The organism is Acinetobacter sp. HY1485 (genome assembly GCF_027568475.1).
Taxonomy (GTDB): Bacteria; Pseudomonadota; Gammaproteobacteria; order Pseudomonadales; family Moraxellaceae; genus Acinetobacter.
Map to the genome: position 1 here is coordinate 54,680 of NZ_JANKZG010000003.1, position 57,671 is coordinate 112,350.

57 protein-coding genes (2 of these 57 running past the window's edge) are annotated in these 57,671 nt (G+C 37.7%); 28 read left to right on the forward strand and 29 right to left on the reverse strand.

The window, feature by feature from the left end; genetic code table 11:
- From PCI70_RS04025 to PCI70_RS04035, 3 genes are all read left to right on the forward strand, one after another.
- Nucleotides 1-507, forward strand: the 3' portion of a protein-coding gene (locus tag PCI70_RS04025) for a sulfite exporter TauE/SafE family protein (protein ID WP_269914075.1). Its footprint begins 375 nt before the window's first position; only the last 507 of its 882 coding nucleotides appear in the window; its start codon lies off the left edge, out of view; it ends in the stop codon at nucleotides 505-507.
- 77 nt (nucleotides 508-584) lie between these two features.
- Nucleotides 585-1,673 (forward strand): 3-deoxy-7-phosphoheptulonate synthase, encoded by a 1,089-nt coding sequence (locus tag PCI70_RS04030; RefSeq protein WP_269914076.1) that lies wholly within the window; start codon nucleotides 585-587, stop codon nucleotides 1,671-1,673.
- Nucleotides 1,674-1,721: 48 nt separating this feature from the next.
- Nucleotides 1,722-2,246 (forward strand): protein tyrosine phosphatase family protein, encoded by a 525-nt coding sequence (locus PCI70_RS04035; RefSeq protein ID WP_269914077.1) that lies wholly within the window; start codon nucleotides 1,722-1,724, stop codon nucleotides 2,244-2,246.
- Here the strand turns inward: PCI70_RS04035 and ispF are convergent.
- Together ispF and PCI70_RS04045 are read right to left on the reverse strand one after the other, a co-directional pair.
- A complete protein-coding gene (gene ispF / locus PCI70_RS04040) occupies nucleotides 2,243-2,728 on the reverse strand; it encodes a 2-C-methyl-D-erythritol 2,4-cyclodiphosphate synthase (RefSeq protein WP_269914078.1) in 486 nt (161 codons plus the stop codon). The genes PCI70_RS04035 and ispF overlap by 4 nt on opposite strands.
- Before the next feature lie 44 nt (nucleotides 2,729-2,772).
- Nucleotides 2,773-4,032 carry a D-amino acid dehydrogenase gene (locus tag PCI70_RS04045; protein WP_269914079.1) on the reverse strand — a complete coding sequence of 420 codons (1,260 nt, stop codon included), beginning with the start codon at nucleotides 4,030-4,032 and terminating at the stop codon, nucleotides 2,773-2,775.
- A gap of 96 nt (nucleotides 4,033-4,128) precedes the next feature.
- Between PCI70_RS04045 and PCI70_RS04050 the strand changes: the two genes are divergently transcribed.
- On the forward strand, nucleotides 4,129-5,808 hold the full coding sequence (locus PCI70_RS04050) for an ATP-binding cassette domain-containing protein (protein WP_269914080.1): 1,680 nt from the start codon (nucleotides 4,129-4,131) through the stop codon (nucleotides 5,806-5,808).
- Here the strand turns inward: PCI70_RS04050 and ispD are convergent.
- Genes ispD through PCI70_RS04075 form a run of 5 tightly spaced genes read right to left on the reverse strand, consistent with a single transcriptional unit; the run spans nucleotide 5,750 to nucleotide 10,683 of the window.
- A complete protein-coding gene (gene ispD, locus PCI70_RS04055) occupies nucleotides 5,750-6,466 on the reverse strand; it encodes a 2-C-methyl-D-erythritol 4-phosphate cytidylyltransferase (protein WP_269914081.1) in 717 nt (238 codons plus the stop codon). The genes PCI70_RS04050 and ispD overlap by 59 nt on opposite strands.
- The gene (locus tag PCI70_RS04060; RefSeq protein WP_269914082.1) at nucleotides 6,435-6,833 is read right to left on the reverse strand and encodes a septum formation initiator family protein; all 399 of its coding nucleotides are present in this window, start codon (nucleotides 6,831-6,833) and stop codon (nucleotides 6,435-6,437) included. The genes ispD and PCI70_RS04060 overlap by 32 nt, the downstream gene beginning before the upstream one ends.
- A 5-nt stretch (nucleotides 6,834-6,838) precedes the next feature.
- On the reverse strand, nucleotides 6,839-8,128 hold the full coding sequence (gene eno / locus PCI70_RS04065; protein ID WP_269914083.1) for a phosphopyruvate hydratase: 1,290 nt from the start codon (nucleotides 8,126-8,128) through the stop codon (nucleotides 6,839-6,841).
- 36 nt (nucleotides 8,129-8,164) lie between these two features.
- Nucleotides 8,165-9,022 carry a 3-deoxy-8-phosphooctulonate synthase gene (kdsA, locus tag PCI70_RS04070; protein WP_269914084.1) on the reverse strand — a complete coding sequence of 286 codons (858 nt, stop codon included), beginning with the start codon at nucleotides 9,020-9,022 and terminating at the stop codon, nucleotides 8,165-8,167.
- A gap of 23 nt (nucleotides 9,023-9,045) precedes the next feature.
- Nucleotides 9,046-10,683 (reverse strand): CTP synthase, encoded by a 1,638-nt coding sequence (locus tag PCI70_RS04075; RefSeq protein WP_269914085.1) that lies wholly within the window; start codon nucleotides 10,681-10,683, stop codon nucleotides 9,046-9,048.
- Nucleotides 10,684-10,903: 220 nt separating this feature from the next.
- Between PCI70_RS04075 and PCI70_RS04080 the strand changes: the two genes are divergently transcribed.
- Nucleotides 10,904-11,443, forward strand: coding sequence for a hypothetical protein (locus PCI70_RS04080; protein WP_269914086.1), 540 nt, complete (start codon nucleotides 10,904-10,906; stop codon nucleotides 11,441-11,443).
- A gap of 33 nt (nucleotides 11,444-11,476) precedes the next feature.
- Here PCI70_RS04080 and aspA read toward each other — a convergent pair whose 3' ends face one another.
- Entirely contained in the window at nucleotides 11,477-12,922 is a 1,446-nt protein-coding gene (gene aspA, locus PCI70_RS04085) for an aspartate ammonia-lyase (protein ID WP_269914087.1), read from the reverse strand.
- A 266-nt stretch (nucleotides 12,923-13,188) separates the two neighbouring features.
- On the opposite strand from aspA, the gene putP reads away from it, so the two are divergent.
- Together putP and trmA are read left to right on the forward strand one after the other, a co-directional pair.
- Nucleotides 13,189-14,682 (forward strand): sodium/proline symporter PutP, encoded by a 1,494-nt coding sequence (gene putP / locus PCI70_RS04090; RefSeq protein WP_269914088.1) that lies wholly within the window; start codon nucleotides 13,189-13,191, stop codon nucleotides 14,680-14,682.
- Between the two features lie 82 nt (nucleotides 14,683-14,764).
- Nucleotides 14,765-15,850 (forward strand): tRNA (uridine(54)-C5)-methyltransferase TrmA, encoded by a 1,086-nt coding sequence (gene trmA / locus PCI70_RS04095; RefSeq protein WP_269914089.1) that lies wholly within the window; start codon nucleotides 14,765-14,767, stop codon nucleotides 15,848-15,850.
- Here the strand turns inward: trmA and ggt are convergent.
- A complete protein-coding gene (gene ggt, locus PCI70_RS04100) occupies nucleotides 15,847-17,583 on the reverse strand; it encodes a gamma-glutamyltransferase (protein WP_269914090.1) in 1,737 nt (578 codons plus the stop codon). The genes trmA and ggt overlap by 4 nt on opposite strands.
- Before the next feature lie 366 nt (nucleotides 17,584-17,949).
- On the opposite strand from ggt, the gene PCI70_RS04105 reads away from it, so the two are divergent.
- The 9 genes from PCI70_RS04105 to PCI70_RS04145 all read left to right on the forward strand — a co-directional run bounded on the left by PCI70_RS04105 (nucleotide 17,950) and on the right by PCI70_RS04145 (nucleotide 26,542).
- The gene (locus PCI70_RS04105; RefSeq protein WP_269914091.1) at nucleotides 17,950-18,174 is read left to right on the forward strand and encodes a hypothetical protein; all 225 of its coding nucleotides are present in this window, start codon (nucleotides 17,950-17,952) and stop codon (nucleotides 18,172-18,174) included.
- A gap of 52 nt (nucleotides 18,175-18,226) precedes the next feature.
- Nucleotides 18,227-19,129: a 50S ribosomal protein L11 methyltransferase gene (gene prmA / locus PCI70_RS04110; protein WP_269914092.1), complete on the forward strand. Its 903-nt coding sequence runs from the start codon at nucleotides 18,227-18,229 to the stop codon at nucleotides 19,127-19,129.
- Nucleotides 19,130-19,921, forward strand: a complete 792-nt coding sequence (locus PCI70_RS04115) for an MJ0042-type zinc finger domain-containing protein (protein WP_269914093.1) — start codon at nucleotides 19,130-19,132, stop codon at nucleotides 19,919-19,921.
- A gap of 454 nt (nucleotides 19,922-20,375) precedes the next feature.
- Nucleotides 20,376-20,645: a DNA-binding transcriptional regulator Fis gene (gene fis, locus PCI70_RS04120; protein WP_005014868.1), complete on the forward strand. Its 270-nt coding sequence runs from the start codon at nucleotides 20,376-20,378 to the stop codon at nucleotides 20,643-20,645.
- A gap of 70 nt (nucleotides 20,646-20,715) precedes the next feature.
- Nucleotides 20,716-22,284, forward strand: a complete 1,569-nt coding sequence (gene purH, locus PCI70_RS04125) for a bifunctional phosphoribosylaminoimidazolecarboxamide formyltransferase/IMP cyclohydrolase (protein WP_269914094.1) — start codon at nucleotides 20,716-20,718, stop codon at nucleotides 22,282-22,284.
- A 12-nt stretch (nucleotides 22,285-22,296) separates the two neighbouring features.
- Nucleotides 22,297-23,580 carry a phosphoribosylamine--glycine ligase gene (gene purD, locus PCI70_RS04130; RefSeq protein ID WP_269914095.1) on the forward strand — a complete coding sequence of 428 codons (1,284 nt, stop codon included), beginning with the start codon at nucleotides 22,297-22,299 and terminating at the stop codon, nucleotides 23,578-23,580.
- A gap of 307 nt (nucleotides 23,581-23,887) precedes the next feature.
- On the forward strand, nucleotides 23,888-24,745 hold the full coding sequence (locus PCI70_RS04135; RefSeq protein ID WP_269914096.1) for a MetQ/NlpA family ABC transporter substrate-binding protein: 858 nt from the start codon (nucleotides 23,888-23,890) through the stop codon (nucleotides 24,743-24,745).
- Nucleotides 24,746-24,818: 73 nt separating this feature from the next.
- Nucleotides 24,819-25,850, forward strand: a complete 1,032-nt coding sequence (locus PCI70_RS04140; RefSeq protein WP_269914097.1) for a methionine ABC transporter ATP-binding protein — start codon at nucleotides 24,819-24,821, stop codon at nucleotides 25,848-25,850.
- Nucleotides 25,847-26,542, forward strand: coding sequence for a methionine ABC transporter permease (locus tag PCI70_RS04145; protein WP_269914098.1), 696 nt, complete (start codon nucleotides 25,847-25,849; stop codon nucleotides 26,540-26,542). The genes PCI70_RS04140 and PCI70_RS04145 overlap by 4 nt, the downstream gene beginning before the upstream one ends.
- Before the next feature lie 39 nt (nucleotides 26,543-26,581).
- Here the strand turns inward: PCI70_RS04145 and carO are convergent, their stop codons facing one another.
- Nucleotides 26,582-27,319, reverse strand: a complete 738-nt coding sequence (carO, locus tag PCI70_RS04150) for an ornithine uptake porin CarO (protein WP_269914099.1) — start codon at nucleotides 27,317-27,319, stop codon at nucleotides 26,582-26,584.
- Nucleotides 27,320-27,556: 237 nt separating this feature from the next.
- Here carO and dapD point away from each other — a divergent pair, with 237 nt between their 5' ends.
- The 5 genes from dapD to PCI70_RS04175 all read left to right on the forward strand — a co-directional run bounded on the left by dapD (nucleotide 27,557) and on the right by PCI70_RS04175 (nucleotide 30,765).
- Complete coding sequence (gene dapD, locus PCI70_RS04155; RefSeq protein WP_269914100.1) at nucleotides 27,557-28,378, forward strand: 2,3,4,5-tetrahydropyridine-2,6-dicarboxylate N-succinyltransferase; 822 nt, start codon at nucleotides 27,557-27,559, stop codon at nucleotides 28,376-28,378.
- Between the two features lie 71 nt (nucleotides 28,379-28,449).
- Nucleotides 28,450-29,163 (forward strand): 7-carboxy-7-deazaguanine synthase QueE, encoded by a 714-nt coding sequence (queE, locus tag PCI70_RS04160; RefSeq protein ID WP_269914101.1) that lies wholly within the window; start codon nucleotides 28,450-28,452, stop codon nucleotides 29,161-29,163.
- A 15-nt stretch (nucleotides 29,164-29,178) separates the two neighbouring features.
- On the forward strand, nucleotides 29,179-29,850 hold the full coding sequence (gene queC, locus PCI70_RS04165) for a 7-cyano-7-deazaguanine synthase QueC (protein ID WP_269914102.1): 672 nt from the start codon (nucleotides 29,179-29,181) through the stop codon (nucleotides 29,848-29,850).
- 12 nt (nucleotides 29,851-29,862) lie between these two features.
- Nucleotides 29,863-30,261, forward strand: coding sequence for a hypothetical protein (locus tag PCI70_RS04170; RefSeq protein WP_269914103.1), 399 nt, complete (start codon nucleotides 29,863-29,865; stop codon nucleotides 30,259-30,261).
- 57 nt (nucleotides 30,262-30,318) lie between these two features.
- Nucleotides 30,319-30,765: a peroxiredoxin gene (locus PCI70_RS04175; RefSeq protein WP_269914104.1), complete on the forward strand. Its 447-nt coding sequence runs from the start codon at nucleotides 30,319-30,321 to the stop codon at nucleotides 30,763-30,765.
- 7 nt (nucleotides 30,766-30,772) lie between these two features.
- Here the strand turns inward: PCI70_RS04175 and PCI70_RS04180 are convergent, their stop codons facing one another.
- The 9 genes from PCI70_RS04180 to PCI70_RS04220 all read right to left on the reverse strand — a co-directional run bounded on the left by PCI70_RS04180 (nucleotide 30,773) and on the right by PCI70_RS04220 (nucleotide 39,909).
- Nucleotides 30,773-31,294, reverse strand: coding sequence for a YceI family protein (locus tag PCI70_RS04180; RefSeq protein ID WP_269914105.1), 522 nt, complete (start codon nucleotides 31,292-31,294; stop codon nucleotides 30,773-30,775).
- A gap of 27 nt (nucleotides 31,295-31,321) precedes the next feature.
- On the reverse strand, nucleotides 31,322-31,876 hold the full coding sequence (locus PCI70_RS04185; RefSeq protein WP_269914106.1) for a nicotinate-nicotinamide nucleotide adenylyltransferase: 555 nt from the start codon (nucleotides 31,874-31,876) through the stop codon (nucleotides 31,322-31,324).
- Complete coding sequence (locus PCI70_RS04190; RefSeq protein WP_269914107.1) at nucleotides 31,877-32,191, reverse strand: NGG1p interacting factor NIF3; 315 nt, start codon at nucleotides 32,189-32,191, stop codon at nucleotides 31,877-31,879.
- A gap of 2 nt (nucleotides 32,192-32,193) precedes the next feature.
- Nucleotides 32,194-33,042: a phosphate ABC transporter ATP-binding protein PstB gene (gene pstB / locus PCI70_RS04195; protein WP_269914108.1), complete on the reverse strand. Its 849-nt coding sequence runs from the start codon at nucleotides 33,040-33,042 to the stop codon at nucleotides 32,194-32,196.
- A gap of 14 nt (nucleotides 33,043-33,056) precedes the next feature.
- Nucleotides 33,057-34,397: a phosphate ABC transporter permease PstA gene (gene pstA / locus PCI70_RS04200; RefSeq protein ID WP_269914109.1), complete on the reverse strand. Its 1,341-nt coding sequence runs from the start codon at nucleotides 34,395-34,397 to the stop codon at nucleotides 33,057-33,059.
- Nucleotides 34,394-35,773, reverse strand: a complete 1,380-nt coding sequence (gene pstC / locus PCI70_RS04205) for a phosphate ABC transporter permease subunit PstC (RefSeq protein WP_269914110.1) — start codon at nucleotides 35,771-35,773, stop codon at nucleotides 34,394-34,396. Before pstC ends, pstA begins: the two co-directional genes overlap by 4 nt.
- A gap of 50 nt (nucleotides 35,774-35,823) precedes the next feature.
- The gene (locus PCI70_RS04210; RefSeq protein WP_269914111.1) at nucleotides 35,824-36,843 is read right to left on the reverse strand and encodes a substrate-binding domain-containing protein; all 1,020 of its coding nucleotides are present in this window, start codon (nucleotides 36,841-36,843) and stop codon (nucleotides 35,824-35,826) included.
- 171 nt (nucleotides 36,844-37,014) lie between these two features.
- The gene (locus tag PCI70_RS04215) at nucleotides 37,015-38,532 is read right to left on the reverse strand and encodes a pyridoxal phosphate-dependent decarboxylase family protein (RefSeq protein WP_269914112.1); all 1,518 of its coding nucleotides are present in this window, start codon (nucleotides 38,530-38,532) and stop codon (nucleotides 37,015-37,017) included.
- A 3-nt stretch (nucleotides 38,533-38,535) separates the two neighbouring features.
- Nucleotides 38,536-39,909 (reverse strand): diaminobutyrate--2-oxoglutarate transaminase, encoded by a 1,374-nt coding sequence (locus PCI70_RS04220; protein ID WP_269914113.1) that lies wholly within the window; start codon nucleotides 39,907-39,909, stop codon nucleotides 38,536-38,538.
- Nucleotides 39,910-40,287: 378 nt separating this feature from the next.
- Here PCI70_RS04220 and PCI70_RS04225 point away from each other — a divergent pair, with 378 nt between their 5' ends.
- A complete protein-coding gene (locus PCI70_RS04225; protein WP_269914114.1) occupies nucleotides 40,288-40,974 on the forward strand; it encodes an SIMPL domain-containing protein in 687 nt (228 codons plus the stop codon).
- A 4-nt stretch (nucleotides 40,975-40,978) separates the two neighbouring features.
- Nucleotides 40,979-41,329, forward strand: coding sequence for a hypothetical protein (locus PCI70_RS04230; protein WP_269914115.1), 351 nt, complete (start codon nucleotides 40,979-40,981; stop codon nucleotides 41,327-41,329).
- Between the two features lie 30 nt (nucleotides 41,330-41,359).
- Here PCI70_RS04230 and PCI70_RS04235 read toward each other — a convergent pair whose 3' ends face one another.
- Nucleotides 41,360-42,454, reverse strand: coding sequence for a fatty acid desaturase family protein (locus PCI70_RS04235; RefSeq protein WP_269914116.1), 1,095 nt, complete (start codon nucleotides 42,452-42,454; stop codon nucleotides 41,360-41,362).
- A gap of 12 nt (nucleotides 42,455-42,466) precedes the next feature.
- Complete coding sequence (locus PCI70_RS04240; RefSeq protein WP_269914117.1) at nucleotides 42,467-43,540, reverse strand: flavin reductase family protein; 1,074 nt, start codon at nucleotides 43,538-43,540, stop codon at nucleotides 42,467-42,469.
- Nucleotides 43,541-43,686: 146 nt separating this feature from the next.
- On the opposite strand from PCI70_RS04240, the gene fabR reads away from it, so the two are divergent.
- Both fabR and PCI70_RS04250 read left to right on the forward strand, forming a co-directional pair.
- Complete coding sequence (gene fabR, locus PCI70_RS04245) at nucleotides 43,687-44,370, forward strand: HTH-type transcriptional repressor FabR (RefSeq protein WP_269914294.1); 684 nt, start codon at nucleotides 43,687-43,689, stop codon at nucleotides 44,368-44,370.
- A gap of 84 nt (nucleotides 44,371-44,454) precedes the next feature.
- Entirely contained in the window at nucleotides 44,455-45,468 is a 1,014-nt protein-coding gene (locus PCI70_RS04250) for an AI-2E family transporter (protein ID WP_269914118.1), read from the forward strand.
- Between the two features lie 31 nt (nucleotides 45,469-45,499).
- Here PCI70_RS04250 and rapA read toward each other — a convergent pair whose 3' ends face one another.
- The 5 genes from rapA to PCI70_RS04275 all read right to left on the reverse strand — a co-directional run bounded on the left by rapA (nucleotide 45,500) and on the right by PCI70_RS04275 (nucleotide 51,955).
- Entirely contained in the window at nucleotides 45,500-48,337 is a 2,838-nt protein-coding gene (gene rapA / locus PCI70_RS04255) for an RNA polymerase-associated protein RapA (protein WP_269914119.1), read from the reverse strand.
- A 129-nt stretch (nucleotides 48,338-48,466) separates the two neighbouring features.
- Complete coding sequence (locus PCI70_RS04260; protein WP_269914120.1) at nucleotides 48,467-49,099, reverse strand: RluA family pseudouridine synthase; 633 nt, start codon at nucleotides 49,097-49,099, stop codon at nucleotides 48,467-48,469.
- 100 nt (nucleotides 49,100-49,199) lie between these two features.
- Nucleotides 49,200-50,492: a glutamate-1-semialdehyde 2,1-aminomutase gene (gene hemL, locus PCI70_RS04265; RefSeq protein WP_269914121.1), complete on the reverse strand. Its 1,293-nt coding sequence runs from the start codon at nucleotides 50,490-50,492 to the stop codon at nucleotides 49,200-49,202.
- Nucleotide 50,493: 1 nt separating this feature from the next.
- The gene (gene thiE / locus PCI70_RS04270; protein WP_269914122.1) at nucleotides 50,494-51,111 is read right to left on the reverse strand and encodes a thiamine phosphate synthase; all 618 of its coding nucleotides are present in this window, start codon (nucleotides 51,109-51,111) and stop codon (nucleotides 50,494-50,496) included.
- Between the two features lie 88 nt (nucleotides 51,112-51,199).
- Nucleotides 51,200-51,955 carry an OmpW/AlkL family protein gene (locus PCI70_RS04275; RefSeq protein ID WP_269914123.1) on the reverse strand — a complete coding sequence of 252 codons (756 nt, stop codon included), beginning with the start codon at nucleotides 51,953-51,955 and terminating at the stop codon, nucleotides 51,200-51,202.
- A gap of 239 nt (nucleotides 51,956-52,194) precedes the next feature.
- Here PCI70_RS04275 and PCI70_RS04280 point away from each other — a divergent pair, with 239 nt between their 5' ends.
- Nucleotides 52,195-53,025, forward strand: a complete 831-nt coding sequence (locus PCI70_RS04280) for a CYTH domain-containing protein (protein ID WP_269914124.1) — start codon at nucleotides 52,195-52,197, stop codon at nucleotides 53,023-53,025.
- On the opposite strand, the gene PCI70_RS04285 is transcribed toward PCI70_RS04280, so the two are convergent.
- Nucleotides 53,022-53,657, reverse strand: a complete 636-nt coding sequence (locus PCI70_RS04285; RefSeq protein ID WP_269914125.1) for a hypothetical protein — start codon at nucleotides 53,655-53,657, stop codon at nucleotides 53,022-53,024. The genes PCI70_RS04280 and PCI70_RS04285 overlap by 4 nt on opposite strands.
- A 101-nt stretch (nucleotides 53,658-53,758) precedes the next feature.
- Here PCI70_RS04285 and PCI70_RS04290 point away from each other — a divergent pair, with 101 nt between their 5' ends.
- On the forward strand, nucleotides 53,759-54,100 hold the full coding sequence (locus PCI70_RS04290; RefSeq protein WP_269914126.1) for a DUF3144 domain-containing protein: 342 nt from the start codon (nucleotides 53,759-53,761) through the stop codon (nucleotides 54,098-54,100).
- On the opposite strand, the gene PCI70_RS04295 is transcribed toward PCI70_RS04290, so the two are convergent.
- Nucleotides 54,097-54,912, reverse strand: coding sequence for a LysR family transcriptional regulator (locus tag PCI70_RS04295; protein ID WP_269914127.1), 816 nt, complete (start codon nucleotides 54,910-54,912; stop codon nucleotides 54,097-54,099). The two genes, PCI70_RS04290 and PCI70_RS04295, sit on opposite strands and share 4 nt — an antisense overlap.
- Nucleotides 54,913-54,995: 83 nt before the next feature.
- Here PCI70_RS04295 and PCI70_RS04300 point away from each other — a divergent pair, with 83 nt between their 5' ends.
- Nucleotides 54,996-56,132, forward strand: a complete 1,137-nt coding sequence (locus PCI70_RS04300; RefSeq protein ID WP_269914128.1) for a multidrug effflux MFS transporter — start codon at nucleotides 54,996-54,998, stop codon at nucleotides 56,130-56,132.
- Here the strand turns inward: PCI70_RS04300 and PCI70_RS04305 are convergent.
- Nucleotides 56,089-57,671, reverse strand: the 3' portion of a protein-coding gene (locus PCI70_RS04305; protein WP_269914129.1) for a M16 family metallopeptidase. 1,117 nt of this gene lie beyond the right edge of the window; the window shows 1,583 of its 2,700 coding nt (coding positions 1,118-2,700); its start codon lies off the right edge, out of view; it ends in the stop codon at nucleotides 56,089-56,091. The two genes, PCI70_RS04300 and PCI70_RS04305, sit on opposite strands and share 44 nt — an antisense overlap.

A 57,671-nucleotide genomic window follows, 5' to 3' on the forward strand; every position in this document is an offset into this window, starting at 1 on the left:
CAGATCGAGCAATTTTTTAATAAGCTTCGCAAACAGCACGAAAATGACATTGAACCTGAAAATTTAGTCCATCAGAAAAAATTCTTTATTGTATTAATGGGTTTGGTTTTGGGTATTTTTGTTACCCTTTCCTCTGTGGGTGCAGGTGCTTTTGGTGTTATGGCACTCATACTACTTTTCCCTAAAATGCCAATGATCCGTATTATTGGTTCTGATGTTGTGCATGCAGTTTGCTTAACGTTTGTTGCAGGCTTAGCACATATGAGCTCAGGTAACGTAAATTTTCATATTTTAGGTTGGTTGTTGGTCGGTTCTATTCCTGCCATTGTAGTTGGCACTCTCATCAGCTCTAAAATGCCTGAGAAACTGATCCGTAAAATTTTGGGAATTACTTTATTTTTACTTGGACTGAACTTTATTTTGCATCCAACTAAAGAAAAACCAAAGCCACCACCACAAACTGCTCTACAAATTCAAACTCAAACAACAAAAAGTCCTTTGGTCTAATGGACTTTTAATCCATTAGCGTTAATATAACCATGTAAACAGTATGGTATATTTTTAATAAACGATCAGTGACGGCGATGAATACAATACACTCTAATAGTTCAAATGATGATATTGATGATATTAATATCAGCAGTATGCACCCTTTAATTACACCTGCCGAGCTTAAAACGGCGCTTCCACTTTCAGATGTTGCTTATCAAAGCGTATCTAAAGGGCGTGAAACGGTTCGTAAAATTTTAGATGGTGAAGACAAACGCTTATTTGTAGTGATTGGTCCTTGCTCTATTCATGACCCCAAAGCAGCACATGAATATGCAGATCGTTTAAAAGTACTCAGCGAAAAAGTAAAAGACACTTTATTTTTAGTGATGCGTGTTTATTTTGAAAAGCCACGCACAACCGTAGGTTGGAAAGGTTTAATTAACGATCCTGATATGGATGACTCATTTGATATCGAAAAAGGTTTACACCTAGGGCGTCAGCTTTTATTAGAACTCAATGAAAAAGGCTTACCGTGCGCTACTGAAGCACTAGACCCTAATTCACCACAGTATTTACAAGACTTAATCTCTTGGTCTGCAATTGGTGCACGTACCACAGAAAGTCAAACACACCGTGAAATGTCATCAGGTTTATCTTCACCTGTTGGCTTTAAAAATGGTACAGATGGTGGGTTAACGGTTGCCACCAATGCCATGCAAGCCGTTAAACACGGGCATAACTTCTTAGGCTTAAATGACCAAGGACAAGTTGCTATTATTCGTACCAAAGGTAACCCTTACGCGCATGTTGTATTACGCGGTGGTAACGGTAAGCCTAATTACGATGCAACCTCTGTTGCACAAGCAGAAGATGCTTTAGCACGCGCCAAAGTTAGCCAAAAAATTATGATTGATGCAAGTCACGCCAATTCAAACAAAGACCCATACCTACAACCGCTTGTTCTTAAAAATGTGACTGAGCAAATTTTAGATGGCAACAAATCTATTGTTGGTTTGATGGTTGAAAGTCATCTTAAAGGTGGACGTCAAGATATTCCAACTAACCTATGTGACCTTGAATACGGACAATCGGTTACTGATGGTTGTATTGATTGGGATACGACTGAAAAAGTATTACTTGAAATGCACGAAACACTCAAAGACATCTTGCCAAACCGTTAATGTTTAGACGCGCCATCTCTGATGGCGTTTTTTATGTGATTAATTTTTATGAGTCATTTACAACAAGCCCTCTGCCAAACGCAAAACTTTCAGTATATTCACGAACGTTTATTTACGTCGGGACAACTTAATGCCGTACAGCTCAAAAAAATCAAAGAATATGGCATCAATACTGTTATCAATTTAGCACTTACAGATGCACCTAATCATCTGCATAACGAAGATAAAATGTGTTTGGATATAGGGCTTAACTATATTCAACTGCCGATTTGTTGGGATTTACCCGATGCAGAACAAGCGCTGTTTGTTCTAGATACGATTGATTTTCTAGTGAAAGACCATCAAGTTTGGGTACATTGTGTTAAAAACCATCGTGTTAGTGCTTTGATGTATTTATATCGTCAGTATTATATGGATATGGACATCGCCACTGCTCAACATCTATTACACCAAGTTTGGACACCTAATGATACTTGGACAGGACTTATTCATAGCGTAGATTTACTACTCAAAGGACGTAAAGCCACGCGTGAACTAGAACAGGCTCTATTCCAAACCCAACATTTTGTTTAAGCTTTTATCACCAATACAGTGGCTGTCGCTAAGATTCCCTCTTGGCGACCTGTAAAACCAAGTGCTTCTGTTGTTGTGGCTTTAATACTAATTTGGTCTACATTCACATCTAAGGCTTCTGCAACACTTTGGCGCATCGTTAGGTTATGTTTTGCCAACTTAGGGCGCTCACAAGCAACCGTCATATCTGCATTTGCCAGTACATAACCACGCGCAGTAATCATATCGTACACATGCTTTAAAAGTACTTTACTGTCTGCGCCTTTAAAACGTTCATCCGTATCAGGAAAATGTTGCCCAATATCGCCTAAACCTAATGTTCCTAGTAAAGCATCACTTAATGCATGTAAGATAACGTCACCATCTGAATGTGCTTTTAAGCCCTGTGTATGTGGAATTTTTACGCCTGCTAAGGTAACAAAAGTCCCTTCTTCAAATGCGTGTACATCTAAACCTTGTCCAATGCGAATGTCGGTAATCACACCCTACTCCATTATTTTTTCAATTTACAAAGTATAAACGCAGATTAACTGGCATACCTAAAAATATCCAAACCTTCGGTACTAATTTTAGGAGTTTGTTTGGCAATAATATCTGTTAAATATTGTGCAGAACCACATGCCATTGTCCAACCCAATGTGCCATGCCCTGTATTTAAAAATAGATTTTGGTAACGTGTTTTTCCCACAATAGGTGTACCATCAGGTGTCGCAGGACGTAGCCCTGTCCAAAAATTAAGCTCTGTTAAATCACTGGCTTTTGGAAAGAGTTGTTGCAATACCATTGTGAGTGTTTCTTCTCGTTCAGATTTAAGTGAATGGTCAAACCCATTAAGTTCTGCCATACCCCCTACCCGAATTCGATCATCAAATCGTGTTAAAGCAATTTTATATGTTTCATCTAAAATTGTGGATACAGGTGAACACTCAGGGCGTAAAATAGGCGTTGTAATTGAATAACCTTTTAATGGATAGACAGGCGCAAATATACCAATTTGTTTGAGCATTTCATGGCTATAACTCCCTAATGCCATCACATATACATCACCTTTTATCATTTCTTTATTTTGTAGTTCAATACCAATAATTTTGTCTTGAGCATACTTAATGGTCTTTATTTGTGCCTCAAAAATAAAGTTTACGCCCTGTTTTTGTGCAATTTTGGCTAAATGAGTTGTAAATTTCTGACAATCACCTGTTTCATCATGAGGTAATCTTAAACCACCTACAAAATCAGCCGTTGCATCTTTGAGTGCAGGTTCAATCTGTAGTACGCCTGTTTTATCTAATAGTTCATACGGTACATTTTCTTGATCTAAAACTGCTGTATCTTTTTGTGCGGCATCAAGTTGTTGTTGTGTTCTAAACAATTGTAATGTACCAAGTTGACGCTCATCAAAATGAATACCTGTTTCTTGCCGTAATAAATCAATACAATCTCGACTATATTCAGATAATCGCACCATCCGTTCTTTATTAATTTTATAGCGGTTTGTATTACATTCTGCCAACATCCGTACCATCCAATGATATTGATACATCTCACCTGTTAAACGTATAGATAAAGGCGAGTGATGCTGAAACAACCACTTAAATGCTTTTAATGGAATACCGGGAGCTGCCCAAGGTGAAGCATAGCCCGGAGAGATTTGCCCTGCATTAGCAAAGCTGGTTTCAAGTGCAACGTCCTTTTGTCGCTCAATAACAGTAACTTCGTAACCTGCTTGAGATAAATAATAGGCTGTGGTTGTTCCGATTACACCTGCACCCAACACTACAATATGCATTATTCTGTCCTTTTTATTTGCACTTTATACCAATGTAGCAAGATATATGCCGATATTTATGTTTAAAATACGTACAAAAATAGCGAGGGATAAAAGATGAAGGCATATCAGGTTTATAAGAATATGTGGGAAATTGCACATCAATTTGATCAAAAACTATATTTACGTGCATTTAGCTTAATTGTCATCGTCGCGTTAACGGCACTTGCAAGTACCTCGCTTCCTTTTTTTCTTAAACAAATCGTTGATAGTGCGACCTCACATAGCTCTATTTTTTTACTTATTCTTATTTATTGTATGATGTGGTTGGTCTATCAATTTTTAGAATGGGTAGAACGAATTGGATCTTCTATATTAAATAATAATTTAAGCACTGCTTTAAAAGTACATAGTTTGGAGAATTTCTTACAGTGTCAAAAATCCGAATTAGATCAAATCGACAGTGCCCATTTCATCTCAGATAGTAACCAAGCAAGTTCCGCTTTTTCACAACTTAACTCTACCTTTATATTTATTTTACTTCCTACATTGTTTCAACTTGTTTTTATCACTTTTTATTTAGCTCACAATATCAATATTTATTATGCATTCGCTTTTTTAGGTTTTGCACTACTTACATTTTGGCTATCTAAAAAAATTAATGCCTCAAGTGAAAAATATTTTGAACCTATCAAACAAGCACATAAAGAACAAAACAGTCTGTTTTTAGAAAAAGTTCAAAATTTTTATGACATTAAAGTCAATCATACGGTCAATTTTGAAAATCAGCGCTTTAGACAATCTGCTTTTCGCTTTTTAAAAACAACGGCTCAAAGCGATTTTAAAATTGGTCTATTTATGGTGCTGCAAGTCTGTATTATTTTTCTATTTTTAACTAGTTTTTTACTTTGCTCTGCCTATTTATTCAAACAAAACCAAATTACCATAGGCGACTTTATCTTGATTATTTCTTATGTAGGCATGCTCACCACGCCATTTTTGATGCTTTCTCAACAAACGACGCGTATTAGTCAGCACTTTTTTCATCTAAAACAACTTGTAAAATACTTTGATTTACCAAAAGACCATTTTTCAACAGAAAATTTACAAAATAGTCCCACAACTTATGTGTTTCAAGATGCTACATTTGAACTTGGCAAAAATATAATTTCTCATTTTAATTTTACTTTTTTACAAAACAAAGTGTATGCAATTGTGGGTAAAACGGGAATTGGTAAAACTACTTTTATTAATTATTTAGTTGGTCTAAAAAAATTACAAGCAGGGAAAATTTATTATAAAAATCTTGATATTACAGCACAATTTTCGGCGCATATTTTTAGTGAAATTGCATTTGTAGGACAAAATAGTGTTTTATATAATGGCACACTACGTGAAAACTTAATTTATAACTCACTACATTGTTATACAGATGATCAGCTTCATCAGTACTTAAATATTTTTTCTTTAGAAAATACTTTAAATAATCATCAACTCAATTTAGATAGCGACATTAATACCATTATTAGAAAGCTCTCAGGTGGAGAGCGCCAACGATTAAATATTATTCGTGCTTTATTAAAAAAACCGCAAGTTTTAATTTTAGATGAACCAACATCAGCGCTCGATGCAAAAACGGGGCAAGAGGTGTTTAACTATATAAAACAACAAGTGCCTACGCTTATTTTAATTACCCACTCAGCAAGTTATATGCAGTTTGCCGACGAAATTTTAGATTTTAATACCCTTGTGCCTGCAAAATTAGTTGAGCCAATACCAAATCTTCAGGATAAGTAATTTTAATATTATCAGCACGACCTGCAACCACACGTACAGGGTGTTCTGCGTATTCTAAAGCACTGGCTTCGTCTGTAATTGCAATATCAAATTTTAGTGCTTGTTCAATCGCTGTTTTAAGTAAGCCAATTGGTGCAATCTGTGGGGTTTGTGCTTGCCACAACGCCGTACGGTCTACTGTTTTTGTAATGTTTGGTGCATCTAATACTTGTTTAAGTGTATCTCTTACAGGGGTTGCTAAAATTGCGCTGATTGATTGCGTTATGGCTGTATTGTATAAATCATTTAATTGCTCCATGCCAACACAAGGGCGTGCAGCATCATGTACCAATACATAATCATTGGGATGGGCAATTTGAAGTAAATAAGTTAATGCATTAAGTACTGAGTGAACTCTTTCTTGTCCACCTTCGCATAAATGTATCTTTTCTTTTTGTTTGAATGGAATAGTTTGAATAACTGTATCTTGTGCATTCACGGCAAGCACACAACCCTGCAAAGGCAATGCAAATAAACGTTCTACACTATGCTGTAAAACCGTGACATCATTAATTGTTTGGTACTGTTTTAAGTCTGTTTTAGAAAATCGACTGCCCGATCCTGCTGCAGGCACAATTGCCCATAATTTAGTGGAAGTCTGGACTGTCTTCATCTTCATTATTTCTTTTATCACCACCTAATGGGTCAACATAGGTTTCTTGGTATTGTGGTGTGGTCAATGTACTCATTTGTACAAATGTTTCGTGTGGTTTGATTAAGCCTAAATCTAATCGTGCATGCTCTTCTACAGCTTCTGCACCATTTTTTAAATCATAAACTTCTGCGCCCAAAATACGGTTACGTTCTTTTAAGTCTTGGTTCGTTTCTGCTTGGTCTTGGATTTGTTGCATAAGGTGCTGATGGTCAAAATACCCCCCCTCACCAAACCAATACATGTATTGAAATCCTGCAATTAAGCAAATTGCCAAGATTGCAATACACCAGCTAGAAAACGAGTTAAAGACATCTTTAAAGAACGTAACCATTTGACTTATTTCAGACCTTTAAACTCTGCACGACCACGGTAAACCGCTTTTGTTACTTCTTCAATACGTAGAAGTTGGTTATATTTTGCAATACGGTCTGAACGGCTAAGTGAACCTGTTTTAATTTGTCCTGCCGCTGTGCCTACTGCTAAATCTGCAATTGTTGAATCTTCTGTTTCGCCAGAACGATGTGAAATTACAGTGGTATAGCCATTTTCTTTAGCAAGATAAATTGCATCTAATGTTTCTGTCAGCGTACCAATCTGATTATATTTAATTAAGATTGAGTTACCCACATGCTCATTAATACCACGTTGTAATATTTTAGGATTCGTTACGAATAAATCATCACCAACCAATTGGATTTTGTCCCCTAAAATAGAGGTTAAATAAGACCAACCTTCCCAATCAGACTCATCTAAACCATCTTCAATTGAAATAATTGGATATTGGTTTGCAAGTCCTGCTAGGTAGTCTGCAAATTGGTTGCTTGTGAATGCTTTATTGCCTTCACCTGCCAAAATGTACTGACCATCTTTATAAAATTCTGATGATGCGCAGTCTAATGCAAGCATAATGTCCGAACCTGCTTTATAGCCTGTTTGTCCAATCGCTTCCAAAATTACAGTAATAGCTTCTTCGTTTGAGCGTAAGTTTGGTGCAAAACCACCTTCATCACCTACTGCTGTGTTCAAGCCTTTTTTCTTTAATACAGATTTAAGTGCGTGGAATGTTTCAGCCCCTGCACGTAAACTTTCTGCAAAAGAGGTAAAACCAACAGGCTCAATCATAAACTCTTGAATATCAACAGTGTTATCTGCGTGTGCACCACCATTGATGATATTCATCATTGGAACAGGCATAGACAATATTTTTTGTCCACGTAAGTTCGCAATATATTGGTACAGAGGAATTTTCTGCTCTTCAGCTGCTGCACGTGCTGCTGCTAAAGAAACTGCCAAAGTCGCATTTGCCCCAAGTTTTGATTTATTTTCAGTACTATCAAATGCAATCATTGCATCATCTAGTCCTTTTTGATCAAAAACATCTTTGCCCACAAGTAAATTACGGATATCCGTATTTACATGTTCAACCGCTTTGAGTACACCTTTACCTAAGTAACGTGATTGATCCCCATCACGCAGTTCTAATGCTTCACGAGAACCCGTAGAAGCACCAGATGGTGCACAAGAACGCCCCACCACACCAGATGCTAAAATAACATCTGCTTCAATAGTTGGATTACCACGAGAATCTAAAATCTCGCGTGCGCGAATGTCAACGATTTGGCTCATGAACAATTCCTCTGTTTTATTAATGCATTCTTTGCATTAGTTTGTGTTTAGTTTTTTAAATCCTTTTACAAGCGTATCCAATTCTTTTAACTGTGCCAAAAACGGTTCAAGTTGTGATAAACGTAAAGCACATGGACCATCACATTTTGCAATATCTGGATTTGGATGCGCTTCTAAGAACAATCCTGCTAATCCTGTTGCCATGCCTGCACGTGCAAGTGTCGCAATTTGCGCACGACGCCCACCTGCAGAATCCTCACGCCCTCCTGGTGTTTGCAATGCGTGGGTAACATCAAAGAAAACAGGAACATTCATTTCCTTCATAATGTCAAAACCAAGCATATCCACAACAAGATTATTGTAACCAAATGCAGAACCACGCTCACATAAAATGAGTTTATCGTTTCCTGCTTCTAGACACTTGTTAATGATATGACTCATCTCACGAGGAGATAAGAATTGCGCTTTTTTAATATTAATAATGGCGTCTGTTTTAGCAATTGCTTCAACTAAATCTGTCTGACGGCTTAAAAATGCAGGTAACTGTACAATATCTGCAACTTCTGCAACCGCTTCTGCCTGAAATGGTTCATGTACATCTGTAATAATCGGTACATTGAGGTGTTTTTTCAGCTCACCTAACCATTTCACCCCTTTTTCCAAACCAGGTCCACGAAATGAATGTAGGCTTGAACGGTTTGCTTTATCAAAACTTGCTTTAAAGACATACGGAATGTCTAAACGCTTACAAATTTCGATATAAGTTTCTGCGATTTCGAAAGCAAGGTCTTTAGATTCAAGTACATTCATGCCGCCGAATAATACAAATGGCAAATGATTTGCCATTTGTATATCACCTAAACGTACAATTTCTTGAGGTTTTAATTGTGACATTTAAACTATTTTCCCTACTATAATTATTTGCTTGAGTATTGTGCTTTTGCCGCATCAATAAAGCTTGCAAACAATGGGTGACCATCGCGTGGTGAGCTTGTAAATTCTGGGTGGAACTGTACAGCAATAAACCACGGATGCGCTGGAATTTCAACTGTTTCTACAAGATGTTGTACAGAAGAATAACCAGACACAAGCATGCCCGCTTCTTTTAATGGCTCAATAAAGCGGTCGTTCATTTCGTAACGATGACGATGGCGCTCTGTGATTTCTGCTTTACCATACACCTGACGTGTTTTTGTACCTTCAACCAATTCAGATTTTTGAGCACCTAAACGCATTGTTCCACCAAGATCAGACTCAGTATTACGCTGTTGCAATTCACCACGTTCGTCTAACCATTCAGTAATTAAACCAATCAATGGATATTTAGTTGAACGGTTAAATTCGGTAGAAGATGCTTCTGCCATACCTGCAACGTTACGTGCGTACTCAATTACAGCCAACTGCATGCCTAAACAAATACCTAAAAATGGTACTTTGTTTTCGCGTGCGTAACGAATAGCTTTCATTTTTCCTTCAGTACCGCGCTCACCAAATCCACCCGGAACTAAAATTGCGTTTGCATCTGCAAGCACTTCTGCCACATCTTGGCTTTCTAGTTTTTCTGCATCTACATAGTCAATTTGTACTTTAACGCGGTTTTGAATACCTGCATGTAATAACGCTTCGTTAACAGATTTATAAGCATCTGGCAATTCGACATATTTACCCACCATCGCAACACGTACTGTGTACTCTGGGTTGAATAATGCTTCACACACATCGTCCCAATCTGAAAGATCAGCTTCTGGTAAATCTGTATAACCAAAACGCTCACAAATCACGTCATCTACATTTTGTTCTGAGAACTTACGTGGAATTTCGTAAATAGTTTTTGCATCTTTACATACCACTACGGCACGCGCTTCTACATTGGTAAATAATGCAATTTTACGGCGTGTTTCAGCATCAACATCATGCTCGGTACGGCAAATTAAGATGTCTGGTTGAATACCAATAGAAAGAAGTTCTTTTACAGAATGTTGTGTTGGCTTTGTTTTTAACTCAGCTGCAGAACGGATATAAGGCAATAATGTTAAGTGCATTAACATACTACGTTTATGACCTAACTCAACCATTAATTGACGTACAGATTCCATAAATGGAAGTGATTCGATATCACCCACTGTACCGCCAATTTCAACAATAGCAACATCATAGCCTTCGCCTGCACGAAGAACACGTTCTTTAATGTTATCTGTAATATGAGGGATCACTTGAACAGTGCCACCTAAGTAGTCACCACGGCGTTCTTTGTTTAAAACGTCTTGGTATACACGACCACTTGTGAAGTTGTTTAGCTTGGTCATTTTTGCACGGCGTAAGAAACGCTCGTAGTAACCTAAGTCTAAATCTGTTTCGGCACCATCTTCTGTTACAAAGACTTCACCATGTTGAAACGGGCTCATTGTCCCTGGATCGACATTGATGTATGGATCCATTTTAACCATGGTTACTTTTAAACCACGAGCTTCTAATAGTGCAGCAACAGAAGCAGCTGAAATACCTTTACCTAATGATGATACAACACCACCAGTAACGAAAATAAAATGGGTCATTCGGGTTCTCGTACAATCAAGCCTAAATCGGCATGCAATGCTGGGCAATTTTACTTTACTCTGCCCCTATAAAGCAAAGTCATTCAGCATGTATTCACACAACAATAAACAGTTGTGCATTCTATCACCAAATTTTAACAAATTGAATGAGACATCTGAACATTTGCAATCTTGCGTTTCTTGTTATAATAGTGCCATCTTCACTCACTTAAATTACACAATGATGAATAAAAAAGTTCTTATATCAAGTGTGCTTGTTGTAGCAGGATTGTACCTGACTGCATGTTCTAAACAAGAAGAACCAAAAACAGCGGACAACACGACTGAGCAAAATCCAAGTGAAGCACCTATGCACCCACTTAACCAACCTGCTCCAGTTGCGTCTACCCCTGTACCAAGTACACCACCTCCAATGGCAACATCGGAACCTCAGCACTCAGAGATGGTCATGGCTGATGATACTACACCACCACGTCCCCACTTCTCTAAACCACGCCATAGTGAGCCTAAAGCAGTTGCACCTACTCAAGATAATAATGTGGAAGTTCAGCGTGAAGCGACTGAAAACACCACCACAGAGATTCGTCGTGAGTATAAAAAGCCACATGCAAATAACGATGCACCCAAACCACATGTAGAGCCTGTTGCTACAACAGTTGCAGATACACCTAAAGTAGAAAAGCCAAAACGCTCATCAGCTAACTTAACGCAAGATGATGCTGTTGCAGCAGCAATGGCAGCCGCTAAACCTGCGCTATAAATAAAAAAACCAGCATTTCTGCTGGTTTTTTTCTTAACTCACTTGGATCACTTCTTCATCAGGCACAATTACAATTTCAGATACTAAATTTTCAAATTTAAAAATCTCATCAAGCTGCTCTTGTGTTAGCAAACCACGCTCTAATACCACCTCAGGAATGGTTTTATTTTCTGCAATACATTGTTTACCAATATCGTCACATAAAGAATGCCCTAAAATTGGGTCAAGCAATGTCACTACGCCCACACTACGCATCACAGAATCAAAACATGCTTGTTCGTTGGCTTTAATACCTTGAATACATTTTTCATCTAAAGTACGTACCGCTTGCGTTAACAAACTGATTGATTCATGCATTGAATAAGCAATCACAGGTTCCATTGCATTGAGCTGTAATTGCCCTGCTTCTGCACCAAAAGTAATGGTTAAATCATTTCCAATCACTTTAAATGCAATTTGGTTTACTACTTCAGGAATAACAGGGTTAACTTTTGCAGGCATAATAGATGACCCTGCTTGCATTTCTGGCAGGCGAATTTCTGCTAACCCTGCACGCGGTCCTGAACTTAACAAACGCAAATCATTACTAATTTTAGATAACTTAACAGCTAAACGTTTAAGCGCACTTGATAAAATGATAAATACACCACAATCACTGGTTGCCTCTACATAATCTTCGCTTGGTTGTAACTTTAAGCCCGTAATTTCTTTTAAACACTGTGTTACAGTTTTTGCATAACCTTGCGCTGTATTAACACCCGTACCAATTGCTGTTGCACCTAAATTAATTTCTAATAATAAAGTACGTGTTTTTTCAATTAGGCGCACATCTTCTTTTAACAATGTTGCAAAAGCATGAAACTCTTGACCAAGTGTCATCGGCACAGCATCTTGTAACTGTGTACGCCCCATTTTAATCACGGTTTTAAACTCAAGTGCTTTTTGCTCAAGTGATGCAATAAGCAAGTTCATTTGTTCAAATAAACCATCTAAACCGCTGTATGTTGCCAAACGTAATGCCGTTGGATACACATCATTAGTAGATTGTGATTTATTGACATGGTCATTGGGATGAACAACATCATACTGACCTTTGTGATAACCCAACATCTCTAGTGAGATATTTGCAATCACTTCGTTGGTATTCATGTTAATAGATGTACCTGCGCCACCTTGATAGACATCTAAAGGAAAAGCATGCGCCCAATTTTCGGGATGTTGAATTAGTAGATCACATGAACGTTGAATAGTTTCGCTCATTTGTGGCGTAATTTTGTTAAATTTTAAGTTTGCTTGTGCAGATGCTTTTTTAACTTGTGCAAGTGCACGTATAAAATGGGGTTGCTGACCAACAGTTAATGTTGAAATATTGAAATTTTCTAATGCACGTAAGGTATGAATACCATAATAACTTTCGGTAGGGACTTCTTTTACGCCCAATAAATCTTTTTCGGTACGTACAGCTTGAAGCGTTTCCATGTTTTTCCTGACAAGCAATTTGTAGGCTGTGACATTAACGGATTTTGTAATCTTTAAGAAGATCATTCTTGTTTAACTGCTGTTCGAATAGACACTTTTTTTATGACTATTTGTTGTCTTCATCTATTTGATGGATCTTAGTTGTGACCGTAGTTCTTTATGCTTACTTTTAAAAGCAACTCAAATTATTGTATGCGACTAAAATTTACTTTTTTTTGCACAAATTAACAATTAATCTACATATAACTTTTCCTAATTTTTCGCTCATGAACTTTACAAATCCAACAGTTATCACATTTGTACTTTACATTTGTGCCATGGTGGGTATTGGTTTTTATGCATACAAAGCCACCACTAATTTTTCTGACTACATTTTAGGAGGACGAAGCTTAGGCAGTTTTGTTACGGCACTGTCTGCAGGTGCATCTGATATGAGTGGTTGGCTACTTATGGGTTTACCTGGTGCTATTTATACTTCAGGCTTATGTGAAGCGTGGGTAGCCATTGGACTGACCATTGGCGCATGGCTCAATTGGCTATTTGTTGCAGGGCGTCTACGTGTACATACTGAAATCCAAAATAATGCGCTCACTTTGCCTGATTATTTTACCAATCGTTTTAATGACCATAAGAAAGTGCTACGTATTAGTTCTGCTTTAATTATTCTCATTTTCTTTTCGATCTACTGTGCTTCAGGCATGGTGGCAGGTGCCCGTCTTTTTGAAAGTATTTTTCATATGGATTACACCGTTGCGCTATGGCTTAGTGCAATTGCCACGATTAGTTATGTATGTGTAGGTGGATTTTTAGCCATTAGTTGGACAGATACTTTCCAAGCCGCCATGATGCTTTTTGCACTGTTACTGACACCAATTTTTACCTATCTTGCTATTACAGAAGATGGTCACCAATTTACACAACTCATTGAAACTGCCAGACCACATGCCTTTGACCTTTTTTCTAATGTTACAGGCGTTGCGATTATTTCATCATTGGCTTGGGGCTTAGGCTATTTTGGACAACCACATATTTTAGTCCGATTTATGGCGGCAGATTCTGTTAAATCAATTCCTGCTGCGCGCCGTATTGGCATGGCATGGATGATTTTATGTTTAGGTGGTGCTTTAGGGGCAGGCTTTTTTGGTATTGCATTTTTTCAAGCCAATCCAAACTTAGCACACGGCGTGCAAGCCAACCCTGAAGTAATTTTTATGGAACTCACTAAAATTTTGTTTAATCCGTGGATTGCAGGGATTGTTTTAGCAGGTATTTTGGCTGCCGTAATGAGTACGCTCAGTTGTCAGCTTTTAGTCTGTTCAAGCACACTAACCGAGGATTTTTATAAAGCATTCTTACGCAAAAATGCTTCACAAAAAGAATTGGTGTGGGTTGGACGCTTGATGGTGCTTGCTATTTCGGTCTTTGCGATTTGGCTTGCAAGTAATCCTGAAAGTAAAGTATTGGGTTTGGTGTCTTATGCGTGGGCAGGTTTTGGTGCTGCATTTGGTCCACTTATTATTTTATCCTTAGTATGGAAGCGCATGACATTAAACGGTGCTGTAAGTGGCATGCTTGTAGGTGCAGTCACTGTTATTTTATGGAAAAATCTACTCGGTCATTTGGGTATCTACGAAATTTTACCCGGTTTTGTATTTGCAACGATCACTATTATTGTTGTAAGTCTTTTAGGCAAAACACCACAAAAGGACGTATTAGAACGTTATCATACTGCTGAAAATATTTATAAAACACCCCACTAATGCTTTTATTTAAAACAGGCTTCGCATCTTGCAACGTTGTTTGTTAAGATTGCCGCCTGTTTTTTTCAACCTCTATTCTGCTATGACCTTAAGCTATCAGCAACAATTACAAGCAAAAGTTGAACGTATCACCGAGCAGTTTAAATCGTTTCAAGTACCACAACTTGAAGTGTTTGACTCTCCCGAACAGCATTTTAGAATGCGCGCCGAGTTTCGTATTTGGCATACGGATGATGATATGTTTTATGCCATGTTTGAACGTGATGCACAAAGCCAAGAAAAACAGGTTGTACGGGTAGACACCTTTCCTATCGCAACGCAAAGCATTAACGATTTAATGCCACGCTTGTTAGATGCACTTAAACAAACCAAATGCTTACACCACCGTTTATTTGAAGTTGATTTTTTAGCTTCAACCCATGGCGAGATGCTAGTGAGTTTAATTTACCACCGCAAGCTTGATGAGCAATGGGAAACGGAAGCAAAAAAACTTGCACAAACGCTTAATATTAAAATTATTGGGCGTAGCCGTGGGCAAAAACTTGTTTTAAGCGATGATTTTGTTTTAGAACAATTTACAGTAGATGGTCACGTATTTACGTATAAGCAAATTGAAAATGGCTTTACACAACCTAATGCTGTGGTTTGCCAAAAAATGTTGCAATGGGCATGTGATGTTGTCGGCAATGATAACCATCACCTACTTGAACTATATTGTGGTAATGGAAACTTTACCCTTCCACTTGCAACAAAGTTTAAACGTGTGCTTGCAACAGAGCTTGCAAAATCTTCTGTTTATACGGCGCAATGGAATATTCAAAAAAATAATATTCAAAATATTGAAATTGCACGTTTAGCAGCGGAAGAATTTACACAAGCTTATCAAGGTGAGCGTGAGTTCCGTCGTTTACAAGAAGCCAATATTGATATGCAAAGCTACAACTTTGATACAGTATTTGTCGATCCACCACGCGCGGGTATTGACGATGATACGCTTAAACTTTTACAAGGTTTTAACCGTATCATTTATATCTCTTGTAACCCTGATACGTTAGAACAAAACTTACAAACATTGTGCAAAACACATAAAGTCACGCGTTTTGCACTGTTTGATCAGTTCCCACATACTCACCATGTGGAAAGTGGTATATTACTCGAAAAAATTTAATAACCTCGAGTTGCACCATCGGGATTACGCGGATCAGAGTAGCCATAAAAACCATCAGGTAAAACTTGAATGGTCTGCGTACGTCCCATCACTGCTTTTTGTTTCACGTCGTATCCTTGTTTTTTAAGTATATTCACTGTGTCTGCACTAATCCCTTTTTCAATACGTAATTCATCGGGCAACCATTGATGATGGATACGCGGTGTTGACGCAGCTTCAGCAGGGTTCATCTTAAAATCAATACTATTTACAATCGTTTGTAATACAGCACTAATAATACGAGACCCACCCGGACTACCTGTCACTAACCATGGCTTATTGTCTTTAAGTACCAATGTTGGCGACATTGAAGACAATGGACGTTTTTTTGCACCAATTGCATTTGCTTCTCCACCAATCAAGCCAAACCCATTTGGCACACCCGGCTTAGATGAAAAATCATCCATTTCATCATTCAGTAAAATACCTGTACCTGTTGCTACAATACCCGAACCAAAATTGAAATTAAGCGTATATGTCACGGCGACAGCATTACCATACTGATCTACAGTAGAATAGTGCGTCGTTTGATCACTCTCGTATGGCATTGGATTATTTGGCTTGATGGTACTAGAAGCACGCGCTGTATCAGGTGAAATTATTTTAACCAATTCATCTGCATATTTTTTAGAGGTAAGCCCAGAAACAGGTACATGCGTAAAATCAGGATCACCTAAATATTCAGAACGGTCTGCATAAGCCAATTTCATGGCTTCTGCCATATAATGGATAGATTGAGCACTGTTCACCCCATAGCTACTTATTGGATAGTGTTCAAGCATATTTAGAATTTGAACAATATGAACACCACCCGAGCTTGGTGGTGGCATGGTCACAATTTTATACCCTCGATAATCGCCAACAATTGGTGGTCGTTCAATCGCTTTATAATTTTTTAAGTCTTCTGCCGACATTATGCCACCATGATGTTGCATTTCTGCCACAATCTTTTGCCCAATTTCACCGTTGTAAAATACTTGACTACCATGTTTTGCAATCAGTTTTAACGATTTTGCTAAATCTTTTTGTACCAATAAGTCACCTTCTTTTAACGGTGTATTGTTTTTAAAGAAAATTGCTTTTGTACTATCCCACTTCGCTAAGTTTTGTTGTTCTACATCAAGTAATTTAGCCAACGCTGGGCTAACACGAATTCCTTTTTGAGCTAAATCAATTGAGGGCTTAATCACTTCTGAAAGAGGCAAACTACCCCATTTTTTTAGTGCATATTCCATACCTGCAACTGTACCCGGTACACCAACCGCATTATGCGTATATAAAGACTGATCAGGGATTACATTTCCTTTTTCATCTAAGTACATATTACGGCTCGCTTTTTGTGGTGCCATTTCACGAAAATCTAAGGTAAAGTCTTTTCCAGTTTTGGCATCATGTAACACCATGAAGCCACCACCCCCTATGTTTCCTGCATTAGGTAACACCACAGCTAAAGCAAAACCCACCCCCACAGCAGCATCAATCGCATTACCACCACGTTTTAAAATATCTAGCCCTACCTGTGTGGCAAGTACTTGTTCAGAAGCGACCATACCATGTGTGGCATGGATTGGATGGAAAATATCATTTTCGTAGTCATAACGGGTTAATGCACTGTTATCTAAAGCAAAAACAACAGGAGAAACTGTTAAAGGCAGTAAACACAAACTTAATTTTAATAGTCGCTTTATATTCATCAATTGAATATCCTTAAAAATCTAACTTATTGAAGTTATTGGCAATAACTAAGCCATTTCATACTTAATTTATATTAACTATCTGATTTGATTGAATTTTAATGTGAATTTATTTTTTATTCATAAATTCATCACTTTATCTGATAAGTCATTTTGTTGATCTTAAGTTATATTGATATCTTGATTTTAAAAATTGTTTCAAAATATTTAAAACAAAATATCAATAATTATCTGTTTTTATTTCATATCTATTTTTTCGATTGAAGATTGATACAACATAAAGCATGTACTTTTTACGTTAGGTGCTTGTTATTTCCATTTTTTGTTCTATATTTCGCAATTATGTTTACTTGTAATGAATAATCTATGCGTATTTGGCAAAAATTGTTTGGCACTCACACAGAGCATAACAGCTATAAAAACCATATTGCATCTGTAGAAAACAGCTGCGTCTGTAAAACAAACGATCAATTACTTCAAGCGCTTCAATCTGCACATAACCAATATGTGATTAAAGGTATTAAGCGGGTGCTGATGTCACGTGGCTTTACTCGCAAAGAACTTGAGGGAATTGAGCAAACCATTCATTAATTGCCTGTTTTTCGTTACAATAACGATTGTTCTTAACAATTAGGTTACTTGCGTGAAGTGGTTACAAATTCATATTACTGTTGATCAACCTCAAGTTGATTTTACTGAAACCCTACTTTTATCTTTAGGTGCTGTTAGCGTTACTTTAGATGATGCAGAAGACCAAGCCTTACTTGAACCTTTACCTGGTGAAACACCACTTTGGAATAAAGTGATTGTCACTGGTATTTACCAAGAAGATGAGCAAGAACCTATTGATGTAGACGCGTTAATTGCTTTTGCGAAAATGCAACTTCCTGATGATACCCCTATACGTTCTGAAATATTAGAAGACCAAGTCTGGGAACGCTCATGGATGGATTATTACGAGCCTATTCAAATTAGTAATAACTTTTGGATTGTGCCCGAATGGTTACCTGCACCGCAAGAAAGTGCTGTAAACCTTAAACTAGACCCAGGGTTAGCATTTGGTACAGGTAATCACGCAAGTACTTTTTTATGCTTGCAATGGCTAGGTACAACAGATGTTAAAGATAAAATTGTAATCGACTATGGTTGTGGTTCGGGTATTTTAGGTGTGGCTGCTTTGCTACTTGGCGCTAAAAAAGTATATGCCACAGATATTGACCCACAGGCAGTTTTAGCAACTAAGCAAAATGCCGAACTCAATGGTGTTTTAGATCGCTTATGGGTGGGCTTACCAGAAGAATTTAATGCTGAATTTAAGCCACAACAAGCTGATGTTCTCGTTGCAAATATTCTAGCGGGACCACTTATGACACTTGCACCTGAATTTGCAACACTCACTCAACCTAAAGCACAATTTGCTTTAGCAGGTGTGATTGAAGAACAAGTTGAAGATGTATGCGCAACATACAACAAATTTTTTGATGTTGAGCAAATTGAAAAACGCGAAGAAACATGGTGCCGTATTTCAGGACGTCGCCACGCATAAATGCAGAATATAAGAACTATTTGCCCTCAGTGCCAAACGCTTTATTTAGTTTCATCAATTCATTTAAGCGTTGCTGAAGGCAAAGTTCTTTGTTCTAAATGTAAATGTTCTTTTAATGCTTATCATCATTTAGATTTACAACAAACCTCTTACGCATCTGAAAGTAAACGTATAGGTAAAACCTCTGTTGATGATATTTTTAAGTCTAAAGCGGCTAACTCAAATATAGATTTGCAAACCTATTTAAATAATCAACATTATTTTCAACCACTCAATCAATATAAGACTCAGGTTTATAAACCTAAAAAATCTAATAAATCACCGCAATGGCTCATATCTGTTCTTATTTTAGCGTGTTTAGTTTTATGTTTACTCATGACATTTCACTATATTATATATAAAGCAGACCAAACTAAAAGTTCACAATTTTTAGCTTCTTTTTTAAATAATGAATGGACGCACTTTAAACCCCTATCACATTCCCCCTCTGTTGAAGTTGAAATTACGAAAATTGAGTCGCAATATCCCCGTTTAACCAAAATCACAGGACGTGTGATTAATTATAACGCTCATAATAGTGCACTGCCGATCATTGAACTTACGCTTAATAAAACTAAAACACGTCAGAAAGTGTTTTACTACACACCGCAAGAATATTTACCTTATTTTTTTAGACAAGAGAAAATATTAAAACCACATCAATATTTTGATTTTAGAATCGACTTACCTGTGTCAAATCATAATTTTCATTCACTTAGAACACATGCTTTATTTGTTCGCCCTTCTCAATAAAATATTTTTATGCAATTAGCTAGACAAGTAAATATTATTAAAAAATATACAAATAAAAAAACTGATCAAAATAAAAGCAATCATCTAAAAAAACGATAAAATTTAGGAAAAAATCGTCTCAAATTTACTCACTTTTTTGATGACAATGTTATTATACGCCCCATTAAAGCTTGACTATATTTACATCTCTTACTTACTCCATAACTAAATAACTCGCAAGATGTGCATTATTTAAAATATTGTGCATAAGGCAGTTTTTTTGTTCTGATTTTTTGACTGTAACAAATCTTAAATAATTGTTACGCTTATTTTTTAGTCAAATTGAGATGATTGTGGCAAGCTATGATTACTTTTATTAATACCTTGTTCTTATAGTAATGAGCGTATTTTTTTAACTTTTATAACATAACCTTTTCCACCCGATTAGGTTTAGATTAATTTCGGATTAAAACGCATGAATAGCAAATCTCCTATTTTTACTGCTCAATCTGATGTAGCGCTTCGTATCCACGTAGATCGCGCTGTTCGTCACTACTTTGCGTCGCTTCAAGGCGAGCAACCATCTCAAGTATATGACATGGTGCTAGCAGAAATGGAGAAACCTCTTCTATCTGTTGTTTTAGAATATACACGCGGCAACCAAACACGCGCTGCTGAAATTCTAGGACTCAACCGTGGTACTTTACGTAAAAAGTTAAAAGCTCACGGTTTAATGAGCGAATAAATGCTAAAATGCCCATGTCTTCATGGGCATTTTTTTTGCCCTTTGTTTTCCCAACTAAAAGACCAAACTTATGACTATTAAACGCGCTTTAATCTCAGTTTCGGATAAAACAGGTATCGTTGAATTTGCACAGGAACTTGCGAATTTGGGAGTAGAACTTTTATCCACGGGTGGAACTTACAAATTATTAAAAGAAAATCAGGTTTCTGTTGTAGAAGTTTCTGAACATACGGGTTTTCCCGAAATGATGGACGGACGTGTAAAAACGTTACATCCCAAAATCCATGGTGGTATCTTAGCTCGTCGTGGTATAGACGAAGCTGTTATGCAAGAACATAATATTGCTCCAATCGACCTTGTTGTTGTCAATCTCTATCCATTTGCACAAACTGTCGCAAAACCAAATTGCTCATTAGATGATGCGATTGAAAATATCGACATTGGTGGACCAACAATGGTACGTGCAGCAGCAAAAAATCACGCCTCTGTGGGTATTGTGGTGAATGCATCTGATTACAACTTAATCATTGATGAATTAAAAACAAATCAGACTTTATGTCATGCAACACGTTTTGATTTAGCTGTAAAAGCATTTGAACATACAGCTCAGTACGATGGCATGATTGCGTCTTACTTAGGTTCGCGCTTACAAGACAACCAAGTAGAACGCTTCCCTCGTACATTTAATACACAACTCAATAAAGTACAAGATTTACGCTACGGCGAAAATCCACATCAAGCAGCTGCTTTTTATGTAGAAGCCAATGCCACAGAAGCCTCTATTGCCACATCTAAGCAATTACAAGGCAAAGAACTTTCTTATAATAATATTGCCGATACAGACGCTGCGCTTGAATGTGTAAAAACATTTGCGAAACCTGCTTGCGTGATTGTTAAACATGCAAATCCTTGTGGTGTTGCTGTGTCTTTAGATGGCATTAAAACAGCATACGACCTTGCTTATGCAACTGACCCAGAATCTGCATTTGGTGGCATTATTGCATTTAACCGCGAGTTAGATGTAGATACGGCAAAAGCGATTGTTGAACGTCAATTTGTTGAAGTGATTATTGCCCCAAGCCTTGCAGAAGGTGTGTTAGACGTTACAAGTGCTAAAAAGAATGTCCGTGTTTTAACATGCGGTACACTACCTGCTTTAGATGCACGCCAACCACAGCTAGACTACAAACGTGTAAACGGTGGTTTGCTTGTTCAAGATCAAGACTTAGGCATGATTAAAGCCCAAGATTTAAAAGTTGTGACCAAACGTGCACCAACTGAGCAAGAAATTGATGACTTAATTTTTGCATGGAAAGTTGCAAAATATGTGAAGTCAAACGCAATTGTATATGCAAAAAACCGTCAAACTATTGGTGTTGGTGCAGGACAAATGAGCCGTGTTAACTCAGCACGTATTGCCGCAATTAAAGCAGAACATGCAGGGCTTATGGTGGAAGGTGCTGTTATGGCCTCAGATGCATTCTTTCCATTCCGTGATGGAATTGATAATGCTGCAAAAGCAGGTATTAAATGCATCATCCAACCTGGTGGCTCAATGCGTGACCAAGAAGTAATTGATGCAGCTGATGAAGCAGGCATTGCGATGGTCTTTACAGGTATGCGTCATTTCCGTCACTAATTGGAGTCTTACATGAATATTCTTGTTTTAGGTAATGGTGGACGTGAACACGCACTTGCTTGGAAAATTGCGCAAGACCAAGCAGTAAATACGGTCTTTGTTGCACCAGGCAATGCAGGCACAGCTACAGAACACAAATGTAAGAATGTACAACTTGATATTTTAGACAATACAGCCATTATTGCGTTTGCTCGAAAAAACCAAGTTGACTTAATTGTTGTAGGCCCAGAAGCACCATTGGTAAATGGCGTTGTAGATGCTGTACGCCAAGCTGACATTAAAATTTGGGGTCCAACTCAATACGCTGCACAGTTAGAAGGCTCTAAAGCATTTGCTAAAGACTTTTTAAAACGTCATGATATTCCAACTGCATTTTATGATGTTTTTACAGAAATTGAACCTGCAAAAGCATATGTAGAACAGCATGGCGCGCCAATTGTAATCAAAGCAGATGGTTTAGCTGCAGGTAAAGGCGTCATTGTCGCAATGACCCAAGAAGAAGCTTTTGCTGCCATTGAAGATATGCTTTCAAGCAATAAATTTGGTGATGCAGGCAGCCGTGTTGTCATTGAGCAATTTTTAGCAGGTGAAGAAGCCAGCTTTATTTGCATGATTGACGGACAAAACATCTTACCAATGGCAACGTCACAAGATCACAAACGTATTTTTGAAGGTGATCAAGGGCCAAATACAGGAGGTATGGGTGCTTACTCACCTGCACCTGTGGTGACGGCTGATATTTTCGAACGTGTCATGAATGAAATTATGCGTCCAACTGTTGAAGGTATGGCAAAAGATGGACATACCTATACAGGCTTTTTGTACGCAGGTTTAATGATTGATGACGCAGGTCAACCCCGTGTAATCGAATTTAACTGCCGTTTTGGTGACCCTGAAACACAGCCGATTATGATGCGTTTACAGTCCTCACTCGTCGAACTCATTGAATCAGGTTTACAAGGTCAACTCCCTGCAACTGCACAATGGGATCAACGTAAGTCCATTGGTATTGTATTGGCTGCCGAAGGTTATCCAGAAACCGTGCGTAAAGGCGATGTCATTTCAGGTTTAGGACAATCGCCTGAAGATACAAAAATCTTTCATGCAGGTACAAGTACCAATGCCGATGGTCATATTGTTACATCAGGCGGTCGTGTATTGTGTGTTACTGCACTAGGTGATAGCGTACTTGAGGCACAAATCAATGCCTTAGAAGTATGTGGACAAGTGACATTTACAGGCATGCAGTATCGTACAGATATTGGTTACCGTGCAATTTCTCGCGAACAATCTTAAAAAAATGGTGCGATACATTTATTATAATGTATCGCACCATGCTTAATTTTTAAGCTTAGTGAAAAAAATTCATATAGACTTTGAATTTTATTGTTTTGACTTATAACTCTGAAACTTTATACTGCCTTTTCTAAAGCAAACTATGTGTTGTTGTATTAGCGACAATAAAACTGCTTTTCTATTGTGCTAACACTAGCACTCAATGCTTTGAAATACTGCCTTTATATTGGCTGAGATTATTCCAAAGTTATTGATAATTCGCTCCCATTAATTCATAAATTAAAACTGGTTTAGGATTATAAATCTCATGAAAAAAGTATTAAGCGTTGTCTTAGGTGCAAGTGTTTTATTTGCAGCAGGCTGTGGTAACCACTCAGAACAAGAAAATAAAGAAAATCTGCAAAAAGTCGTATTAGCTTCTGATGGTTCAGATACAGATGTATGGCGCTATATTGCAACGTTGCCAGAAACCAAAGCAGCGGGCATTAAACTTGAAGTTAAGAACTTTACAGATTACGTTGCTATGAATAAAGCAACAGCTAATAAAGAAATTGATGTAAACGCATTTCAATCTTATAACTATTTAGTGGCTTATAACGCAGAAAATAAAGAAAAAGTTGTCCCGCTTGCAACCACTTATATTGAACCAATGGGCATTTACTCAAGTAAATATAAAAAAGTAGATCAATTACCAAACAATGCAACGATTGTTATTCCAAATGATGCAGCAAATGAATCACGGGCATTGGCTTTATTACAAAGTGCAGGTTTAATTCAACTTAAACAAAACTTTGATCCAATTAAAGCAACTACAAACGATGTCACGGCAAATCCAAAACATTTACAGCTTAAGCCAATTCAAATGGCAACTGCTGTACGTGTTAAAAATGATGTAGATGCCATTGTATTAGGTAATACACTTGCAATGGAAGGTGGCTTAAACGTTCTTAAAGATGCGATTTACTATGAACCTGTAAATCAATCAACTAAACTTTACGTCAACTTACTCGCGACTGCCGAATCCCGTAAAGATGATGCTGTACTGCAAAAACTTGCACCCATTTACCACAGTGAAGCAGTGAAAAAATATGTTGACGAACACTTTGGTGGCACTAAAGTTGACGTAAACAAACCTATTTCTTATCTTACTGAAGATAGTAAATAAACCGATCTCCCACTCATAGCAGGTAAAGTTTATACTTTACCTGTTTTTATTTTTAGCATAGTTTTTTGACCACATGATTCAATTTAAAAACATTTCAAAACACTATCAGCTTAAAGGTCAGACCTTACAGGCTTTGGATAACATTAACCTTACCATTCCTGAAGGTAGTATTTTTGGTCTTATTGGCTATAGTGGTGCAGGTAAAAGTACCCTTATTCGTTTGATTAATTTACTTGAACGTCCAACACGCGGGCAAATCATTATTAATCAAAAAGACTTTACTGCATTGGATGCACGTTCATTGCGTCAAGAACGTGCAAATATTGGTATGATCTTTCAGCACTTTAATTTGCTTCAAACCAAAACAGTTGCACAAAATATTGAAATTCCAATGCAACTTTTAGGTGTAAGTAAAGAAAAACGTGAACAACGATTAGAAGAACTACTCGATTTTATCGATCTTAAACACAAAAAAAATGCTTACCCCGATGAGCTCTCAGGTGGTCAAAAACAACGTGTGGGAATTGCGCGCGCACTTGCCAATCATCCAAAAATTTTATTATGCGATGAAGCAACCTCTGCGTTAGACCCTCAAACCACCAAATCTGTTTTAGAACTGCTTAAAAAAATTAATAAAGAGCAAAATATTACGATTGTGATGGTGACACATGAAATGGATGTGATCGAATCTGTGTGTGATCACGTGGCAGTGATGGAAGCAGGACAAGTCATTGAACAAGGCTCAACTGTTGATATTTTTAGCCATCCACAACATCCAACCACACAAAATTTTATTCAAACGGTTTTACAGCATCATCTGCCTGTTAATATTTTGAATCAACTTGAACATCAAAATCATCATAGTATTTACCGCTTACAATTTTTAGGTAAATCTGCTCAGCAAACTGTTATTCAAACACTGATTAAACAATACGATGTAAGTCTTAATATTTTGTTCGCCAACATGACAGAAATTGATGGCACTGTTATTGGGCAAATGTTTATTCAGCTATTAGGCGAAGAAAACACAATTAAACATGCCATTGTTTACTTAGAAGAACAAGGTGTATCTGTTGCACAGGCTGCTGTAGGAGAACAGGCATGAAAGATATGTTCATTGAATGGCTCACACGTGTAACTCAACCCTTTTGGACAAGTTTAGTCAGTGTAGATGACTTTGTAACTGCGCTACAGCAAACTATTTATATGGTCGTCGTGGCATTTATTTTTGGGGCAGTTTGGGGCTTCTTACAGGCAATTACGCTATTAGTTACACGCCCTAATGGGATATTACCCAATAAAGCCGTGTATCACTTTTTAAACCCAATTGTAAATGCGTTACGCTCTTTACCTTTTGTTATTTTAATGATTGCCATGATTCCTGTAACACGTATGCTCACAGGAAAAACCATTGGTACAGCGGCGGCTATTGTGCCTTTGGTGGCTTATATTGGTCCTTATATGGGTCGTCTCATTGAAACTGCGTTATTAGAAGTCAATGAAGGAATTATTGAGTCTGCTCAAGCAATGGGTGCATCACCTTTACAAATTATTTTTAAATTTATATTACCAGAAGCACGCAGTACACTCATTTTGAATATGACAACTGCAATGATTAGCTTGATAGGCGCAACAGCGATGGCAGGCGTTGTTGGTGGTGGCGGTATTGGTGACTTAGCTTATGCTTATGGCTATCAACGTTTTGATAGTTTTATTATGATTTTAACCGTGATTATACTTTTGATTATGGTACAGATTGTACAAAGTCTAGGTACTTGGCTTGCAAAAATGAGGTAAAAAAAATGGCATCTTTACGATGCCATTTTTAATTTAGAATTAGAAGTAGTAGTTAATACCTAACTTCGCACTTGGTAACCATTTGTATTTATCTTGATTACGAATATTGTTCTCTTCACGTGCTACGGCTGTATCTAATGATTGACCATTACCATTAGTAGCTGTCCCTGTACTGTTTAAACTTACCGTTGGATTTCCAATATAGTAAGCACCTACTTCACCAAACATACCAAAATGCTCACCAAATCGTGGTGATAAACCTAAACCTAAATAGGGTGCAATATCATTTTTATATTTTAGCTTGCCTTTTAAACGCACATCTGAATCTGCATTAAAATCAGTATTGTTGACACTAAAATTACGACCTTTACTTACATTACGGGTAATATCATAATCATTATCTAAATATGCTGCCCCTGCCGCTACATAAAAGGATTTTGCAAATGCATTATTACTTGCTCCCCACGGACGCATTTCTGCATTTAAGTAGACATTGTTATTATTCATGTCTAGATCGTATTTAGAGCCATTTACCTTTAAGCTATCAGACCAAGAAACATCACCACCGTTATAACCCAATGTTACACCAACATAAGGATTAACAGCCCATGATAAAGCTCCCCCGTAACCTGTTGTACCGCCCTCTACACGAATTGAAGTTGGAATATATTGAGATGCTGTAGAATTAGCGCCAGTTACGACTTGCTCATCAGCCATTGCTGTGCCCGCAACTGTTGCTAATGTAGAAGCAACTAATAATAAACGTAATTTTTTCATTCATATTCTCCTTACAGCGAACCTGTCTTTTTACTTATAGCTGATGGTTATTTAAGCTTAATCATAAACCGACTTTGTCCAATATTTATACTATTTTTATACGTTTTATGTTATTTTTTGATAAAAGTAATTTAAGTATAGCCTTTCGCTTTGTTTTCTTATATTTTTACCTATCCCTCACGTTTCTTTTTTCGTGTAGAATCTTATTTAAATTTTGACCAGTTTTAGGAAAGGATGATGTCTGAACTTTCAACAATTATCGAACAAGCTTTTGAAGACCGCGCTAATTTTACTGCTGCAACATGTTCAGCAGAAATTCGCAATGCTGTTGAAGAAGCACTTAAGGGTTTAGACAACGGTACTTTACGTGTAGCAGAAAAGATTGATGGTAAATGGACTGTACATCAATGGCTTAAAAAAGCTGTTTTACTTTCTTTTAAACTCAATGACAATGCACCTGTATCAGCAGGCGACTTGAATTTCTACGATAAAGTAGACACTAAATATTCAGGCTGGACAGAAGAACAATTTAAAGCTGCTGGCGTACGTGTTGTACCACCTGCTGTGGCGCGTCGTGGTAGCTACCAAGCAAAAAATGTAGTGCTTATGCCATCTTACGTTAACATTGGTGCTTACGTAGATGAAAACACCATGGTAGATACATGGGCAACTGTTGGATCATGTGCGCAAATTGGTAAAAATGTACATTTATCTGGCGGTGTAGGCATTGGCGGTGTTTTAGAGCCATTACAAGCAGGTCCAACTATTATCGAAGACAACTGCTTTATCGGTGCACGTTCTGAAATTGTAGAAGGTGTTATTGTAGAAGAAGGTGCCGTTATTTCGATGGGCGTCTATATTGGTCAATCTACTCGTATTTATGACCGCGCTACAGGTGAAATTCACTACGGTCGCGTACCTGCAGGTTCGGTGGTTGTACCGGGTAGCTTGCCATCTAAAGATGGTAAATATAGCCTATATGCAGCTATCATTGTGAAAAAAGTAGATGCACAAACACGTGCAAAAACAAGTCTAAACGACCTTTTACGCGAAGACTAATTTAATTTTTTTGAGTCTCTACGGTCATACGATCGTAGAGATTTTGTTTTTTTGATATGGTTAATTTTGCTATGAACTCTCCCCTTCGCTCAACATCAATTCCTGTAACAGACCCATCTGCAGGTTTACGCATTACAGAAATTTTTTACTCTTTGCAAGGTGAAGCCAATACGGCAGGATTACCCACTGTTTTTATTAGACTAACAGGTTGCCCATTACGTTGTACATACTGTGATACCACGTATTCATTTGAAGGTGGCGAACGTTGGTCGTTAGAAAAAATTATTGAAACAGCGAAAAGTTATAACACCCCGTATATTTGTATTACAGGTGGTGAACCACTTGCACAGCCCAACTGTATCAGTCTCATTGATCAACTGTGTGCTTTAGGTTTTGAAGTTTCACTTGAAACAAGTGGCGCACTTGATGTGTCTAAAGTAGATATTCGTGTATCTAAAGTATTAGATTTAAAGACACCAACATCAGGAGAAGATCATCGTAACCTGATGAGTAATCTTGATTACTTAACCCCTAAAGACCAAATCAAGTTTGTTATTTGTAACCGTGAAGACTATGAATGGTCAAAACAACAAGTTACACAATATCAACTTAATCAAAAAGTCGATACCGTTTGGTTCTCACCTGCTTTTGCAGTTGAAAAAGGCAATGCCAAATTACCTGCTTTTGCACGTGACCTTGCTCAGTGGATTTTAGAAGATCACTTAACTGTTCGTTTTCAATTACAGTTACATAAACTGTTATGGCAAGATGAAACAGGTCGTTAATTTTTGGAGATGAATATGCGCCCTCGTGCCATAGTATTACTGTCTGGTGGCTTAGACTCAACAACTTGTTTAGCTTGGGCGCAAGCACGCTATGAATGTCTTGCTTTAAGCTTTCAATACGGTCAACGTTCTAGTACAGAACTTGAAGCAGCAAAAAACCTTGCTGAACGCTTAGGTGTAGAGCACCGTATTATTAATATTGATCTAGGCAATCTTGGTGGTTCAGCATTAACAGACCATAGCATTCATGTCCCCGAAGAAGCACAAGATGGTATTCCTGTCACTTATGTGCCTGCACGTAATACCATCTTTTTATCTTATGCATTGGCAGCAGCCGAAGTTTTTCAGGCAGAAGCCATTGTAATTGGTGTAAATGCGGTGGACTATTCAGGCTATCCAGATTGCCGCCCTGAATATATTGACGCTTTTGCAAAACTTGCTGCATTAGCAACAAAAGCAGGCGTTGAAGGAAAACCGCTTAAAATTGAAACACCTCTGTTACATTTATCCAAAGGGAATATAATACATTTAGGACTAAAACATGGTGTAGACTATTCTCATACAGTCTCTTGTTATCAGGCTGATAACCAAGGACGTGCTTGCGGTAAGTGTGATAGTTGCCGTTTACGCAAGGAGGGCTTTGCGCAAGCTGGCGTTGAAGATCCCACACGTTATGTACCACAATAAAAGGGTAATTACATGAAATTTTTAAAATCAAAACTTGTACTTTCTACATTATTTGCAGCAACTGCATTTGCAACAACTGCATCTCATGCAATGTCAGACCCATCTAAAAGCGCAGATGTACGCGGTACACTAATCAGCAACTGTAAAGAAAGCGCAAGCAAAGCTGGTAAACTCACGTCATCAGAAGCTGACAAATTTTGTGCATGCCAAGTAGATGCAGAAGGTCGTTTAACCAAAGCACAAGAATGGCAAATCATTAGCACTGTGAACCAGAAGAAAAGCCCAAGTAGCTTACCTTTCATTCAACAGCAAAATGCTGCAATTCAAAAATGTTTTGGTCCTCAGTTAACCACTAAACTTAAAACATTAACTGAAGAAGCAATGAAAAACGCGCAAGCAAACCAAAAATAAGTTTTAAACTTTAAAAATTAGCCACTCTATGTGGCTAGTTTTTTTTAAGGAGATGTCATGATTTCACTTCCTACACAGCCGTTTGCTAGCACACAAGGCGAAATTTATCTTAATGATTTATCGGACTGGTTAATACTTTATTTTTATCCTAAAGATTCAACCCCAGGGTGTACAACGCAAGCCGTCGATTTTTCTACTTTAAAAAATGATTTTGAAAATACCACAATTATTGGCGTTTCACGCGATAGTATTAAAACACATCAGAATTTCACAGCTAAAAAAGAACTCAGTATTAATTTAATTAGTGATAAAGAAGAAATACTGTGCCAACATTTTGATGTCATTAAAGAAAAAAATATGTATGGCAAAAAAGTAATGGGCATAGAACGCTCAACCTTCATTTTTTACAAAGGCGAGCTCGTTAAAAGCTATCGTAAAGTAAAAGCAGCAGGACATGCCGAGATTATTTTAAAAGATTTAAAAGAATTACAAAAAGCGAGATAATCTCGCTTTATTTTTGTACTAAATCACCATCTACATAGATATCAACGTGATCTGCAATCGACTTCATCTCAAAGTTTTTCATTTGTACTTGTGTCGTTGCTTTAATATGGTTTGGTGTAATAGTGCTATAAAAAACAACAGGGCGTGTTTTACCTTTAATGGTTAGATTACCAAAGACATTATATTTATTACGTCCTAATGCCTGAATTTTTGTACTATCAAATACAATTTTTTGGTATTTATCAGCATTAAAATATTTTTCGCCCAATAACATATCTTTTAAACTACTTGTTGTTGGCTGTATGCTTGGCACTTGCATGGTAAAATTGATCTGTGTTTGAGCAAGTTGAGTTGCATCAAATTTAACTGTTGAATTTACCTCTCCAAATGTAGCATCTACAATTTTAATGCCAAATTTTTTAATATAAAAACCAACTGTTCCTTGATCTGAAAGTTTTGCAGGTTCTAACGCATGGCTAACCGTAATTGCACTCATACAAAGTGTAAATAGCAAAGATTTTTTTAACATTTAAAACCTAAGTTCTTAAAATTTGACTTAGTTTAAACAATTTTGCTTAAGATATTCTTGTTGTAAATCTTGGTAGATTTGTGTCTGTTTAAAATTTACTAAAAAATCTTGTGTCCCTAAGGGTAAATATTGCGTATCAATGTGCCCTTCATAATACGCTTGGCGTAGAGGTGTAGCAGAAATTGAGTTTTTTAAACTCTCTAATGGTACAAGTTGCCAGTTTGGAAACAATTTAAGATAGTAAGATGAATCATCTTTAAAATGACCAATCAAACCAATGTTTGATGCACTGTGTGTTACTTCGTTTACCTTTTGCTTAACTTGTTTTACCCATTTTTCATCGTTATACACATCCACAATATGTACAAATTTAATCCGCTGTTGTTGCTCAGAGGTAAAATTCGATAAAATCATATTTTCGCGTTCTTGTGCTAAAAAAGGATTTTTTAAACTCCGCTCGGACTGTGCAGAACCTAAAGCTAAAACAACAGATTGACTGCGTTGTAATGCAATCTCAACAGTTTGTAAATGTGCATAATGAAATGGCTGAAAACGCCCAATAAAAACCAGATAATCAAACATTTAATTTATTTCTAATAATTGGATAAATTCAAAAGCAGGCTCTTCATAAGGATGGCTTTCTTGTAGTGCAGTAAGCACTTGTTTTGCCAAATGATTAGGTACAATGATTTCTACCCGCCACTCTTCAACATGCATTAACTGATCTAATTTGCCTAAAAACGGTTGCGCAGTACCTTTAGGTTTAAACTGCCCAAGTCCTTTAACTTGCCAAACGCAGTGTTCATAGTCGCCTATTGTACCTGCACCTACCTTAAAAAGCGCGGTTTTTGTCTCTTCCAAATGGCTTTGCGGTACAAAGTAAATCAGTTTTAACATTCCTATCCAAAACGCCCTGTAATATAGGCTTCTGTAAGTTGATGATCGGGTTTGGTAAATACTTTTTCTGTTGCATTTACCTCAATTAAATCGCCTAAGTGGAAATAAGCTGTACGGTCTGAGACACGCGCCGCTTGTTGCATAGAGTGCGTTACAATTGCAATTGTATATTGCGTAGAAAGCTCAGAAATAAGCTCTTCTACTTTTGCAGTTGCAATTGGATCTAATGCAGAACATGGCTCATCCATCAAAATAACTTCAGGGCTAACCGCAATTGTGCGGGCAATACATAAACGTTGTTGCTGACCACCCGATAAACTTGTACCCGATTGATGCAAACGCTCTTTTACTTCGTCCCATAAACCTGCTTTACGCAAACTATTTTCTACAATTTCTTCTAAATCGTATTTATCACGCGCCAATCCATGTAATTTAGGACCGTAAGCTACATTATCAAAAATAGATTTTGGAAACGGGTTTGGTTTTTGAAATACCATGCCTACTTGCGCACGTAATAATACAACATCTAAACGTGGATCATAAATATCTTGCTGATCTAACGTCACTTTTCCTGTTACACGGCACGTATCAATCGTGTCATTCATTCGATTAAGTGTACGCAAAAATGTTGATTTGCCACAACCCGATGGACCAATAAATGCAATGACTTCATTTTGATAAATATCTAAACTAATCCCTTTAATCGCTTCAGTTTCGCCATAGTAAACATGGACATCTTCTGCCGACATTTTTACATCTTTGATAATGGGTTCTTTTTTCAATTCAGAAGGACTATATTGCATCTTTGGTGTACTATTTTGTACAGAATTTTCGTCTAATACTACTGTCATTTTGTGTCTCAATCTTACCAACGAACTTCGAACTTCTTACGCAACCAAATTGCAAGTCCGTTTAGTCCTATCATTAATGCTAAAAGTACGATAATGGCTGCTGCCGTACGTCCTTCAAAAAAGTTACGTAGCTCATTACCCTGCCATAAGAAAATTTGTACAGGTAATGCTGTGGATTGATCAACAGGCGTTGCAGGTACATTTGCAACAAATGCGCTCATACCAATTAAAAGCAAGGGTGCTGTTTCCCCAAGTGCTTGTGCCACACCAATAATGGCACCTGTTAAAATACCGGGTAACGCAAGTGGTAAAATATGGTGAAATACTGTTTGTACATTCGATGCCCCTAAACCCTGTGCAGCTTGGCGAATAGAAGGTGGTACTGCTTTAAGTGCCGCACGCGTCGTAATAATAACGGTCGGTAATGTCATTAAACTCAGTACCAAACCACCAACCAAAGGTGCTGAAAGTGGCAAGTGCATCCAACCAATAAAAATAGCTGCACCTAATAAACCAAATACAATAGAAGGTACTGCTGCTAAGTTATTGATATTTACTTCCACCACATCTGTGATAAAGTTTTTCTTTGCAAACTCTTCTAAGTAAATCGCACTTGCAACCCCTACAGGGATAGAGACAAAAATAACAATCAGCATCATATATAAAGAGCCAACAATCGCACCTGATAAACCACTACTTGCAGGCGAACTACGCGAGTCTGTATTGGTAAAAATTTGGAAGTTAAACTGACTGGTTAACACACCATCTTTTACAAGTTTATCTGCCAACTGACGCACTTCTGGGCTTAACTGTTGTTGTTGGTCAGGCAATTGACGATCAATTTTGCCTGTTACCCAAACATCTACATTAGCGTCAGCAAGTAGCTTCATATCCACTGTTTTGCCGACTAAACTTGAGTCGGCAAAAACCATATCACGCAAGCGATATGCCTCAGAGCTGGTATAAATACTGCGTAAATTATCTTCTTGATGAGTCAAAGATTTATCTTGGTTTTCAATACTTTTAACCAATAATGCATCCCAATCCACCATGCCCATTTTAGTTTGCCAATCAATATAACGCGCTTGATACATTGCAGGTGTTTCATTGGCTTTTTGTACAGGCTTACTCCCTGCATCAATCATTTTAGGATCTAGATACACAGGTACATTTAAGCTCATTTGCCAAAATGCAGGTAAACCTTTGTATAAAATACTGCTAAACAACAAAACAACACACATTAAACCCGTGAGTACAGCAGCCAATCCAAAGAAACGAAAGCCTTTTTCTTTACGGTGACGTTTGGCAAGAGACTGACTGATCTTTTGCTTTCTTTCTTCTCGTGTCATATTCATTCGTATTGCTCACGGTACTTACGCACAATATAAAGTGCCACAATATTTAAGCCCAATGTAATTACAAATAGTGTTAAACCAAGTGCAAATGCAACCAATGCTTGCGGGCTTGCAAAATCGGTATCGCCTGTTAATTGGTTTACAATTGTTACAGTTACGGTAGATACAGCTTCTAATGGATTGACATGCAATAACGGGCTATTGCCTGCTGCAAGTACTACAATCATGGTTTCGCCAATGGCACGCGAGGCAGCCAATAAAAATGCACCAATAATGCCGGGCAATGCTGCAGGTAATACCACTTTACGCACTGTTTCGGCTTGCGTTGCCCCTAAACCAAGTGATCCATCACGCAGTGTTCGTGGTACTTGCGTAATAATGTCATCAGATAAAGAAGACACAAATGGAATAATCATAATACCCATCACAACGCCTGCTGTAAGTGCACTTGTTGCATTGATGCTAATTCCAATAGCATCACCCACTTCTTTAAAAAACGGACCCACAACCATCAAGGCGAATACGCCATATACGATGGTTGGAATACCTGCTAAAACTTCAATGGCAGGTTTTGCCCAAGCGCGTAAACGTGGTGATGCATATTCAGCAAGATAGATTGCGGTCATTAATCCCACAGGAATAGCCACCAACAAAGCCACCGCACTCACCATAAATGTACCCCAGAGCAACGGTAACAAACCGTAACTACCTGATGCATTACCCGATGTGCTAAATCCTGGATTCCACTCTGTGCCAAAGAAAAAATCGATAGGACTGACAAAATGGAAGAAACGCAATGCCTCACTGAGCATAGATAACACAATGCCAATTGTGGTTAAAATGGCAACGCCCGAACACAACGCTAGCCCTATTCTTGTTATTTTTTCAACGTAATTACGTGCACGGTAGTCTTTTTCTACTTTTTTTTGTGTAATCAATAGACCAACTAGAGCCACACATACCACAACAGCAAATTTTGCATAGTTTCCAATTTTTTCAATATTGGCATAATGCTGTGCTGCACTCATTTCATAACTTTGAACTTGATCTGTCACACCAAAACCTGACGCAATTGCATGCACACGATCAAGTAAAACTATTCTTCCTGTTGCATCTAAATTTGCTAAAACATCTTGAGGAATCTGATTAAAAACCACGTGCTTTAACAAAGTTGGTTCAACAATATTCCATAAAATAAAAATTAAAAAAGCAGGAACACCACACCATAACGCAACAAAAGCGCCATAATAGGTAGGACGTGAATGTAACGTTACTGTATTTTTACCTGCACCTGCCAATTTACGACTTTTTCTTAAACCAAATTGATATGCCACTGCAATAAGCGCAAGTAATATCCCTAATACAAGCAGATTCATTTTCTCTCCAAAAAAAAGCGTGTTGTTTTTTTACAACACGCTTTTTCTAATTACTTCACTGTTTTACCAGCTTTAAAGTCTGCTAAAACTTGTGCTCTCTCTGCGTCAGACATTGAAATCAAGCCTGCTTTTTCTAATTTTGAACCTTTTCCTGATACTTTTTTGCTCAAGAAGAATTCAACATACTGCGGCAGGCCTTTCACAACACCTAAATGCTCGCCTTTTACATAAAAGTAAAGTGGACGGGATACAGGATATTGACCATTAAGAATAGTTTTCTCACTTGGCATTACGTTGTTTACAGTTGCTACGCGTAAACGGTCACGGTTTTGCTCATAAAACCCTAACCCAAAAACACCCACTGCATTTGGTGCTGTTTTTAAACGTGCAAGTGTTTCCGTGTAATCGCCTGAAATTTCAATCACTCGACCATCTTTACGGAAAGTCGAACATGCTTTTTCTTGTTCTTCTTTACCTAATTTTTTCATGTAATCGTAAGCGTCACAACCTGCGGTTACCATTTTTTCTTGGAATACTTCACGCGTACCATGGTTAGACGCAGGAATCACCAACAAAATTGGCTCATTTGGAAGTGTTGGATCAATTTGGTTCCAACGCGTATATGGGTTAGGAATTAACTTACCTTTTGCAGGAAGTTTCTCTGCAAGTGCTGCAAATACATGATAAGGCTTTAATTTAAATGCTGGTTGCGATGCGCTAGATGCAAACACAATTCCATCATAACCGACTTTAATTTCTTGTACTTTATTCACACCTGCCTGATGGCAGTTTGAAAGCTCTGTACCTTTAATTTTACGAGATGCATTGGCAATATCAATCGTGTTTTCTGCTACACCTTGACAGAACTGTTTTAAACCACCAGATGTACCCCCAGAACCTACAACAGGTGTTTTAAATTGTGGAAACGTATGTCCAAATTCTTCAGCAACAATACTTGCATACGGCAATACTGTTGATGAGCCTGCAATTTGAATGGTTTCGCGCGCTGCGTTTGCATTCACCCCAACTGTTGCTGCCGTAACAGCAAATGCAAGTGCTAAATATTTCATGGATTTAAGCCCTAAAAAGTTGCTTTATATGTTCGTTTTCCCTGTGAACATTGTGTTTTTTTTATATGACATTTACGTGACAACTAGATGACGCTTTTATGATAGATAAGTGTTTGACGGGTACTTCACTTTTTACACTCAAAAAAAAGGTCACCGTAGTGACCTTTTTTCTTAATCAATCGGTGGTACGTAAGTACCTGAAGCAATCGCATCTTTAATACGCGCTACCTCAGATTGAATTTGAGTTAATAACTCTTTTACATTTTCCATCGTTGCAACAGGGCTTAATAATGTCATTTTTAAAGACTGTACATCGCCCACTTTTGTTACACCCACATTTGCTTCGCCACCCGCAAATAGTTCATCTGCTACGTTTTGGTTCAAGATGTCTATCAAATCTGATGGATAGCCTTGTGGTACAACACGGAAAAGTACCGATGCAAATTGTGGCTCAATCAATAATTCTAGCTCAGCAGAATTCTTGATATATTGTGCAGCCTCTTGCGATAACTTCACACCATGATCAATCATTGAGCCATAAAGTTCTTCACCTAATGCTTCTATCGTCATCCACAATTTCAACGCATCAAAACGGCGTGTTGTTTGTAAAGATTTAGACACAAGGTTAGGTACGCCATGCTCTTCATCATAAGCAGAGTTTAAATATTCTGCTTCATAATGCATAAAGCGATAGTTGGCTTCATCTTTAAGTAAGAAAGCACCACAGCTAATGGTTTGGAAATAATGCTTATGGAAATCAAGCGTTACAGAATCTGCTTGTTCTAAACCATCTAACCAATGACGGTAGTCATTTGATAAAATTAAAGCACCACCCCAAGCGGCATCAACATGCATCCAAGCATTATACTTATTAGTAATTGCACGGATTTCTTTTAATGGGTCAATTGCGCCTGCGTCTGTTGTACCCGCAGTTGCAACCACACATGCCACAATTTTGCCATCTGCTTGTAGTTGTGCCATTGTTTTTTCTAAGGCATCAACATCCATTTGCGCTTTGTTGTTGGTTGGCACAGTCACCACAGACTGAAAGCCCATTCCCATCAATGCCATGTTTTTTTGTACAGAAAAGTGAGCATTCTCAGAACAAATCACTTTTACATTTTTCATGGCTTCGCTTGGAATGCCATCACGCTGTACAGAATGTCCCGCCCAATACGATGCAATACACTTATCACGTGCAAGTAATACGCCCATTAAGTTAGACTGCGTACCACCTGAGGTAAACACGCCTGCCTGACCTGCACCATAACCAATTTTTTGGCGCAACCAATCAATCAACTGCACTTCCATCAATGAACCTGCAGGGCTTTGATCCCAAGAATCCATTGATTGGTTTGTTGCATTAATCAGCACTTCAGCAATTTGACTAATCACCATGGTTGGGCAATGCAAATGTGCTAAAGAATGTGGATGATGAACTTTTAAACTTTTATTTAAAAATAGTTCAATCATACGGTTTAATGCATTTTGAACGCCTAAGCCCTCAGAAGTTGCATTAAAAGCAATGGCAGCGCGTAGCTCTTTAATGCTACCGCCTGTATACATTTTTTCATTTTGCAACCATGCACTCACTGCCTTTACGGCTTGTGCCATTGCCGACTCATAGTCAGCAATGGATTGTGCATCATTACATAACAACGCTTGGCGATGTTGTGTAAAATCAACCATTAATTATGCACCTCGTACAGAAACAAGCGCTTCTTGTACTGCTTTTTTGAAGCGAGCAATCACTTCCACACATTCTTCTTGTGTAATAATGAGTGGGCAAAGTAAACGAATTACCGTACCGTGACGACCGCCTTTTTCTAATAAAAGTTGGTTATTAAAACATGCCGTTTGAATTGCAGCTGCAAGTGCGCTATCAGCAGGGAAAGAACCCATATGATCAGCAGGTTTACGCTCATCTACAATTTCAACACCTAGCATTAAGCCACGACCACGCACATTACCAATACATGGTAATTCTTGCGCAAGTTTCTTTAACTCTGCTTGCAAGTAGTCGCCACGTTCTTGGGCATTTTTCGCTAAGTTTTGCTCTTTAATCACATTTAAAGAGGCTAAACCTGTACCCATTGCCATTTGGTTACCACGGAATGTTCCTGTGTGTGTACCTGGTTGCCACGCATCAAATTTGCGTTTAATACCTAATACCGCAAGTGGTAAGCTACCACCTACTGCTTTAGACATAACAATCACATCAGGTTCAATGTCCGCATGTTCAAAAGCAAACATTTTACCTGAACGCGAAAAGCCTGCTTGCACTTCATCAAGTACCAATAAAATGCCATGCTTTTCGGTCACTTCGCGGATTTTACGTAACCATTTTGTTGGTGCAACCACAACACCGCCTTCACCCTGAATTGCTTCTAAGATCACAGCAGCAGGTTTTGTAACACCGCTTTCTACGTCTTCGATAAACTGTTCAAAGTAGTACGTTAATGCGTCTACCCCTGCTTCACCACCTAAACCAAGTGGGCAACGGTATTCGTGTGGGTATGGTAAAAATTGCACACCCGGCATCAAATTTTGAACGGCATTTTTAGCCCCTAAGTTCCCTGTCATAGACAACGAACCATGGGTCATACCATGATAACCACCAGAAAAACTAATTACAGAACCACGCCCTGTATATGTTTTTGCAAGTTTAATAGCTGCTTCGGTTGCATCTGCACCTGATGGGCCACAAAACTGTAAGCAATATGCTTCTTTACCACCGGGTAATTCAGCAAGTAATGCTTCTGTAAAAGCATCTTTTAATGGTGTTGTTAAATCTAAAGTATGTAATGGCACACCACTTGTGAGTGTATCGTGAATACTTTGAATGACAGCAGGATGATTATGACCTAAAGCCAATGTACCTGCACCAGCTAGACAGTCGAGGTATTTTGTACCTTCAACGTCGGTAACCCAGCACCCCTGTGCTTGTGCTATCGCTAACGGTAATTTACGTGGATAACTACGAACATTTGATTCCATTTGACTTTGGCGAGTCAAGTAGTATTCGTTAGTAGAAGGGGTGGCAGAATTAACTGAATTAACGCTCATATCGGATTACCATCTCAGATAAGGGTTGAAAGAAATAAGTCGGGTGACTTTTGGTCCTTTGACTCGGTGCTTGTAATAGTCTAGTCAGGTCTAATTGTATGAACTAGGAGGGCGATAATACGCTTTTCTGTATAAAAATAAAGTTTTTTTACGTTTAATTTTTATACATAATTAAGCATAAATTGCCATAGCCCAAGTATGACGGCACTTTATGACCAAATGACGACAAGACTAATTGAGTAATATCTAAACAACTGTTTTTATACTTATGATTTTTATATCTTTTAAAGCAAATAAATGTTGTTATAAACACAACAAAGGGTATACAAAACTTGCCACATAACACTTTAAAATAATTTAAAAATGGGAAGACTTTATATGCGTAAACTTGTACTTGCTACCACTTTATTATGTACAACCACTGTTACCTTTGCAGAACCACTTAACTATAATATTTTAAATATTCAAGCTGAGGCAAGCCGTGAAGTATCTAACGATGAAATGAGCGCAGTCTTATACATCGAAAAGACTAACAAACAACCAAGTGAGCTTGCCAATCAGGTCAGTCTACTGATGAACCAAGGTTTAGCACTCGCTAAAAAATATCCTCAAGTACAGGTCAAAACAGGTCCACAACGTACTTATCCAATTTACGACAACGATTCTAATAAGCTAAAAGAATGGCGTGCGCGGGCAGAAATTCAAATTAATAGCCAAGATTTCAAAGCTGCCAGTAACCTAATTAGTGAATTACAGCAAAATTTCCAAACACAAAATATTCAATTTTCTGTTTCAGACGAACAACGTAAAAAAGTTGAGAACGAGTTATTAGTTGATGCATCTCGCAACTTCCAACAGCGTGCGCAAACGTTAGCACAAGCGTGGCATAAAACCAGCTATGATGTGGTTAACCTAAATATTGACACCAATAACAATAGTGCACCTGCACCAATGATGATGATGATGGCAAAGTCACGCGTTGCTGATAGTGCTGTAAGCCAAGATGTAAGCAGTGGTGAATCTAAAATTACTGTTAGTGCAAATGGAACAATTCAATTAAAATAGAGCCATGAAATATTTCCATGCTCCCTCTATTCGCTGTACAGACGAAGATAATGTTTTAACGATTGGTCTGGCAGATGATGAATTTGATCCAATAGATTTTGTAATTTTAAGCCGTTTAGGTGAAGGCGAGTACGCTCGATTTTATCTATCAATCAATGATAACGACATTGAGTTTGAAAATGTGATCGAAAGTATTCACCTTTCATTTGATACATTAACACTCAATATTCTGCCTAAAGAGCAAGAAGCTGTTGATTACAAACGTATTCAAGTTGAACTACGTGATGATGACTCCGAACTCAAACGCTATTTAAAACGTATGTTTAAAAGTAGCCATGTAGAACTTAAGCTATAAAAAAAAAGAGCAGTATTACTGCTCTTTTTTTTATTTTGTAAATGGTAGTGAGTATTTTAAGATACGCCCCACCACTTGCCCGTATTGCTTTGCTAAACTTGCATTATTGTAGTTTAAGCCATATTTTTTACATACTGCTTCTACTTTTGGCGCAATTTGGCGATAACGGCGTCCCGGCATTTCTGGAAACAGATGATGTTCAATTTGATGACTCAAATGCCCTGTCATAATATGAAACAACTCTGAGCCTTGTAAGTTAGAAGAGCCACGAATTTGACGCATATACCAATGACCACGACTTTCATTCCGCAATACACTTTTTGGAAACACTTCAACATCTTTAGTAAAGTGACCACAAAAAATAATACTAAATGTCCATACGTTACGAATACCATTTGCCACACAGTTACCTGCTAAAACAGGTAATGCATTTGGTCCTGCAATTAATGGAAAGAATACATAATCTTTAAATAACTGCTTACCAATTTTATTTTGGAGCGGTTTCCACTCTTTCCAAAATTGTTTTGCCGTTTTACGTCCAAATAAAACACGCCCAATTTCTAGGCTCTGAATTGCCACACCCCATTGAAATAATAAACAAAATGGAATGCAGTATAATGGCTGTAATAAATAACCTTTTTTCCAACGTTGTTCAGGGAACAAACGTACCATCCCATAACCGATATCATCATCCATACCTCTAATATTGGTAAATGTATGATGTGTATAGTTATGTGTTTGACGCCAGTTATCTGCCGTTCCAACAATGTCCCACTCGTATGACTTGCCCATCAACTTAGGATCATTCATCCAGTCATATTGACCATGCATAACATTGTGACCGACTTCCATATTTTCAAGGATTTTAGCCGCACCGAGTAAACCTGTGCCCAAAATCCATGCTGGCGGAAACCATCCTGCAAACAATAAACCACGACCTGCAATACTCATATAACGTACTGCAGAATAGACACGGCGGATATATTGCGCGTCTTTTTCGCCTAAGTCGTCTAAAACTTCTTGCTTAATTGCATCTAACTCTTGTGCTAACGCGTCTAATTCAGCTTGAGTAAGATCACGATTTTTCGAATTTTTAAAATACTGCGGTTGAACTTGCATATTCATAATATTACTCTCTTATAGATCAAGCACAAGATCAGACTTAGCTGAGTTAACACAAATACGAACTGAATTGTTCGGTTCTGCATTTTCAGATTGATCAATGGTATTTTTAGTCACACCACTGACTTTATTACATGCACACTTATTACAAATACCCATACGACAACCATAAATTGGTTTAATTTGGGCTTGTTCAAGTGCATCTAATAAGCCTTGTCCTTTTTGAACTTCTACAATCTTATTAGAACGAGTAAGTGTGAGTTTAACTGTCCCTTCTTCATTGTTTTCAATCGGGGTTAAACTAAACGCTTCACTCTTAAATACTTTAGCATCTTGAAATAATTGCGCTGCTGTATTTACAAAACCTGATGGTCCACATGCAAATACCGTTTTTGTATCTAACTGTTCAATGTTAGATACATGCAATTCGTTAAGGCGCTGTGCTGGCGTTTCATTATCTTGTGTACATAAAATATCAAGTTTAAAAAGTGGGTACTTTTCTGCCCACTGTTCAAAGACTTGTTTAAACGCCACACCTTCTTGATGCTTTGCCCAATACATTAAATGAATATTGAGCTTTGCCAATAAACCTTTTTTCTCTAACGCATAAAGCATGCTATACATCGGTGTAATGCCACTGCCTGCGGCAAGCAATACCACATCATTTAAGTCAGGGGCATCAAGTAGCATATCGCCATAAGGCACACCAAATTCAATCACATCATTAATTTTAGCGGTTTGGCAAAGCCATGTACTTACAATACCGTTAGGCACTTGTTTTAAAGTCAGTTGAACATGACGATCATCTATTTGCGTTAAGCTATAAGTTCGCTCATAACGGCGCCCTGCAATTTCAACAATAACAGGATGGTGTTGACCTGATAATCCAAACTGCATACGTTTATTACATTCAAGTGTTAATGTAAAAATATCATCCGCCACTTTTTCTCGCTTACAAATACGCCCTAACATTTGATACGTTGACCAAAGTGGGTTCATTTTTTGTAGCCAAAAATTCATAGTATGGCGTTCAAACACGCTCTCTGTAAAAAAATTAAGTGTCTGATTTTTTGTTGATACACGATGCATATTAGGTCATCTCAATTATGACGTTTTAATTATTATACACATGTATATATATATGTATAGTATTAAAAACACTTCGTTACGCTATTTCTTCTATCCACTTTATAAGGCTATAATCTAGCAATAAATAAAAAGCACACATGGATCATATGACCTCTGTATCTACCCATACTCAATATGCGCAACCTGACTTATCTGAAGATCAGGTTAAAACTGTGACGCGCAGTGTGGGTCGTAAAGCAACGATTACCAAAGAAGAGTTATTCCAAGCTGCACTTAACTTAATTGGTTCACAAAAAAGTATTGCTGCGCTAAGTTTACGTGAAGTTGCACGCGAGGCAGGTATTGCGCCTAACAGCTTTTATCGTCACTTTAAAGATATTGATCAACTTGCCATTGAACTCATTAATCGAGCGGGTTTGGTACTGCGTCATATTATTCGAGAAGCACGCCTACGTGCCATTAAACAAGAAAGTATTATTCGCAGTTCCGTAGAAGTATTTTTACAACAGCTTGATGCAGATGAAGGTCACTTAGGGCTATTATTACGTGAAGGCTATACAGGCTCTATTTCGTATAAACAAGCAGTAGAGCAACAACTTAATTTTTTCCAACAAGAACTCCAAGAAGATCTTGTACGTTTAGAAGCGCTCAATAATAGCCGTTTAAGCCATCCTGAAATTGTGTCAGTTGCGATTACTCAACTTGTATTTAATATGGGCGCAAAAGTATTAGACTTACCCGAGAAAGAACGGCGCCGTACTGCCGAACAAACTATGCTCATGATCCGCATGATTTTAGAAGGTGCACGCCACTTAAAAAATAGCGAATAAATCTATTTTCTATAAAATGTTATCAGGTTAGAATCGGTCGATCATTCACGCTGTTGTGAATGCTATTTTTAAAGCCGATGAATTATGAAAATTTTAACTGATAAACAATGTGTGTTGGCAAGTTATATTTTGATGTTTTTATTTCTCATCTTTGTCATACCATTGCATCTTCTTCCCTGTTTTTTTGTAGGCTTTTTAATTTTTGATATTATTAAAAGCATCAGCAGAATTTTAGATCGCTACACATCAAGCCATATTGCCAAAGTGAGTTTAAGTATTGGCATTGGTGTTATTATTGCCACTTTAATTGGACTTGGTATTACGAGCTTAATTAGCTTTGTAGTGTATGACTTACAAGGTGCAGGTAATTCTGTCTTAAGTACGCAAATTGACCAAACACTCATTAGTATTCAAGAAGAAATTTCTAAATATCTACCCAATTACATTCCGTACGATATGACGGATATAAAACATAAATTAATCGCCTTCTCAAAAGATAATGTGGATACATTACGCCATACAGGCTCAGATATTTTGCATAATCTTGCAACTACACTGATTGGCTTAATTGTAGGGATTATGGTGTCTACTTATAACGCACCACAAGAACCACAGCCTGCTTTTAAAGCCGCACTTTTAGAGCGAATCAATAACCTTGCGGTTTCATTTAGAAATGTTGTATTTGCACAATTTAAAATTTCGCTGATTAACACCGTTCTGTTTATGGTTTTTGTATTTGCCCTATTACCTATTTTTGGTGTATCTCTACCATTTGCCAAAACACTGACTATCTTAACGTTTATTTTTGGCTTGCTCCCAATTGTTGGAAATTTACTTTCTAATACGCTTATTGTAATGTCAGGTCTTACCATTTCATTACCTGTCGCAACAAGCTGTTTGGTGTATTTAGTGGTTATTCATAAGCTTGAATACTTTGTTAACGCACAAATTATTGGTACAAAAATTAATGCACGTTCGTGGGAAGTATTACTTGCCATGTTATTGTTTGAATCTGTATTTGGTTTAGGCGGTTTAATTGCAGCCCCTATCTTTTATGCATACATCAAACTTGAATTTACAAATGCCGAACTCATTTAATAAAAAAGCCCTCAATTTTGAGGGCTTTTTTTTATGGCTTAACCACCACTAAAACTTGAATTGCTTCGGGTGTTACTCCTAAAGAATCTAACAACGTTAAACCTTCATTTTGGAACTTTTGTAAACGGTCAATTTCGTCTTGGCGAATACTTGGATTAAACTGTTTTAAATACGTTAAACGGTCAATCTCATATTGCCACTGTTTGCCGTAATTCTCTTTTGCTTGCTCAATCATGGTTGGTAGTTCTTGTTTTGCGACTTCCAATGCTTGTGCATAACGTTGTTCAATCGTTTCACGGCGTGCTTTCACCACTTGACGACAACTGTTGCCATCTAAATGGGTTAAATGTGGACGTAACATCATTGGGTCTACTTTTGCAGACAAGTCTTGTCCATTTTCACTTAAAAAGACACGTATCAGCTGTTTTGGCAAACTTGCTGCAAGGTTAAGCGACTTAGGCGACACCACATCTACTTTAAACCAAACCTCAAGAAGTACCGTACCCGCCTTAATTGCATTCGATTTTAACAATGCAACATTGGTGCTACCAAATGCTTGAGTATTAATCATTTCCATCACACTTTCAATAAATGGATGTTCTAATGTTAAATACTGTGCATCTTCACGAATTTGAGCTTGGTCACGATAGAACGTTGCCGTAATGCCTTCTTCGTCTAAATCTAAGCCTTGTACTTGCATTTGATCGGTTGGTTTGATGATCACCGTACCATTGCTTTGCTCATCAAAATCAATATTGGTGGATGACATAAAACGCTTCATAAACATCGGCAGCGTGGTGTTATCATCATAATCGTCTAGTGCTTGTACAATATTTTGTGCAACCACAGGGCGACAAGAATTATATTCTAATAAACGATCTCGTCCTGCTTGCATCTCTGCTTCTAAAGCAGCGCGCTGTACACTCACCTCTTCAAGCAAGTCATCAAAACGTTGCCCTTGATCTGACAATAAGCAATCTTTGAGTTCTACAATGAAGTTTTCTTGTAGTGTTTGTGCTGTTGGCGAAATATTACTAAAAATATTTAAAGCTTCGTTATACCAACGGAACATACGTTCTTGTGCTGTTCCTTTTAAGTACGGCACATGAATTTGAATACGGTTTTCTTGACCAATACGGTCTAAACGACCAATACGTTGTTCTAATACGTCAGGGTTTGCAGGTAAATCAAATAAAATAAGATCACTTGCAAATTGGAAGTTACGTCCTTCAGAACCGATTTCAGAACACAACAAGATTTGTGCGCCGTTATCTTCTTCTGCGAAATACGCTGCGGCTTGGTCACGCTCTAATAAGCTCATGCCTTCATGGAACATGGCAGTACGAATACCTGCATGTAAGCGCAATACGTTTTCTAACGATTCCACCACAGGACCACTACGTGCAATCAGTAACACTTTATTGTGTTTTAAATCTTTACGTAGAATTTCCATCAACCATTCTACACGTGGGTCTGTTTGCATCCACGCGCCATCAAGTTGGTTTTCTTCTGCCCACATTTGCTCACGTAATTTGCCCGACGTTGCCCATGTGCTCGGTGCAACCAATCCTGCAGGGCGACAATCACGACCAGGAAAACCCTGAATTGCTTCACGGGTATTACGGAACAAGATACGCCCCGTACCATGACGATCTAATAATTCTTGAATTGCTTGGTAACGCTGTTCTGCTTGGTCTTCAATACGATGTCCAAGAAGTTGCTCAACTGCTACAAAATGCTGTTCTTGCAAAGGTTCATCAGACATCAATACTTCTGCAATTTTTGCCGTATGTTGATACTGTTCTTCTTCATCTAAAAAGCGATCTAACGAACTAAAACGTTGTGGGTCTAGCAAACGTAAACGGGCAAAATGACTCTCTACACCTAATTGCTCAGGCGTTGCAGTGAGCAGTAAAACACCTGCCGTTTGTTCTGCAAGTTCTTCTACAAGGTCATAACGGTCGTTACCGCCTTCTTCTTCATTCCACATCAAATGATGTGCTTCATCCACCACAAGCAGATCAAACCCTGCTTCTAAAGCTTGCTCACGTAAATCTTCGTGATCCACCATCAAGTCAACACTTGCAATAATACATTGCTCGGTTAAAAACGGATTTAGCTCAGGATCGTGCTCTTTAATGGCAGCCGTACGTGTTAAATCAAACAATGAAAAGTTCAGATTAAAACGGCGGCGCATTTCAATCATCCATTGATATTGTAATGAATCAGGTACAAGTACCAAAATACGCTCTGAGCGACCTGTTTTAAGCTGTTGATGAATAATCAAACCTGCTTCAATGGTTTTACCTAAACCCACTTCATCGGCAAGTAACACACGTGGTGCAAAACGCTTACCTACTTCGTGTGCAATATAAAGCTGATGCGGAATTAAACCCACACGTGCACCCACTAAGCCACGTAAGGCATTGGTTTTCATATTGGCTTGCATTTGCATAGCTTCAATACGTAGGTCATACCATGCTTTGGTATCTACCTGACTTGCAAGCAAACGATCAAGCGGTTTTGCAAGCTGAATTTGTGCACCAACACGGGTTTCGTTGAGTGCTTTACGCTCTTCTTCACCATTTTCTAATGTACGTACGGCGTTATAACGAATAACTCCAAAACGCTCATCAAATGACTCAACTTTCCATGCTGTGCCTTCTTGGTCATGAATTTCGTCATTGATGTTAAAAATAATGCGTGATAAAGGCGCATTGCTACGGGCATATACACGAGTTTCATCACTCTTTGGAAATAAAATGCTGACGGAGCGTTCGTCTGCATCAATAACAACACCTAAACCAAGTTCCGTTTCTGTATCGGATAACCAACGTTGACCAATAGCAAACTGTTGCAATGTTTTCACCTTTTCTCAAGCTTGCACTAAATAACCGTACCGAAGCGTTGGTTTTTAGCTGTTTATTTCAATGGGAGGATTTTCGCATAAAGCGTAGTAAAAAGAGAGCCTAATTTACGAGCAATTCTTTTAAAAATGTTAAAACGGCACGTCACACTCAAAATGAAGCATTTGTGCAGTTTGAGGATGTGCAAAACTTAACTGATGTGCATGCAAACACAAACGATCTGTATATAAAAAATCTTGGGCGTACAGCGTGTCACCCATAATTGGATGACCTAAATACTGCATATGCACACGTAATTGATGAGCACGTCCTGTAACTGGTGTTAATTTAACGCGTGTTACAGCGTGACCATTTATCTCAAAATTTTCTACGACTTCCCACTGTGTAATAGCGGGTTTATTGTGATTTGGATCGACAATATGCAGTGGCGGATGCTCAGGGTCATAAATCACAGGAATATCAATAGTACCTTGTCCTGTTAAATGCCCTGCAACCACGGCTTGATATGTTTTTGTTGTTTCACGGTCTTGGAATTGTCTTGAAATTTTATTTTGACCTAAACGTGACAAGGCAAAGACTAAAATACCCGAAGTATCTCGGTCTAAACGATGAATCAGCAACGTTTTAGGTTCTACGGCAAGTAAACGTGTTTGTACGCTATCGGCAATATCTTTGCCCGGTACACTTAAAATACCCGCAGGTTTGTTGATCACCATGAAATCATCATCGCGATAAATGAGATGTTCGGTTAGAAAATTATTCAAAACTTAATTCCATCGGATCGCCAAAACAAGGCGTGCCATAATAAAAACCTTAACTTAGAAATACAAGTAAAAACGGAGCATTTAAGCCCCGTTTCGATTTTTATTTCATTTCTGCAAAGGTTTCTTTCGCCATTTCAATAGTAAAGGCAATATCTTCGTCTGTATGTGCAGAAGAAATAAAGCCTGCCTCAAATGCAGATGGTGCTAAATTAACACCACGTTTTAACATACCATGGAAAAACTTTTTAAATGCTTCTACATCACATTTTAAAATATCATCAAAACTTTGAATCTGAGTTTGCTCGGTAAAGTACAAACCAAACATACCGCCAATTTGCTCGGTATGCATTGCAATACCCGCTTCGTCAGCTGCTTGCTTTAAACCTTTAAGTAAAATATCCAACTTATCACTTAAATTTTGATAAAAGTTTGGCTCACGCAGATGCTCAAACATTTTAATGCCTGCACGCATTGCAAGTGGGTTTCCTGCCAATGTACCCGCTTGATACACACCACCTAACGGTGCGATACATTCCATAATTTCACGTTTACCACCAAACGCACCCACAGGTAGACCTGCGCCAATAATTTTACCCAATGTGGTTAAATCAGGGATCACGTTGTAATGTGCTTGTGCCCCACCCAATGCCACACGAAAACCTGTCATCACTTCATCAATAATAAAAACAGATTTGTATTCATCACATACATCACGAATGGCTTCTAAAAAACCTGCAATTGGTTTTACCAAATTCATATTGCCTGCAACAGGTTCTACAATTACGCCTGCAATGTCTTGACCGTACTTAGCAAAACACTCTTTTAATGCATCAATATCATTATAAGGAAGCGTAATAGTATGTTTTGCAAAATCGGCAGGTACACCTTTAGACGTTGGTTCGCCAAGGGTAAGTAAGCCCGACCCTGCTTTTACCAATAGTGAATCTGAATGCCCATGGTAACAGCCTTCAAATTTTACAATCTTGTCACGCCCTGTATAACCACGTGCCAAACGAATTGCAGACATCGTTGCTTCTGTGCCTGAATTGGTCATACGTACCATTTCAATCGAAGGTACAATTTCACAAATAATATCGGCAAGAGTGGTTTCGTGAACTGTTGGCGCACCAAAACTTAACCCATCTTCTGCTGCTGTTTGTACGGCTTTTACAATATCAGGATGTGCATGCCCTAAAATCATCGGTCCCCAAGAACCGATGTAGTCTACATAACGCTTACCATCGACATCCCACAAATAAGCGCCTTGTGCTTTTTCAATAAATACAGGTGTACCACCCACACCATTAAACGCACGTACAGGTGAATTTACGCCACCAGGAATATGCTTATTTGCTTGCTTAAAAAGTTGTTGCTGTTTTGCTGAAAGCGTCATATCACACCTTATTAAATAAATTTGCCCATGCGTTTACACGAGCAGGAATATCTTGTAAATCTCGTCCTAAAATATCACTGATCACTGCGCATAAATCAGCACCTGCCTCAATCACAGGTAGTGCATTTTCAACCGTAAGTCCACCAATTGCACAGATCGGCACATTTATGCTTTTTTTGGCTTGTGCGAGTGTTTGCAAACCAATATTGCCTGCCTCAGGTTTAGTGGATGTGGCATAAATTGCACCAAACGCCACATAAGTTGCACCTTCCAAAATTGCTTGTTGTGCAAGCTCTAGGCTGTTCTCACAAGTACGTCCAATAATATGCCCTTGCTTTAATTGTGCAACAGCATCTGTAATTGCACCGTCACCTTGCCCAAGATGAACGCCTAAATCAAATTGCTGTGCTAAGGCAAGATCATCATTAATGACCAATGGCACATTGTAACGGTTACATATTTTTTTGATTTGTTCCACTTCGTTGGGTTGATCTTTGTTTAATATTTTTTTACGGCGGTACTGTAAAATTTGAACTTGCTCAGTTGCTAAAGCAACCTGTAGTTTTTGAAGTAGTAGCGGTAATGGATCATCATTTGTAATTAAGTAAAGTCCACGCATAACGCTTAAAGTGCCTAAAACCTTAAGTGTACGGTTTTGTGAGACATAAAAAAAGCCGAGAACTTGTCTCGGCTTCAAAAAAGTTTGCTTAGAAACGGTAGCCAAAGCCAACGTAAGTTACAATTGGGTTAATTTCAATTTTTGTTTTAGCCGTTGCAACAGTGGTTTGGGCACGGTTTGAGTACACATCTAAACTTGCTTCTGTATTTAAATGTGTATAGCTCACAGACGCAGTTGTAAACCAATTTGGTGTAATATTGTAATCTGCACCAACAAATGCAACAGGTGCAATTGAATCTTTAATGGTTACATTACGAATATCAATGCCTTTTTGAGCAACATCATTTGCAACAGTTCCATCTAATTTAAAATCAGAAAAATGTGCATACATCATTCCTGCACCTACATATGGGCGGAATTTATTGGTTACAGCACTAAAGTGATATTTAGCCGCAATCACAGGGCTATACACTTTTACAGTGCCAATTTTATCAAATTGATCAAGATTTAAAGCACCACCTAATAATTTACCTTCACCATCTACATTAATTTTTGGTGGCACGCCTAAAATTAAGCCCAAACTTACATTGTCATTGACCAAATAATCAAATTTAAATTCTGCTGTATCTGCATCATCCAATTCAATGCCTGCTTGTGAATTAAAGCCAGATGCCATTAAGGGTGTTCGACTGTTTGTTTGGACACCTTCTTTTGTACCTTGAGGCATTATGTGTGCCCAACCTGCTGAAACAGAAACGTTCTTTCCATCACTTGTTTCGGCAAAAGATGCAAAGCTTAATGATAATAATGCGGCAGGTACAATTGCCTTAACAAGTTGTTTCATGTACTTCAAAACCTTAAAAAAGAGAAAGGTGGGCAACATTTAACCCATAAATTGGATTGAATTTTAGAATATTTACTTTAATTTTCAATCTTTATTTTAAGAAAATATGAAGGGTTTTATAAAAAAATTTTCAAAATTAAAGTTTTAGCTCTATTTTTATAAATCCCGACTGTACAAAATAAAAGCAAAACTGTTTTTTTTATTTTATAAAATAGCAATTTTATTGCCGTATACAGATCATGCAAGAAATTGAAATTAAATTACAAATCCCTGTCCAGTTTAAACAGCGCCTCATTAATGATATTCAGCAGCAGATAGCTAAAAATATTCATTTGCATGCCAAATACTTTGATACCACACAATCTGAACTGGCTCAGCGTCATATGGCTATTCGTATGCGTAAAGAAAATGATATTTGGATGCAAACCTTTAAAGCCGCCGATAGTCATATGCAACGCTACGAACTTGATTTACCACGGGGTAATAATGCCACATTAGATTTAAGCCTTTATCAACATTATCCTAATGTTCTCGCACGCTTAAAAGATATTGACTTAACAACGTTAAATTTAGAATTTGAAACGATTATTGACCGCACAATACTCGATTTAACGTTTAATGACAGTCAAATTGAATTTTGTTTAGATCAAGGGTGCATTAAAACTCAAAAACAACAACAAGCGATTTGTGAAGTTGAATTTGAGCTCAAACAAGGACAAGTGCAAGACCTCATCAGTGTGGTGAAGCAGTGGGTTAAAAAATATCATTTATGGATTGATGTCCGAAGTAAAGCTGAGCGTGGACATCTTTTATCTCAACAAAAAACCGTGAGCCCTGCACGCACTAACACGCAAGATGCGTTACAGGCACTCCTCACATTTACCTCTGCCATAGCAGGACAGGTTGCAGAACAAGCACATCTAAAACATGCAAAAGATGCTGCTTGTATATTGCATGCTAAACACCCAATAGCACTGTTAAACACATTTATTCAAATAGACCAACCCATTGAATTAGTACAGTCTCCTGAATTTAATTTGATGCTTTTAGATTTGCTAGGGCATCATTAACGGTATTTACCAAATATTTTCCAAACCCCATTATCTGCAAGTGGATCGCTGTAACTGTCACTACGTTGTTTACGAGGTTTATCACGCGCATCCACAAGCTTAAAGTGAGGCTCCACGCCTAATACAATACCATTGACATAAAAACGTGTACGCGTATATTCACTTTGTCCATGTTGAAATACATAAGTACGTAAATCGATAAATTTACGATGTGCCACCAGAGCTGCCGTATCATCACTTTCAAGCCATTCACGCATCGCCTGCGTTTCAGCTAAATCATAATGTCCACATTTTTCAACTAAAGACGCCACACCACGAAACGTTTTAGATTCTTTGGCAAGCGTTTTATTAATCCGAATACGATCTACATTAAAAAAGAACAAAGGTAAATTTAAATGACTAGGCAGATGAAATGCGTCTATAAGTTCATCTTGCATAAATGGTTGGCACAGCTCTTGTGCACGTTCTATAAGCGGTTGCCATTGCTTATAGTAATGCTGTACGTCTGCCTGAGCACCGTAGTAAATAGGTAATCCCTCCACAAATGCTAATTCTTGTGGTGGAAAAATTTGTTGGCGAAGCAACTGAATCTCTTGTTTGAGGTTCTGAATTTCAATGGCATCTTTGGTCATAGCAACACCCTAAACTTAGGCTACAAAGCATACGAAAACAGTTCAGTTTACACAATCCTTAATTTATAATAAAAACTTTAGTATGTAGATGAGAAAGGACAATGACTCAAAAAATTCAAGCCACGGATGTGACCGAAGAAGAAGCATTAAATGCGCTATTTTTTGAGCAAGCAGATGAATTTATTAAACTTGCAAATGAATTTTGTCGTAAAGACAAACGTGAGCAAGTGAGTGCATCCATGTTGTTTGCAACTACACGTTTTAATACATGGGTGGCTGCCAATAATTTTAAAGACGGCGAAGAAATGCGTACGGCCAAAGAACAAGTGATGCAATACTTGATGCAACAATTTCAAATGATGTTAGAGGATCATTTTGATGAATATTGTGACCAATTTGATACCTATCTACGCTTTCGTAAAAACGAGCAGCACGAGCATTAAAACTGCTCAATAATAGCATTAAGTACTGCTCGTACAGCACTATTTTTTGCTAAGCCCTGATGATACGCCAACCAAACTTCATAATTTAGTTGGCGTTTTTGATGAGGCAATATCTGAACTAATTGTGCTTGTTGGGCATAAAAAGAAGGCACCTCACCAATTGCTAACCCTTCTTTAACCATATTTATCAATGAAGCTGTTGTATTCACTTCAATATTTGCTTGCTCAATTAAACTCGATGCTTGGATAATACCTGCTTTGTACTTTACCCAATAATGTATCCCATCCTTCGGCATGCCATACTTTTGAATATATGCCTTAGATGCATATAAACCTACTTCCCATGTAGCTAATTTTTTAACCACATAGTTTTGTTGAGTTGGACGCACTGTACGCAACACAATATCTGCTTCGCCTGAATTTAAATCAGCAAGCGATGTCGTCACATCTAACCGAATATTAATATAATCATGGCTTACTCTAAGTTGTTTAATTGCATTTAATACGCCGTAATGTGCCAAAGCATCCGTTGTACTAATAGTCACAGTTTCTATTTTGGGCAAACTTTGGTGATTAAATTGTGTTGCCAAACTTTGCATTTGCTTTGCAATATCGATGAGCTGTACTGCATCAGGTGTGGGTGTTAACCCCTCTACCGAACGGATAAATAATTTTTTCCCGAGCCGTTGTTCTAAACGATCTAAACGGCGCCCCACGGTAGACTGATTTATATTAAGTAGACGTGCCGTATTCGTCAGTGTCTTTTGTTCATAAGCATATAAAAATAGGGCTAACTCATTCCAATTATGCATTTTTGCATCTTTAATATGTAAATTTATGCATTTTTACCACACTTTAAGACCACTAAACTGCACTTTTTAATGGAGTGATGGTTATGGGTCGTATCGTTTTATGTATTGTTTTAATCAGTAGTTTTGGGCTTTTAGCCTCAGATATTTATCTACCCGCTTTAGATCTTATTAGTACAGACTTTCATGTTTCACATACTAATATTACCTTAACAATTTCTGCTTATCTAATTGCTTTAGCCGTTGCACAGCTTTTTTATGCACCTTTTATTACACACTTTGGCAGTAAAACGACTTTGCTTTTTGGCATAAGTCTCTATTTTTTAAGTGCTATTAGCTGTGCTTATAGTTCTACATTGATATGTTTTTTAGGATTCCGTATTTTACAAGGCATAGGTGCAGCATCAGGGCTGGTTATTGGGCGTGTTTTAATTTCTCAGTATTTTTCTGCACAACAAATACCACATATTTATGCCATCGTTTATCCTTGTGTGGCACTTTCGCCTGCATTAGCACCTTTAATAGGCAGTTATCTCACACATTATTTTGGGTGGCACAGTAATTTTATTTTTATTGCATGTTTTGCTTTATTTAGTTTTATTTTATGTAGACGTTATTTGCCACAGTATTACTTACCTAAAACCAATATTTGGCAGAGTTATTTTACGGTACTACGTGAGCCTAAATTTATTAAAAATACACTGGTCGTTTGTTGTATCTATCAAGCATGGTTTATCTACCTAACCCAATCTGCTTTTATTTTTAAAGATTTTCATCTAGGCGAGCAAACGATTGGTTTTTTATATATTCCATTAAGTATTGGCATCATTTTGGCAAATATCTGTACCAAAAAAGCCCTAAAACAATATTCTCCACAACACATTATTAAAATAGGTCTACTGTGTTTTTTGCTCGGTGGTATGTGCTTTTATTTTCTGCCTGTTTCTGTTGTTAGCTTAATTAGCTCTATGTTTTTCGTAAGTTTAGCCAATGGTTCAAGTTTATCTTTAGCTGTTGCAGAAGCAAATTTACCGCATCATTCTGCAACAGCATCCAGTTTAATTGGCTTTTTACAAATTAGCAGTGCAGGCATATGTAGTTATACCATCAGCGCATGTTTTGGGCACAGTTATACTGTACTTGCCATTAGCATTTTAGTACTTGCCTGCTTAAGTTTGTTTATTTACCAAATTGGTCGGCACTTACCTCTACGTACTCGTTAAGATGAATATACTGACGAATCACACGATTAACTTCATCTACTGTTAAGTTTTTAAATTGCTCAACACGTTGATTTTCATCATTAAAGTTACGGTTCATCTTTAACTGCCAATTAAGTTGACTATGTACACCTCGCGGGTCTTCAATACGTGTAAGGCTTTTACGCAAGAAGCTAGATTTATAGGCAGCTAATTCTTGCTCAGTAACACCATTGGTAATCATATCTTTTAATACAGAATGTATCACTTGTGAGACTTGTTGTGCTTTACCTGGGGTATAGTTTGCCTGAATATTCAGGCTTCCTACTTCAGAATCAGGCTCAAATTCTACTGCACTATTAAAACCATATACCAGCTGATTTTTTTCACGCAGTGCTTGTCCTAAACGTGAAGAAAGTTGCGAACCACCTAAAATAAAATTAAAGGCTTTTAAGGCAGGTGCATCTGTTGCAAGCCCACCTAAAGGTAAGCTAAATGAACCCTGATAGCTTCCAAATTCACGCTTCTCGGCAAATGCATGGGTATATTTGGCTTGTTGTTGACGGTACTGCTCTTGTACAGGTGCGTATGGTATATACCCATGAGGTAAATTAAACTGTTCTAGTAGTTTTTTTGCGTCAAATTGTCCCGTTACAGCTACTTCAGTTTGATCAAAATTAAAAAATTCTTTGTAGGCTTGTATTACATCTGCCCGTTGAACTTTGCCTATTGTCGCCTTTACAAGTTCAGGTTCAAAATGGTAACGAATATCATCAGGCTGATATTGCTCTAGCTGACGATCAAGCGTAAGTGCTGACACAGTACTTGGCTCTGTAAATGCCTGTTGTAAACTTGCCAAAGTTTGTTGTTTGGCTAGATTAAATTCTTTTTCATCAAAATTTGGATGTTTAATTACATCCATTGCATAAACAAAAAACTGATCAAAATCTTCCTGATTAGCACGCATAGATAACGTAATTGTATTACCCTCAAGCGATGTGTTTACATCTGCCCCCATTTCAATCGCTTTATCTTGAATTTGTTCTAACGTTTGTGTCATAGAACCGCGAAATAATAAATAAGTCATTAACTTTAGGATTTCAGCTTTATTTTTTAGCGCATCTACATTGGCAAAATGTAATGTAATTTTAGCGTAGGTTTTTTGGTCAGGCGTAGTTGTCTTATAAAATGCATATTTCACGCCATGCTGTGTGCCACGTTGTACTTGTGTTTGCAGCTGTTTAGATTTTTCAATACTTTGATTAAACGTATCTGTAATCTCTGTTTGATACGCCTCCACACTTTTCAACTTAGTAGGTTGGGTATCTATAATTGTTTGAGTTTTTACATGTGCTTTTTGCGCTTTTTTTTGTGAGTTAGGTGTTGGTAGAATCTCACCTGTTAAACGATTTTGCTTGTTAATAAACTCATTTAACGTTTGGTTTAACTGATCAGGCGTTAATGCATCAATTGCTTGTTGATCTGTAAAATAACTTTCCCAATGTCCACGTGTATTAATTAAATAATCACTTAAGACAGCGTTCAATGCTACTTCATTATTTA

Coding starts and splice junctions, on each gene's coding strand:
- queC (WP_269914102.1), top strand. CDS start 29,179: ATGCGCCCTCGTGCCATAGTATTACTGTCTGGTGGCTTAGACTCAACA.
- PCI70_RS04060 (WP_269914082.1), bottom strand. CDS start 6,833: ATGGTTACGTTCTTTAAAGATGTCTTTAACTCGTTTTCTAGCTGGTGT.
- aspA (WP_269914087.1), bottom strand. CDS start 12,922: ATGGAAACGCTTCAAGCTGTACGTACCGAAAAAGATTTATTGGGCGTA.
- PCI70_RS04250 (WP_269914118.1), top strand. CDS start 44,455: ATGAAAATTTTAACTGATAAACAATGTGTGTTGGCAAGTTATATTTTG.
- PCI70_RS04190 (WP_269914107.1), bottom strand. CDS start 32,191: ATGTTAAAACTGATTTACTTTGTACCGCAAAGCCATTTGGAAGAGACA.
- pstA (WP_269914109.1), bottom strand. CDS start 34,397: ATGAATATGACACGAGAAGAAAGAAAGCAAAAGATCAGTCAGTCTCTT.
- PCI70_RS04135 (WP_269914096.1), top strand. CDS start 23,888: ATGAAAAAAGTATTAAGCGTTGTCTTAGGTGCAAGTGTTTTATTTGCA.
- PCI70_RS04280 (WP_269914124.1), top strand. CDS start 52,195: ATGCAAGAAATTGAAATTAAATTACAAATCCCTGTCCAGTTTAAACAG.
- PCI70_RS04215 (WP_269914112.1), bottom strand. CDS start 38,532: ATGGTTGATTTTACACAACATCGCCAAGCGTTGTTATGTAATGATGCA.
- PCI70_RS04045 (WP_269914079.1), bottom strand. CDS start 4,032: ATGCATATTGTAGTGTTGGGTGCAGGTGTAATCGGAACAACCACAGCC.
- PCI70_RS04220 (WP_269914113.1), bottom strand. CDS start 39,909: ATGAGCGTTAATTCAGTTAATTCTGCCACCCCTTCTACTAACGAATAC.
- PCI70_RS04300 (WP_269914128.1), top strand. CDS start 54,996: ATGGGTCGTATCGTTTTATGTATTGTTTTAATCAGTAGTTTTGGGCTT.
- PCI70_RS04225 (WP_269914114.1), top strand. CDS start 40,288: ATGCGTAAACTTGTACTTGCTACCACTTTATTATGTACAACCACTGTT.
- PCI70_RS04240 (WP_269914117.1), bottom strand. CDS start 43,540: ATGCATCGTGTATCAACAAAAAATCAGACACTTAATTTTTTTACAGAG.
- PCI70_RS04285 (WP_269914125.1), bottom strand. CDS start 53,657: ATGACCAAAGATGCCATTGAAATTCAGAACCTCAAACAAGAGATTCAG.
- kdsA (WP_269914084.1), bottom strand. CDS start 9,022: ATGTCACAATTAAAACCTCAAGAAATTGTACGTTTAGGTGATATACAA.
- PCI70_RS04290 (WP_269914126.1), top strand. CDS start 53,759: ATGACTCAAAAAATTCAAGCCACGGATGTGACCGAAGAAGAAGCATTA.
- ggt (WP_269914090.1), bottom strand. CDS start 17,583: ATGAATATAAAGCGACTATTAAAATTAAGTTTGTGTTTACTGCCTTTA.
- PCI70_RS04140 (WP_269914097.1), top strand. CDS start 24,819: ATGATTCAATTTAAAAACATTTCAAAACACTATCAGCTTAAAGGTCAG.
- PCI70_RS04170 (WP_269914103.1), top strand. CDS start 29,863: ATGAAATTTTTAAAATCAAAACTTGTACTTTCTACATTATTTGCAGCA.
- PCI70_RS04075 (WP_269914085.1), bottom strand. CDS start 10,683: ATGACCCATTTTATTTTCGTTACTGGTGGTGTTGTATCATCATTAGGT.
- pstB (WP_269914108.1), bottom strand. CDS start 33,042: ATGACAGTAGTATTAGACGAAAATTCTGTACAAAATAGTACACCAAAG.
- PCI70_RS04230 (WP_269914115.1), top strand. CDS start 40,979: ATGAAATATTTCCATGCTCCCTCTATTCGCTGTACAGACGAAGATAAT.
- PCI70_RS04210 (WP_269914111.1), bottom strand. CDS start 36,843: ATGAAATATTTAGCACTTGCATTTGCTGTTACGGCAGCAACAGTTGGG.
- trmA (WP_269914089.1), top strand. CDS start 14,765: ATGACCTTAAGCTATCAGCAACAATTACAAGCAAAAGTTGAACGTATC.
- queE (WP_269914101.1), top strand. CDS start 28,450: ATGAACTCTCCCCTTCGCTCAACATCAATTCCTGTAACAGACCCATCT.
- hemL (WP_269914121.1), bottom strand. CDS start 50,492: ATGACGCTTTCAGCAAAACAGCAACAACTTTTTAAGCAAGCAAATAAG.
- pstC (WP_269914110.1), bottom strand. CDS start 35,773: ATGAATCTGCTTGTATTAGGGATATTACTTGCGCTTATTGCAGTGGCA.
- PCI70_RS04115 (WP_269914093.1), top strand. CDS start 19,130: ATGCAGAATATAAGAACTATTTGCCCTCAGTGCCAAACGCTTTATTTA.
- PCI70_RS04235 (WP_269914116.1), bottom strand. CDS start 42,454: ATGAATATGCAAGTTCAACCGCAGTATTTTAAAAATTCGAAAAATCGT.
- putP (WP_269914088.1), top strand. CDS start 13,189: ATGAACTTTACAAATCCAACAGTTATCACATTTGTACTTTACATTTGT.
- carO (WP_269914099.1), bottom strand. CDS start 27,319: ATGAAAAAATTACGTTTATTATTAGTTGCTTCTACATTAGCAACAGTT.
- PCI70_RS04105 (WP_269914091.1), top strand. CDS start 17,950: ATGCGTATTTGGCAAAAATTGTTTGGCACTCACACAGAGCATAACAGC.
- thiE (WP_269914122.1), bottom strand. CDS start 51,111: ATGCGTGGACTTTACTTAATTACAAATGATGATCCATTACCGCTACTA.
- PCI70_RS04050 (WP_269914080.1), top strand. CDS start 4,129: ATGAAGGCATATCAGGTTTATAAGAATATGTGGGAAATTGCACATCAA.
- PCI70_RS04185 (WP_269914106.1), bottom strand. CDS start 31,876: ATGTTTGATTATCTGGTTTTTATTGGGCGTTTTCAGCCATTTCATTAT.
- PCI70_RS04035 (WP_269914077.1), top strand. CDS start 1,722: ATGAGTCATTTACAACAAGCCCTCTGCCAAACGCAAAACTTTCAGTAT.
- fabR (WP_269914294.1), top strand. CDS start 43,687: ATGACCTCTGTATCTACCCATACTCAATATGCGCAACCTGACTTATCT.
- PCI70_RS04295 (WP_269914127.1), bottom strand. CDS start 54,912: ATGCATAATTGGAATGAGTTAGCCCTATTTTTATATGCTTATGAACAA.
- purH (WP_269914094.1), top strand. CDS start 20,716: ATGACTATTAAACGCGCTTTAATCTCAGTTTCGGATAAAACAGGTATC.
- purD (WP_269914095.1), top strand. CDS start 22,297: ATGAATATTCTTGTTTTAGGTAATGGTGGACGTGAACACGCACTTGCT.
- dapD (WP_269914100.1), top strand. CDS start 27,557: ATGTCTGAACTTTCAACAATTATCGAACAAGCTTTTGAAGACCGCGCT.
- ispD (WP_269914081.1), bottom strand. CDS start 6,466: ATGAAGATGAAGACAGTCCAGACTTCCACTAAATTATGGGCAATTGTG.
- PCI70_RS04080 (WP_269914086.1), top strand. CDS start 10,904: ATGATGAATAAAAAAGTTCTTATATCAAGTGTGCTTGTTGTAGCAGGA.
- PCI70_RS04145 (WP_269914098.1), top strand. CDS start 25,847: ATGAAAGATATGTTCATTGAATGGCTCACACGTGTAACTCAACCCTTT.
- PCI70_RS04030 (WP_269914076.1), top strand. CDS start 585: ATGAATACAATACACTCTAATAGTTCAAATGATGATATTGATGATATT.
- PCI70_RS04180 (WP_269914105.1), bottom strand. CDS start 31,294: ATGTTAAAAAAATCTTTGCTATTTACACTTTGTATGAGTGCAATTACG.
- eno (WP_269914083.1), bottom strand. CDS start 8,128: ATGAGCCAAATCGTTGACATTCGCGCACGCGAGATTTTAGATTCTCGT.
- PCI70_RS04275 (WP_269914123.1), bottom strand. CDS start 51,955: ATGAAACAACTTGTTAAGGCAATTGTACCTGCCGCATTATTATCATTA.
- PCI70_RS04175 (WP_269914104.1), top strand. CDS start 30,319: ATGATTTCACTTCCTACACAGCCGTTTGCTAGCACACAAGGCGAAATT.
- fis (WP_005014868.1), top strand. CDS start 20,376: ATGAATAGCAAATCTCCTATTTTTACTGCTCAATCTGATGTAGCGCTT.